The sequence below is a fragment of the Ectopseudomonas toyotomiensis genome, from assembly GCF_017167985.1.
GTDB lineage: Bacteria > Pseudomonadota > Gammaproteobacteria > Pseudomonadales > Pseudomonadaceae > Aquipseudomonas > Aquipseudomonas toyotomiensis.
On record NZ_CP070505.1, the window covers coordinates 3838529 to 3892835 of the forward strand.

At 63.1% G+C, this 54307-nt stretch carries 58 protein-coding genes and 1 pseudogene (2 of these 59 cut by a window edge); 31 read left to right on the forward strand and 28 right to left on the reverse strand.

Translation table 11 applies throughout. The annotated features are described in order from the left end of the window. Together JWV26_RS17710 and JWV26_RS17715 are read right to left on the reverse strand one after the other, a co-directional pair. Positions 1 to 73: the 5' end (the start) of an SEC-C metal-binding domain-containing protein gene (locus JWV26_RS17710; RefSeq protein WP_017677822.1), read on the reverse strand. The gene continues 122 nt to the left of window position 1, outside the view; the window shows 73 of its 195 coding nt (coding positions 1-73); it begins with the start codon at positions 71 to 73; the stop codon falls past the left edge of the window. A gap of 17 nt (positions 74 to 90) precedes the next feature. Next, positions 91 to 588: an LEA/WHy family protein gene (locus JWV26_RS17715; protein WP_026088655.1), complete on the reverse strand. Its 498-nt coding sequence runs from the start codon at positions 586 to 588 to the stop codon at positions 91 to 93. Between the two features lie 192 nt (positions 589 to 780). Here JWV26_RS17715 and JWV26_RS17720 point away from each other — a divergent pair, with 192 nt between their 5' ends. Beyond that, entirely contained in the window at positions 781 to 1335 is a 555-nt protein-coding gene (locus JWV26_RS17720) for a hypothetical protein (RefSeq protein WP_100547420.1), read from the forward strand. 62 nt (positions 1336 to 1397) lie between these two features. Here JWV26_RS17720 and JWV26_RS17725 read toward each other — a convergent pair whose 3' ends face one another. The 3 genes from JWV26_RS17725 to JWV26_RS17735 all read right to left on the reverse strand — a co-directional run bounded on the left by JWV26_RS17725 (position 1398) and on the right by JWV26_RS17735 (position 3565). Continuing rightward, the gene (locus tag JWV26_RS17725; RefSeq protein ID WP_206417457.1) at positions 1398 to 2513 is read right to left on the reverse strand and encodes a hypothetical protein; all 1116 of its coding nucleotides are present in this window, start codon (positions 2511 to 2513) and stop codon (positions 1398 to 1400) included. A 67-nt stretch (positions 2514 to 2580) separates the two neighbouring features. Beyond that, positions 2581 to 3063: a YchJ family protein gene (locus JWV26_RS17730; RefSeq protein ID WP_074913065.1), complete on the reverse strand. Its 483-nt coding sequence runs from the start codon at positions 3061 to 3063 to the stop codon at positions 2581 to 2583. 4 nt (positions 3064 to 3067) lie between these two features. Beyond that, entirely contained in the window at positions 3068 to 3565 is a 498-nt protein-coding gene (locus JWV26_RS17735) for a DUF6231 family protein (protein ID WP_072422660.1), read from the reverse strand. Between the two features lie 163 nt (positions 3566 to 3728). Between JWV26_RS17735 and JWV26_RS24645 the strand changes: the two genes are divergently transcribed. From JWV26_RS24645 to JWV26_RS17755, 4 genes and pseudogenes are all read left to right on the forward strand, one after another. Continuing rightward, positions 3729 to 4361, forward strand: coding sequence for an OmpA family protein (locus JWV26_RS24645; RefSeq protein ID WP_072422659.1), 633 nt, complete (start codon positions 3729 to 3731; stop codon positions 4359 to 4361). A 143-nt stretch (positions 4362 to 4504) separates the two neighbouring features. Further along, positions 4505 to 5205 (forward strand): annotated as a pseudogene (locus JWV26_RS24540) (PA1041 family peptidoglycan-binding anchor lipoprotein). 159 nt (positions 5206 to 5364) lie between these two features. Beyond that, positions 5365 to 5670 carry a DUF1145 domain-containing protein gene (locus JWV26_RS17750; RefSeq protein WP_206417458.1) on the forward strand — a complete coding sequence of 102 codons (306 nt, stop codon included), beginning with the start codon at positions 5365 to 5367 and terminating at the stop codon, positions 5668 to 5670. After that, entirely contained in the window at positions 5663 to 6424 is a 762-nt protein-coding gene (locus JWV26_RS17755; RefSeq protein ID WP_072422656.1) for a hypothetical protein, read from the forward strand. Before JWV26_RS17750 ends, JWV26_RS17755 begins: the two co-directional genes overlap by 8 nt. A gap of 49 nt (positions 6425 to 6473) precedes the next feature. On the opposite strand, the gene JWV26_RS17760 is transcribed toward JWV26_RS17755, so the two are convergent. Then, positions 6474 to 6938, reverse strand: a complete 465-nt coding sequence (locus JWV26_RS17760; RefSeq protein ID WP_206417459.1) for a CopD family protein — start codon at positions 6936 to 6938, stop codon at positions 6474 to 6476. A 140-nt stretch (positions 6939 to 7078) separates the two neighbouring features. Here JWV26_RS17760 and dinG point away from each other — a divergent pair, with 140 nt between their 5' ends. Beyond that, the gene (gene dinG, locus JWV26_RS17765) at positions 7079 to 9223 is read left to right on the forward strand and encodes an ATP-dependent DNA helicase DinG (RefSeq protein ID WP_074913055.1); all 2145 of its coding nucleotides are present in this window, start codon (positions 7079 to 7081) and stop codon (positions 9221 to 9223) included. A gap of 5 nt (positions 9224 to 9228) precedes the next feature. Here the strand turns inward: dinG and mnhG are convergent, their stop codons facing one another. The 6 genes from mnhG to mbhE are packed head-to-tail and all read right to left on the reverse strand — an operon-like array spanning position 9229 to position 14989. Continuing rightward, on the reverse strand, positions 9229 to 9570 hold the full coding sequence (gene mnhG, locus JWV26_RS17770) for a monovalent cation/H(+) antiporter subunit G (protein WP_074913053.1): 342 nt from the start codon (positions 9568 to 9570) through the stop codon (positions 9229 to 9231). Beyond that, positions 9567 to 9878 (reverse strand): monovalent cation/H+ antiporter complex subunit F, encoded by a 312-nt coding sequence (locus JWV26_RS17775; protein ID WP_045734460.1) that lies wholly within the window; start codon positions 9876 to 9878, stop codon positions 9567 to 9569. The genes mnhG and JWV26_RS17775 overlap by 4 nt, the downstream gene beginning before the upstream one ends. Next, positions 9875 to 10372: a Na+/H+ antiporter subunit E gene (locus JWV26_RS17780; RefSeq protein ID WP_072422652.1), complete on the reverse strand. Its 498-nt coding sequence runs from the start codon at positions 10370 to 10372 to the stop codon at positions 9875 to 9877. The genes JWV26_RS17775 and JWV26_RS17780 overlap by 4 nt, the downstream gene beginning before the upstream one ends. Beyond that, positions 10372 to 11868 (reverse strand): proton-conducting transporter transmembrane domain-containing protein, encoded by a 1497-nt coding sequence (locus JWV26_RS17785; RefSeq protein WP_074913051.1) that lies wholly within the window; start codon positions 11866 to 11868, stop codon positions 10372 to 10374. The genes JWV26_RS17780 and JWV26_RS17785 overlap by 1 nt, the downstream gene beginning before the upstream one ends. Next, a complete protein-coding gene (locus JWV26_RS17790) occupies positions 11865 to 12269 on the reverse strand; it encodes a sodium:proton antiporter (protein WP_021488444.1) in 405 nt (134 codons plus the stop codon). The genes JWV26_RS17785 and JWV26_RS17790 overlap by 4 nt, the downstream gene beginning before the upstream one ends. Further along, on the reverse strand, positions 12269 to 14989 hold the full coding sequence (gene mbhE, locus JWV26_RS17795; protein WP_074913049.1) for a hydrogen gas-evolving membrane-bound hydrogenase subunit E: 2721 nt from the start codon (positions 14987 to 14989) through the stop codon (positions 12269 to 12271). The genes JWV26_RS17790 and mbhE overlap by 1 nt, the downstream gene beginning before the upstream one ends. Positions 14990 to 15209: 220 nt before the next feature. Here mbhE and JWV26_RS17800 point away from each other — a divergent pair, with 220 nt between their 5' ends. The 3 genes from JWV26_RS17800 (at position 15210) to pdxH (ending at position 17820) form a co-directional block, all read left to right on the forward strand. Then, positions 15210 to 16355 carry a serine hydrolase domain-containing protein gene (locus tag JWV26_RS17800; RefSeq protein WP_074913047.1) on the forward strand — a complete coding sequence of 382 codons (1146 nt, stop codon included), beginning with the start codon at positions 15210 to 15212 and terminating at the stop codon, positions 16353 to 16355. A gap of 82 nt (positions 16356 to 16437) precedes the next feature. Continuing rightward, entirely contained in the window at positions 16438 to 17091 is a 654-nt protein-coding gene (locus JWV26_RS17805; RefSeq protein WP_064494362.1) for an OmpA family protein, read from the forward strand. An 81-nt stretch (positions 17092 to 17172) separates the two neighbouring features. Next, the gene (gene pdxH / locus JWV26_RS17810; RefSeq protein WP_072422648.1) at positions 17173 to 17820 is read left to right on the forward strand and encodes a pyridoxamine 5'-phosphate oxidase; all 648 of its coding nucleotides are present in this window, start codon (positions 17173 to 17175) and stop codon (positions 17818 to 17820) included. A gap of 84 nt (positions 17821 to 17904) precedes the next feature. Here pdxH and JWV26_RS17815 read toward each other — a convergent pair whose 3' ends face one another. Together JWV26_RS17815 and JWV26_RS17820 are read right to left on the reverse strand one after the other, a co-directional pair. Then, on the reverse strand, positions 17905 to 18687 hold the full coding sequence (locus JWV26_RS17815) for an SDR family oxidoreductase (RefSeq protein WP_206417460.1): 783 nt from the start codon (positions 18685 to 18687) through the stop codon (positions 17905 to 17907). Beyond that, complete coding sequence (locus JWV26_RS17820) at positions 18684 to 19010, reverse strand: nuclear transport factor 2 family protein (protein ID WP_206417461.1); 327 nt, start codon at positions 19008 to 19010, stop codon at positions 18684 to 18686. The genes JWV26_RS17815 and JWV26_RS17820 overlap by 4 nt, the downstream gene beginning before the upstream one ends. Before the next feature lie 102 nt (positions 19011 to 19112). On the opposite strand from JWV26_RS17820, the gene JWV26_RS17825 reads away from it, so the two are divergent. The 13 genes from JWV26_RS17825 to JWV26_RS17885 all read left to right on the forward strand — a co-directional run bounded on the left by JWV26_RS17825 (position 19113) and on the right by JWV26_RS17885 (position 32112). Further along, complete coding sequence (locus tag JWV26_RS17825; protein WP_206417462.1) at positions 19113 to 20045, forward strand: LysR family transcriptional regulator; 933 nt, start codon at positions 19113 to 19115, stop codon at positions 20043 to 20045. Positions 20046 to 20330: 285 nt separating this feature from the next. Next, positions 20331 to 20849, forward strand: coding sequence for a ProQ/FinO family protein (locus JWV26_RS17830; protein ID WP_206417463.1), 519 nt, complete (start codon positions 20331 to 20333; stop codon positions 20847 to 20849). A gap of 100 nt (positions 20850 to 20949) precedes the next feature. Next, positions 20950 to 22080, forward strand: a complete 1131-nt coding sequence (locus JWV26_RS17835; RefSeq protein ID WP_206417464.1) for a sugar diacid recognition domain-containing protein — start codon at positions 20950 to 20952, stop codon at positions 22078 to 22080. Positions 22081 to 22265: 185 nt separating this feature from the next. Further along, complete coding sequence (locus JWV26_RS17840; RefSeq protein WP_072422642.1) at positions 22266 to 23633, forward strand: GntP family permease; 1368 nt, start codon at positions 22266 to 22268, stop codon at positions 23631 to 23633. A 55-nt stretch (positions 23634 to 23688) separates the two neighbouring features. Then, positions 23689 to 24822: a glycerate kinase gene (locus JWV26_RS17845; protein WP_206417465.1), complete on the forward strand. Its 1134-nt coding sequence runs from the start codon at positions 23689 to 23691 to the stop codon at positions 24820 to 24822. A 114-nt stretch (positions 24823 to 24936) separates the two neighbouring features. Beyond that, positions 24937 to 25398: an outer membrane lipoprotein gene (locus JWV26_RS17850; protein WP_017677796.1), complete on the forward strand. Its 462-nt coding sequence runs from the start codon at positions 24937 to 24939 to the stop codon at positions 25396 to 25398. 359 nt (positions 25399 to 25757) lie between these two features. Further along, positions 25758 to 28550 carry a monovalent cation/H+ antiporter subunit A gene (locus tag JWV26_RS17855; protein ID WP_072422640.1) on the forward strand — a complete coding sequence of 931 codons (2793 nt, stop codon included), beginning with the start codon at positions 25758 to 25760 and terminating at the stop codon, positions 28548 to 28550. A gap of 1 nt (position 28551) precedes the next feature. After that, positions 28552 to 28881: a Na+/H+ antiporter subunit C gene (locus tag JWV26_RS17860; RefSeq protein WP_072422639.1), complete on the forward strand. Its 330-nt coding sequence runs from the start codon at positions 28552 to 28554 to the stop codon at positions 28879 to 28881. Continuing rightward, positions 28878 to 30389, forward strand: coding sequence for a monovalent cation/H+ antiporter subunit D (locus tag JWV26_RS17865; RefSeq protein WP_074913034.1), 1512 nt, complete (start codon positions 28878 to 28880; stop codon positions 30387 to 30389). The genes JWV26_RS17860 and JWV26_RS17865 overlap by 4 nt, the downstream gene beginning before the upstream one ends. Further along, on the forward strand, positions 30386 to 30883 hold the full coding sequence (locus JWV26_RS17870) for a Na+/H+ antiporter subunit E (protein ID WP_072422637.1): 498 nt from the start codon (positions 30386 to 30388) through the stop codon (positions 30881 to 30883). Before JWV26_RS17865 ends, JWV26_RS17870 begins: the two co-directional genes overlap by 4 nt. Then, positions 30868 to 31137, forward strand: coding sequence for a K+/H+ antiporter subunit F (locus JWV26_RS17875; RefSeq protein ID WP_004423843.1), 270 nt, complete (start codon positions 30868 to 30870; stop codon positions 31135 to 31137). Before JWV26_RS17870 ends, JWV26_RS17875 begins: the two co-directional genes overlap by 16 nt. 12 nt (positions 31138 to 31149) lie before the next feature. After that, complete coding sequence (locus JWV26_RS17880; protein ID WP_072423722.1) at positions 31150 to 31488, forward strand: Na+/H+ antiporter subunit G; 339 nt, start codon at positions 31150 to 31152, stop codon at positions 31486 to 31488. Between the two features lie 108 nt (positions 31489 to 31596). Then, positions 31597 to 32112 carry a GNAT family N-acetyltransferase gene (locus JWV26_RS17885; protein ID WP_206417466.1) on the forward strand — a complete coding sequence of 172 codons (516 nt, stop codon included), beginning with the start codon at positions 31597 to 31599 and terminating at the stop codon, positions 32110 to 32112. 231 nt (positions 32113 to 32343) lie between these two features. On the opposite strand, the gene JWV26_RS17890 is transcribed toward JWV26_RS17885, so the two are convergent. From JWV26_RS17890 to JWV26_RS17905, 4 genes are all read right to left on the reverse strand, one after another. Continuing rightward, positions 32344 to 33957, reverse strand: coding sequence for an NAD(P)/FAD-dependent oxidoreductase (locus JWV26_RS17890; RefSeq protein WP_206417467.1), 1614 nt, complete (start codon positions 33955 to 33957; stop codon positions 32344 to 32346). A gap of 164 nt (positions 33958 to 34121) precedes the next feature. Then, complete coding sequence (locus JWV26_RS17895) at positions 34122 to 35333, reverse strand: MFS transporter (RefSeq protein WP_241201228.1); 1212 nt, start codon at positions 35331 to 35333, stop codon at positions 34122 to 34124. A 17-nt stretch (positions 35334 to 35350) separates the two neighbouring features. Continuing rightward, positions 35351 to 35953: an NADPH-dependent F420 reductase gene (locus JWV26_RS17900; RefSeq protein WP_072423720.1), complete on the reverse strand. Its 603-nt coding sequence runs from the start codon at positions 35951 to 35953 to the stop codon at positions 35351 to 35353. Between the two features lie 78 nt (positions 35954 to 36031). After that, the gene (locus tag JWV26_RS17905; protein ID WP_206417468.1) at positions 36032 to 36796 is read right to left on the reverse strand and encodes a 3-oxoacyl-ACP reductase family protein; all 765 of its coding nucleotides are present in this window, start codon (positions 36794 to 36796) and stop codon (positions 36032 to 36034) included. Positions 36797 to 36912: 116 nt separating this feature from the next. Between JWV26_RS17905 and JWV26_RS17910 the strand changes: the two genes are divergently transcribed. Next, positions 36913 to 37842 (forward strand): LysR family transcriptional regulator, encoded by a 930-nt coding sequence (locus JWV26_RS17910; protein ID WP_206417469.1) that lies wholly within the window; start codon positions 36913 to 36915, stop codon positions 37840 to 37842. Between the two features lie 52 nt (positions 37843 to 37894). Here JWV26_RS17910 and JWV26_RS17915 read toward each other — a convergent pair whose 3' ends face one another. Then, a complete protein-coding gene (locus tag JWV26_RS17915) occupies positions 37895 to 38566 on the reverse strand; it encodes a COG3650 family protein (RefSeq protein WP_206417470.1) in 672 nt (223 codons plus the stop codon). 126 nt (positions 38567 to 38692) lie between these two features. Here JWV26_RS17915 and JWV26_RS17920 point away from each other — a divergent pair, with 126 nt between their 5' ends. Beyond that, positions 38693 to 39574 carry an RluA family pseudouridine synthase gene (locus JWV26_RS17920; protein ID WP_206417471.1) on the forward strand — a complete coding sequence of 294 codons (882 nt, stop codon included), beginning with the start codon at positions 38693 to 38695 and terminating at the stop codon, positions 39572 to 39574. Positions 39575 to 39715: 141 nt separating this feature from the next. On the opposite strand, the gene JWV26_RS17925 is transcribed toward JWV26_RS17920, so the two are convergent. From JWV26_RS17925 to JWV26_RS17945, 5 genes are all read right to left on the reverse strand, one after another. Continuing rightward, complete coding sequence (locus tag JWV26_RS17925; RefSeq protein WP_079784236.1) at positions 39716 to 40738, reverse strand: AbrB family transcriptional regulator; 1023 nt, start codon at positions 40736 to 40738, stop codon at positions 39716 to 39718. Next, the gene (locus JWV26_RS17930) at positions 40722 to 42242 is read right to left on the reverse strand and encodes a tripartite tricarboxylate transporter permease (RefSeq protein WP_206417472.1); all 1521 of its coding nucleotides are present in this window, start codon (positions 42240 to 42242) and stop codon (positions 40722 to 40724) included. Before JWV26_RS17930 ends, JWV26_RS17925 begins: the two co-directional genes overlap by 17 nt. Position 42243: 1 nt before the next feature. Continuing rightward, on the reverse strand, positions 42244 to 42687 hold the full coding sequence (locus tag JWV26_RS17935; RefSeq protein ID WP_072422628.1) for a tripartite tricarboxylate transporter TctB family protein: 444 nt from the start codon (positions 42685 to 42687) through the stop codon (positions 42244 to 42246). 91 nt (positions 42688 to 42778) lie between these two features. Then, the gene (locus JWV26_RS17940) at positions 42779 to 43759 is read right to left on the reverse strand and encodes a Bug family tripartite tricarboxylate transporter substrate binding protein (RefSeq protein ID WP_072422627.1); all 981 of its coding nucleotides are present in this window, start codon (positions 43757 to 43759) and stop codon (positions 42779 to 42781) included. A 29-nt stretch (positions 43760 to 43788) separates the two neighbouring features. Continuing rightward, positions 43789 to 45054 carry an OprD family porin gene (locus JWV26_RS17945; RefSeq protein WP_241201317.1) on the reverse strand — a complete coding sequence of 422 codons (1266 nt, stop codon included), beginning with the start codon at positions 45052 to 45054 and terminating at the stop codon, positions 43789 to 43791. Between the two features lie 269 nt (positions 45055 to 45323). Here JWV26_RS17945 and JWV26_RS17950 point away from each other — a divergent pair, with 269 nt between their 5' ends. Together JWV26_RS17950 and JWV26_RS17955 are read left to right on the forward strand one after the other, a co-directional pair. Continuing rightward, positions 45324 to 45995 (forward strand): response regulator, encoded by a 672-nt coding sequence (locus JWV26_RS17950; protein WP_072423718.1) that lies wholly within the window; start codon positions 45324 to 45326, stop codon positions 45993 to 45995. Next, positions 45992 to 47389: a sensor histidine kinase gene (locus tag JWV26_RS17955; protein WP_206417474.1), complete on the forward strand. Its 1398-nt coding sequence runs from the start codon at positions 45992 to 45994 to the stop codon at positions 47387 to 47389. Before JWV26_RS17950 ends, JWV26_RS17955 begins: the two co-directional genes overlap by 4 nt. Here JWV26_RS17955 and JWV26_RS17960 read toward each other — a convergent pair. From JWV26_RS17960 to ygfZ, 3 genes are all read right to left on the reverse strand, one after another. Beyond that, positions 47372 to 48127, reverse strand: coding sequence for a substrate-binding periplasmic protein (locus JWV26_RS17960; RefSeq protein WP_072422625.1), 756 nt, complete (start codon positions 48125 to 48127; stop codon positions 47372 to 47374). The genes JWV26_RS17955 and JWV26_RS17960 overlap by 18 nt on opposite strands. Before the next feature lie 139 nt (positions 48128 to 48266). After that, positions 48267 to 49103 (reverse strand): HDOD domain-containing protein, encoded by an 837-nt coding sequence (locus tag JWV26_RS17965; RefSeq protein ID WP_017677773.1) that lies wholly within the window; start codon positions 49101 to 49103, stop codon positions 48267 to 48269. A gap of 46 nt (positions 49104 to 49149) precedes the next feature. Beyond that, entirely contained in the window at positions 49150 to 50091 is a 942-nt protein-coding gene (ygfZ, locus tag JWV26_RS17970) for a CAF17-like 4Fe-4S cluster assembly/insertion protein YgfZ (protein ID WP_206417475.1), read from the reverse strand. 145 nt (positions 50092 to 50236) lie between these two features. On the opposite strand from ygfZ, the gene JWV26_RS17975 reads away from it, so the two are divergent. Together JWV26_RS17975 and JWV26_RS17980 are read left to right on the forward strand one after the other, a co-directional pair. Beyond that, positions 50237 to 50491, forward strand: a complete 255-nt coding sequence (locus tag JWV26_RS17975) for an FAD assembly factor SdhE (RefSeq protein ID WP_017677771.1) — start codon at positions 50237 to 50239, stop codon at positions 50489 to 50491. After that, positions 50475 to 50942, forward strand: a complete 468-nt coding sequence (locus JWV26_RS17980; protein ID WP_074913018.1) for a protein YgfX — start codon at positions 50475 to 50477, stop codon at positions 50940 to 50942. Before JWV26_RS17975 ends, JWV26_RS17980 begins: the two co-directional genes overlap by 17 nt. Here JWV26_RS17980 and nadB read toward each other — a convergent pair. Further along, positions 50896 to 52527 carry an L-aspartate oxidase gene (gene nadB, locus JWV26_RS17985; RefSeq protein WP_072422622.1) on the reverse strand — a complete coding sequence of 544 codons (1632 nt, stop codon included), beginning with the start codon at positions 52525 to 52527 and terminating at the stop codon, positions 50896 to 50898. The genes JWV26_RS17980 and nadB overlap by 47 nt on opposite strands. A 366-nt stretch (positions 52528 to 52893) precedes the next feature. Here nadB and rpoE point away from each other — a divergent pair, with 366 nt between their 5' ends. The 3 genes in view from rpoE to JWV26_RS18000 are tightly spaced (at most 30 nt apart) and all read left to right on the forward strand, a layout consistent with a single transcriptional unit that may run on beyond the window. Next, a complete protein-coding gene (gene rpoE, locus JWV26_RS17990) occupies positions 52894 to 53475 on the forward strand; it encodes an RNA polymerase sigma factor RpoE/AlgU (protein WP_017677768.1) in 582 nt (193 codons plus the stop codon). 30 nt (positions 53476 to 53505) lie between these two features. After that, positions 53506 to 54078 carry a sigma-E factor negative regulatory protein gene (locus JWV26_RS17995; protein ID WP_072422621.1) on the forward strand — a complete coding sequence of 191 codons (573 nt, stop codon included), beginning with the start codon at positions 53506 to 53508 and terminating at the stop codon, positions 54076 to 54078. A 15-nt stretch (positions 54079 to 54093) separates the two neighbouring features. Continuing rightward, positions 54094 to 54307, forward strand: the beginning of a protein-coding gene (locus JWV26_RS18000) for a MucB/RseB C-terminal domain-containing protein (RefSeq protein WP_206417476.1). 734 nt of this gene lie beyond the right edge of the window; the window shows 214 of its 948 coding nt (coding positions 1-214); its start codon is at positions 54094 to 54096; its stop codon lies beyond the right edge, outside the window.

The following is a 54307-nucleotide window of genomic DNA, read 5'->3' on the forward strand; positions in this document are numbered from 1 at the left end:
GCACATGGCCGTGATCGTGATGATCGTGGTCATGGTTGCAGTCAGGGCCGTGGACGTGGGGTTGGTTGCTCATGGTGTTACTCGTGCAGGTTATTCGGGGATGAAATCGCCAGGAATTATCTCGCCATTCCGCGACATGTGCACGCTTCGGCCGAACAACATGCCGGTTTTCACCTCACCCTTGAGGCTATAGCGAATCGGCACGTCCGGTTTTTCCAGTGCCTTGACGATCTGCCGCACATGGCGCCAGAGGTTGGTGCGCACCGGTACTTCGAAGGTGTGGTGGCCGTGGGCGGGCACGGTGAACCACTCGTTGGAGTAGCCCTCGGCCAGCTGGATACCATTGAGATGGACGTTGTAGTCCAGCCCGCGCACCGGCAGGCTGACGCCGTTGGGATTGTCGATTCGAAAGCGCAGGCGGAACTCCTGTTCGAGCAGCCTGGCCTTGACTACATCAACTTTGATGAGTTGGACGTCCGGGTCCTTGAAGCCACCTGTCATCCAGGTGGAGCATCCTGGCAGGCCTGAAAGCAGGCCAAAAAACATCAATAGGCTGATAATTCTTATCATTTGCGCCTGAGAAAACATTTCATACCCCCATTGCGTCCCAGTGTAACAAGCAAGCGCTTGGCTGCAACGGGGAAGCACTCATTATTTTCAACGAGATACTGTGGAGGTTTCGGGTTGTTGGTAATCGGGAGAGCATGAATGAGACGCCTGCAGTGTCAGGGCAAAGGAACCTGCGCCATACTGAGCGGCGAATAGGACAGGAGTGTGACCATGAGTCGCTACGAGATCGCCTTCTCCGGGCAACTGGTGCCGGGCGCCCAGCCGGAGCTGGTCAAGGCCAACATGGCCAAGCTGTTCCAGGCCGATGCTCAGCGCATTGCCCAGTTGTTCTCCGGGCGCCGCATCGTGATCAAGAACAATCTCGACGCCGCCGGGGCGGAGAAGTACCGCGCGACGCTGGAGCGTGCCGGTGCGCGGGTCGAGGTCGTCGACATGGATGCGTTGATCGAGGAAGTCGAGCTGGCCCCGCCGCCGCCCGTAGAGCCGGCACCTGCTCCGGCAGCCGCACCGCCCGCGGCCAGGCCGGGGCGTCTGCAGGTCGCCCCCCGAGATGAGTACATGGCCGCGTTCAGTGATGTGGATGCCCCGGATTTCGATATCGCACCGGTAGGCAGCGATCTGCAGGACGCCAGGCCCGACGCTGCCGCGCCACAGGTCGACCTGTCGCAGTTCAGTCTGGCGCCTGTTGGTAGCGATATGGGGCAAGCCAAGCCTGCGACTCCAGCGGCTGCACCGGATACCTCGCATCTGAAGCTGCAGGATTGAGCATTCCTAGCCTGACTGAAACGCCGTGAACTGCGCACGCAGCCACGGCGTTTTGCAGGCCATTAACCCGCCTTGCATTTGGCAGCGGCCTCCTCAGGTTTGAGGTTGCGCACGCTGGTGAAAAACAGCTCGCAGGTTTGCAGTTTCTCCGTCACTTGCCATTTTTCGGTGCAGGTGTTCAGCGTCTGCTGCGGATCAGCTGTTGGTTGCTGGCCCATACCTGCCTGCCAGCAGGCGGCGCTCAGGTCCTGCCCCATGACCTTGATCCCTGCTGCGTTGGCGGCGGCCTCGCTGCCCTTGTTGTTGGCTGGATCGGCCGCATACCAGATGTAGCTGGGGTGGTTGGCGCCGAGCACTGAGACCTGCTGCCCAGGTGCTGCATCGATCTGGCCGAGGCCCAGCACCGGCAGATTCACCCCGTATTGCTGCGTGATCCAACTGCGCACCGGTGCACCAAAAGCGACCATCGGCAGGCTGGTATCGCCCGAGCCGACGCTGAGCTCGCTGACCATGCGCCGCTGATAGCTGGTGAAATAGCCATAAACGCCTTCCAGGGCACTGCCGGCACTTGCGGGGGCAGCGATGGGAGCGATGTCGATGATCGTCTGATAAGCGGGGGTTTGTTCCGCCTGTACACCATTGAAACTGAGCAGCGACGCCCAGCGATCCGTGGTGCTCGAACGCAGATAATCCTGGGCCTGAGTCAGTGAGTAGTCGGGTGGGAAGTGCAGCAGCTCAACGCTCTTGCGGTTCTCCAGGGCCATGCCCAGGGGCAGGAAGAAGTACCAGTTGTACTGCCACTTGCCGTCACTATTGAGCTGGCTGGCGCCCTGATAGGCCAGATCACCGGCATCGAGCAATTGCAGCAGGGACTTGCCGTAATCCGTTGGCGTGCCGTCGAAAATGGCGTGAATGCGTTCCCCCTTGCGCGTTACGCGCACGTTGGCCTGAGGGTAACCGTCGCGCGTCAAGCTCTGTTGCAGGTAGTGTTCGACCGTCTGTTCCAGCGTCCAGTCGCGGTAGCAGATCACACTGCAGTTGTTCGGGTAGGCGAACAGGCGGCTGATGCGCTGGCTGTCACCCAGATCCAGCGTTTCCCCTTGCAGCCCGCCGGGCTGGTTGGCGCAGCCTGCTAGCAGGCCGGCCAGGATAAGAGCGATACCACTTTTCTTGTGCATGGCTTTCTCCTTGTTGAGTGTCCTCGCAGGACGTATCAACTCAAGCAGAAAGCAGGATTAACGCCAATCAGGCATTCAGGTAGGGCGCACAGCATTTCTTGAACTTCTGCCCGCCCTGGCAGGGGCAAGGATCATTGCGTCCGGCCTTCAGTGGCACCGTCGGGTCGAGGAAGAACCAGCGTCCGTCCACCTGAACGAAAGCGGAGCATTCGCGGTGGCGGTGTTCGCCGTTGTCATCGTGCCAGCGTGCGACGAAGCTGACCTGGGCGTGTTCTGGCTTGCCGCCGAATACCTCGCTGCCTTCGACTTCCAGGCCGAGCCAGGTGCTTTGGGCGCTCCAGGCAGCCATCGCGTCGCGGTCGAGCGCCGGCTGCTGGACGGGCAGGGTAGTGGCCACCAGATAGTCCACCAGGCCCAGTACATAGGCGCTGTAGCGCGAGCGCATCAGCAGCTCCGCGCTGGGCGCGTGGGTGCCCGCGTGATAGTGACCACAACACTGGCTCAGCGGATTACCGCTGCCACAAGGGCAATTGGGATCGAGTGGGTTCATCGCTCTACCACCAGTATTTGCCGAAGTTTTGTGGATTAGCCCAGAACTTCGCGTTCAACCAGTCGGGAACTTGCTTGTAATCGAGTAGATCATAGGTGAACAGATGCAGGGTCTGTCCCTCGCGCTGGAACTGTTCACTGGCTTGCATGGCCAGGGCGAAAAAGTCGGTTTCCTGCCAATCACCTGCCTTGAGGTCGAGCAACACGGCGACCCTGCTGGCGTTGAGGTTGCGAATGCCACCCAGTAGTTGCAGTCCTTCGCGTTTGGGTAAGTGCTCCAGACAGTCGACCAGAATTGCCAGGTCGAAGCGCTGTGCGGCCAGTTCCGGCGCCAGGGGAGCAGCAGGTGCGGTGGTGACCTGACACTGCGGGTGGGCGCCGTGAAAGGCGCTGACTGCGGGCAGTTCGCTTGCGCCGAGTAACAGCAGTTTCTCGGGGGTATAGCGGGCAAGCAGTGCCGCAATGGCTTGCTGTGGAGTACGGGTACTAAGGCTGGCGGTCATCGAACTTCCTCGAAAAGTCTGCAAAGACTAACGTGGTGTCGGTATCAGGCCTAGAGTGAGAGAAAATTATCCGCAGAAGCTGCTATAGCTGGCGGATTGTACAACTCCTGTCTTTACTACTATTGAGTCGGTTATGGGCCGATGAACATTGGAGACCTAAAGTATGAGTATCACAAGGAACGCAGTACCCCTGATTCTGGCTAGTACCTTGCTGACCGGCTGCGCCGGCCTGCAGAAAACCGACTGGCCCACCTGCGCAGCTGTAGGCGGTGTTGGTGGTGCGGCGTTAGGGGCCATCGAAAGTTCTTCCTGGGCTGGTGCTGGTGCTGCGCTCGGTGCTGGTCTTGGCGCAGCCTATTGCTGGGTACATGGTGCCGAAGCGCAACAAGTCGCAGTAGTCGAAGAAGAAGTCATGGTCGAGGAGGTTGCCGTTGCCGAGCCAGCCGAAGCCGTTCGTGTCGAACTGGACGTCAAGTTCGACTTCGACAAGGCCCAGGTCAAGCAGGAAAGCTATGGTGACATCAAAGCCCTGGCCGACTTCATGAAACAGTACCCGCAGACCAGCACCGTGGTTGAAGGTCACACCGACTCGGTGGGCAGCGATGCTTACAACCAGGGCCTGTCCGAGCGCCGTGCCAGTGCCGTGCGTGACGTTCTGGTCAACCAGTACGGTGTCGAGTCCGGCCGTGTGCAGGCAGTGGGTTATGGCGAGAGCCGCCCGGTTGCCGACAACGCCACTGCTGATGGTCGCGCCATCAACCGTCGCGTGGAAGCCGAGGTCGAAGCTCAGCCGTAAGGCGCTTCGTGTAAGCCAAGTCAGGCGTCACCCGCGAAGGCCCGATCGATTTCCATCGGTCGGGCCTTTTCTTGTCTGAAATCCTGTCGCCGTCTTTACTCCTGTGATACCGGCAACATGCCGGTATCACAGGAGAAACCGCCATGAGAATCAAGCTTTCGAGGGTTTTACCCTTTCTCTTGGTCAGCAGTGTTCTTTCAGGTTGTGCCACGACTTCCAGTACGGGAGACGCGCCGCTCAACCAGGGGAACTGGCCCCTGTGCAGTGCGATTGGAGCCCTGGCCGGTGGCGGCCTCGGCGCAATCGAAAGTTCCACCTGGGCACCATCATCTGTTATGCACAGGACGGCGACGAAGATGGCGACGGTGTGTTCGACCGCCGTGACCGCTGCCCCGGCACGCCAGTCGGTACTGCGGTAGGCCATAACGGCTGCCCTTCGCCACAATACCCCGCCAGTGTTGCGACCGAGCCGGCGATGGAGCAGCAGGCACAGGATGAGGTCATCGTTCTCAGCGACCTGGGAAACGTGCTGTTCGCGTTCGATTCAGCCGAACTGACGGGTGAGGCGCGGCGTCTGCTTGCCGACGTCAGTACCCGCCTGACCGGTGCCAGTCTGGTCGCAGTCAAGGTCGTCGGGCATACCGATAGCGTTGGTTCTGATGCCTACAACCAGGGCTTGTCCGAGCGCCGCGCACGCAGTGTTGCCGACTTTCTCATCGCCCAGGGTGTGCCTGCCGGCAAGCTCAGTACCGAAGGCCGTGGTGAGAGCCAACCGGTGGCGGATAACGGCAGCGATGCCGGCCGCGCACAGAACCGCCGCGTGGAGTTGTACGTTTCCCGTTGAAGCGCAGGGGCGCCCCACAGGTCATCATAGGCCTGGGGGGTGTCGCTTTTACGGCTGGCGATAGCTGAGATCACGGAAAATATTCCCTCGCTCTGGTGGTCCGGGCCACGACCGGTTAACGTGCTGCGCTATTAGAAAAACCAGAGCAAGAGGGCGGGGATGAAAGCATTGTTGATGATGGGCAAGGCGCTGGCCTTGGCTTTCTGGCTGGTATTTGCGGCGGCGCTGGCCAAGCGTTTTGGCGCGCCGTTCGAACAGCTCGTCTATCTGCTCGCGGGCTTTCTTGCGCTGCTGCATGGGGTACAACTGTGGCTGTTCTCGGGGCTCCTGTCCGGTCGCACTAACCCCTGGCTGGATCGTGTACAGGTCCTGCTGTTCGGCATTTTTCACCTCTATCCGCTGAAGGCCGAGCAAGGGCCTGAAAGCACTGCCGCAGCAGCGCTCGAGGAGGCGGCTCATGCGTAGTCTCGCTCTGTTGCTTTGCCTGTTCGCAGGTCCGTCGTTGGCCGCTACGCAGGTCACGGTGCCGTCCAATACCCTGATGCGTTTGCCGGTCGCCAGTAGCAGCCTGCAGCTCGAACGGCTGGAAGTGGCGGATCAGGCGACCCTAATGATCCCGGCAACGGTGACCGAGTTGCATATCGGTGAGCTGCTCATGGGCCGCGACGCGCGTATTGGCATTGCACCCAGCGATCAGCCACTGCGACTGGTGGTAGAGGACGCCGATATCGGCCCGGGCGCCTGGATCAGCGCCAAAGGTGCCGCTGGCACTTACACCCGGCCAGCCACGCCTGGGCGAGAGATCAAGCTCAAGCTGCACAAGCTGACATTCGAATCCTTGACCCTCGATGTGCGCGGTGGTCAGGGCAGACCGGGTTATGCCGGACTGGATGGCGCGCATGGGCAGCCGGGTGGTTGCACCTGGGGGCAGGCCAGTGCTGGCCACGATGGTCAGGACGGCACCGATGGGCATGAAGGTGCTGCAGGCGGCAGCGTGGTGCTGGAGGTGCCTCACCATGTCGAGGTCGAGCGCATGCAGGTGTTGCTCGACGGCGGCGCGGGTGGTGCAGCCGGTTCGGCGGGGCGCCCCGGCCGTGGGGGCGCTGCCAAGGGCTGCCTGCTCTACGGCGTAGAGGGTGCTGCCGATGGCAAACCCGGCCAGGCTGGACGCGAGGGAGCAGCTGGACGCAGTGGTGCCATGCAGGTGTTTCGTTTCTAAGTAACCGTCGCTGCCTTCGTTGCCATGCAGAGGAAGGCAGCCGCGTCGATCAGAATGGCGGGCGCATGGCCGCTAGCGTCATCAGTGCCAGGCCGATCAGCAGGTTGCTGCCGACCACTTTGCGAATCCGCCCCAGCACCTCGCCGCCTGCCGGCCAGTTCTCAGCCTCCACGGCGCGGCGCAGCTGCGGCAGCTGCAGCGCCTGAATGCGCAGGAACAGGGCGAGCATCACCAGATACAGACCCATCATGACGTGCACGTAGCGCGGCGCGGCGTCGAAACCGCTGTAGCTCATGTGCAGCATGCCGACTCCAGTCAGGGGCAGGACTGCTACCGCTATCCAGACCCATACGAAGAAGCGTTTGAACACACTCAGCCACAGGCGTAGGCGTGCTGGTGGCTCCAGTATGTCCACCGCCGCCGGGCGCAGGATCATCCAGGCGAAGAACATCCCGCCGACCCAGACGACGGCGGCCAGCAGGTGTAGCGCATAGAGTGGTGCGTAGGGTGTCATGCGGTATCTCCAGAGGGGCCGTTTGGCAGGTCGGTTCATTCGATTGGCACGCGAGTCTGCGCCAGATCGACAGGCGCGCTATGATAGCGACCGCTCCGCGAATACTGAAAATTTATCCAGCCTTTTTCGTTTCAGAATCCATGCTCAGTACCGAACTCAAGTCCCAGATCCAGGGCGCCTATTCGCGCTTTCTCGAGGCCAAGTCGCTCAAGCCGCGCTATGGCCAGCGCTTGATGATCGCCGAGATCGCCAAGGTGCTCGGCACCATCAAGACCGATGACGAGGGCAAGCGTTTGGGTGATCCTGCCGTGGTGGCGGTCGAGGCGGGCACCGGTACCGGCAAGACGGTGGCCTACAGCCTGGCCACCATTCCCACGGCCAAGGCCGCTGGCAAGCGCCTGGTGATCGCCACCGCCACCGTGGCACTGCAGGAACAGATCGTGCACAAGGATCTACCTGATCTGTTGCGCAACAGCGGCCTGAATTTCAGTTTCGCCCTGGCCAAGGGTCGTGGCCGCTACCTGTGCCTATCCAAACTCGACCACCTGCTGCAGGACGGCGCCGCGCAGAGCGCCACCGCGCAACTGTTCGAGGAAGAAGGCTTTCGCATCGACGTCGACGAGCAGGGCCAGAAGCTGTTCACCGCGATGATCGAGAAGCTCGCCGGCAACAAATGGGATGGCGACCGCGACAGCTGGCCCGAAGAGCTGGAGGACGTGCGCTGGGCGCAACTGACCACCGACCACAGCCAGTGCACCAACCGCCACTGCCCGAATTTCCAGCAGTGCGCTTTCTATAAAGCGCGCGAGGGCATGGGCAAGGTCGACGTGATCGTCACCAACCACGACATGGTGCTGGCCGACCTGGCGCTCGGCGGCGGCGCGGTACTGCCCGACCCGCGCGAAACCATCTATGTGTTCGACGAGGGCCATCACCTGCCGGACAAGGCCATCGGCCACTTCGCCCACTTCACCCGCCTGCGCTCGACCGCCGACTGGCTGACCCAGATCGACAAGAATCTGACCAAGCTGCTGGCGCAGAACCCGTTGCCGGGCGATCTCGGCCGTCTGATCGAACAGGTGCCGGAGCTGGCCCGCGAGCTGAAGACTCAGCAGCAGTTCATGTTCGCTGCCTGCGAGCAGATCGCCGACTTCAAGGCCGGCGAGGACATGGAAGGACGCGAGCGCCCGCGTCACCGCTTCGTCGGCGGCGTGGTGCCGGAGCATCTGACCGAGCTGGGGCTGGAGCTGAAGAAGGGCTTCTCCAAGCTCAATGACCTGTTCACCGGTGTTACCGAGCTGCTCAAGGAGGCCATGGACGGCGAGGGCTCTGTGGGCATCGCCAGCCACCAGGCCGAGGAGTGGTATCCGCTGTTCGGCAGCCTGATGGCGCGCGCCAAGGGCAACTGGGAGCTGTGGCTGGCCTTCACCGCTGAAGACCCCGAGGAAAGCCCACCCATGGCACGCTGGCTGATCCTGGTCGAGAGCGGTGCGCTGTTCGATATCGAGGTCAACGCCAGCCCAATCCTGGCCGCCGAGACCTTACGCCGCAACCTGTGGAATGTCGCCCACGGCGCCTTGGTGACCTCCGCCACGCTCACCGCGCTGGGCACCTTCGACCGCTATCGTATGCGCGCCGGCCTGCCCAAGGTGGCGGTCAGCGCCATTGTGCCGAGCCCCTTCCATCATGCCGATGCCGGTTTGCTGCGCGTGCCCGACCTGAAGGCCGACCCGCGTGAGGCGGCGGTGCATACGGCAGCCATCATCCGCGAGCTGCCGGGCCTGGTCGCAGGCAGTCGCGGGACGCTGGTGCTGTTCTCCTCGCGCAAGCAGATGCAGGACGTGTTCGACGGCCTGGATCGCGACTGGCGCAAACGCGTGTTCATTCAGGGCAACCTGTCCAAGCAGGAAACCCTGAACAAGCACAAGGCGCGTGTCGATTCTGGTGAGGAAAGCGTGCTGTTCGGCCTGGCCAGTTTCGCCGAGGGTGTCGACTTGCCCGGTGCCTACTGCGAGCATGTGGTGATCGCCAAGATTCCCTTCGCCGTACCGGATGACCCGGTTGAGGCGGCGCTGGCCGAGTGGATCGAGGCGCGCGGCGGTAATCCCTTCATGGAAATCGCTGTACCGGACGCCTCGCTGCGCCTGGTGCAGGCCTGCGGTCGCCTGCTGCGTACCGAGGCCGATCGCGGCACCATCACCTTGCTGGATAGGCGTGTGGTCACCCAACGCTACGGCAAGTCCATTCTCAATGCGTTGCCGCCGTTTCGCCGGCAGATCGACTGAACGATCTATTCACCACCCCTGTTGCGCTGTTCCAGCTCATCACCCAAGCGCCCCAGCGTCGGCCGAATGCCGGCGCGGTGCGCGGCGCGGGCGATGGCGTGCGCTGCCAGCGGGGCGCTGGCCAGCAGAATCAGCAGGCCGAGAAAGGCCTCCAGTGCCAGCTCGCCACTGCTGGCCAAGGCGACTGCGCCAAGTAACAGGACGGCGCCGAGAAGCCCGGCCTTGCTCGCCGCATGCATGCGGCTGTAGCTATCGGGCAGGCGCAGCACGCCAATCGCGCCAAGCAGAGAGATCACTGCGCCGCTCAGTACCAGCAGCGAGGCCAGCCAGGCTTGTACTTCGTTCATGGGCGTTCCTCGCTCTTCTCCGGCATCTGGCTGTGGGCGTCATCGAACAGGAAGGCAAAGGCTGCCGTGCCGAGAAACGACACCAGTGCCAGCAGCACGGCGACGTCGATGAACAGCGCCTCGCCGCGCATCAGGCACAGCAGCGCCATGGCGGCGACCGCCAGCAGGGTGAGGGCGTCGATGGCCACCGCACGATCCGGGCGGCTCGGCCCGCGCAACAGGCGATAGAGGCTGATCAAACCGCTCAATGCGAGCAAGGCTGCAGCCAGGGGCAATACCCAGGCGGCACCGGCCAGGTGCAGGGTCATGGCGTTACTCCTTCGGCTTTGCCGGCATCGAGCCAGGCCAACAGGCGGCGTTCCAACTCGATGAGGATTTCGGTCACGTCCTCGCGGCGCCGCGCATCGAGGGCGTGGATATAGAGCAGGCCTTGCTCCTCGTCATAGTCCAGGGCCAGGGTGCCGGGGGTCAGGGTCAGCAGGGTACCGAGCAGGGTGACCTTGTCCACCTCGCGGCGAGTCACCGGGTAGGCCAGCACAGCCGGTTCCACATCTACTCGGCGCGCCAGCACCAAAGTGGCGACGTGGTAGGTAGCGAGAAACACCTGGGCGATGAACCACAGGCAGAAGCTCACACCATGCTCCAGGCTGCGTGCGTAACGACGCAGGCGCCCGATTGCCAGGCCCAGCAGGCGAGCGATCAGGTAGAGCAGGGCGAAGGCCAGCAGGCCACCACCGAGATGAGCGGCGCCGAGGCTCCAGGCCAGGCCGGCGCTTGCCAGCAAATGGATGACAAACAGCATCAGGTACCTCCTGCGCCAGTGAAGGGTTGCAGATAGGCTTGCGGATCGGCGAGTTGCGCGGCGGCCGCCACGGCATAGTCGATCAGCGGGCCGGCGCCCAGGCCGATCAACACGGTCAGCAGTGCCAGGGCGCTCATGCCCAACCAGGCCGCGCGTATACCGGTAACCGTTTGCAGCGCTTCTTCACCTCCCGGATGGGGCTTGAGAAATGCTTCGTTCCAGATCTTGTTCATCGATAGCAGGGTGAACACACCGGTCAGCAGGGCGATGCCCGCCGCCCACCACGCAGCGGCATCCAGGCTGGCCTTGACCAGCAGGAACTTGGCCCAGAAACCGGACAGCGGCGGAATGCCTGCCAGCGACAGCGCCGGAATGGCGAACAGCAGCGCCAGCCAGGGCATGCGCTTGTACAGCCCACCCATGTCAGCCAGGCGCTCGGAGCCGCAGATGCGCGCCGCCAGGCCGCCGATGAAGAACAGGTTGGCCTTCACCACGATATGGTGGATCAGGTAGAACACCGCGCCGGCCAGCGCCAGCGGGGTGGCCAGGGCGAGGCCGAGGATCATGTAACCGACCTGACTGACGATGTGGAACGACAGGATACGGCGCACCTCGGTCTGCGCCGCCGCACCCAGAACGCCCACCAGCATGGTGGCGCAGGCGACCCACAGCAGCAGTTGATGCGGCAGACCGTATTCCGGCCAGAGCAGGGTCACCAGGCGAATCAGCGCATATACGCCGACCTTGGTCAGCAGCCCTGCGAACATCGCCGAAACCGCCGTCAGGGCGACGTGATAGGTGGCCGGCAGCCAGCCGAACACCGGGAACAGCGCGGCCTTGATGGCAAACGACAGCAGCATCAGCAACAGCGCCGGCGTTACGCCTGGTGGCGCCTCACCGCTGCGCATGATCACTGCCAGCTCGCCCATGTTCAGCGTGCCGCTGGCGCCATAGACCAGGCCGGCGGAGAGCAGGAAGATCAGCGTGGCGAACAGGTTAAGGGCCACGTAGGTCATGCTGCCAGCCAGCCGGCGGCTGCCGCCGCCAAGCGCCATCAGGGCGAAGGAGGCGATCAGCAGCACCTCGAACCAGACATAGAGGTTGAAGATGTCGGCGGTGATGAAGGCGCCGCAGATGCCGGTCAGCAGACCCTGGATGAACAGGTGAAAGTCGCGACCGATCTTGCTGTCGTTGTCCTTGGCCACGCCATAGAGCAGGGTGACCAGCGCGACCAGGGCACTGATGGCGATCATTACCGCCGACAGGCGATCGATCACCAGGCTGATGCCGAACGGCGCCTGCCAGTCGCCCACCTGCCCACTGAGCACCACGCCTTGTGCGGCCTGCCAGACCAGCACCAGGCCTACGGCCAGCAGCAGTGCGGTGCCGGTCAGGCTGAGCACGCGCACGGCCAGCAGGTGGCGGCGCAGGATGATCGCCAGCAGCAGACTGCACAGGGGCACGAGGATCGGCGCAACGAGTAACGCGTGATTCATCGGCGAGCCTCCGCACCATTGGCGTCGTGTTCATGCTCGCTGTCGTGCCAGTCCGGTGCCGGTTGCTCGGTGATCGAGCTGACCGAGTCGGTGGTCTTGTCGCCATGCAGTTCGCGGGTGCGCTTGAGCAGCGCCAGGGCGAAGATGAACAGGCTGAAACCGATGACGATGGCCGTCAGTACCAATGCCTGTGGCAACGGGTTGGCCGTGCTGGCAGCGTTGCCAGCCTCGACGAAGGCCGGGCGTTCGCCGAAGAAGCGTCCGGCGGTGAGAACCCCCAGGTTGATTGCGTTACCCAGGACCACGACGCCCAGCACGACGCGCTTGAGGTTGCGATCCAGGAGCATCCACAGACCCAGACCCGCCAGGCCTCCGGTAGTGATTGCGGCTAGCCATTCCATTACTGGCGAACTCCCGTCAGCTTGTCGATCATGTGCAGGGCGGAGCCGAACACGGTGAGGAAAACGCCGATATCGAAGAGCAAGGGCGTACCCAGCGGCAGCCCGCCAGGGAAGGTCCAGAGACCGGTAAGAAAGGCGCTGCCCGCGATCAGGCCAAGCATGCCGGCACCCGCAGCACAACCCAGGCCGATACCGATCAGCTGCGCAGGCGCAACGGGCAGCACCCGGCGAATCTGCCCGTGGCCGTAGGTCAGCACCAGCAGGATCAGGCCGCAGGCCGCCACCAAGCCGCCTATGAAACCTCCGCCGGGCAGGTTGTGACCGCGCCACAGCACCAGCAGCGAGGCGGCCATCATCAACCAGGCCAGCGGGCGCAAGCCTTGACGCAGCAGCGGCGAGGTGAAGGCATCTTCCCCGCTATGCTCGTTGCCGAAGCGCCGGCCGGTGCTCAGCAGGCTGGCCGCCGCCAGGGCAGAGAGGGCGACCACGAGGATCTCGCCCAGGGTATCGAACGCGCGGAAGTCCACCAGGATCACGTTGACCACGTTATGCCCGTGGCCACCCGGCAAGCTGTTGGCCTGATACCACTGGGCGATTTCGCCCGGCAGTGGCAGGCTCACCGCCAGCAGCAGGGCACCGGTCACGCTGAGGCCGAAGAGGATCGCTACGCTGGCGTGCAGGCGTCGCTTCCACGGCGCGCGTGCACCGCTGGTGGGAACTGTGGGCATCTTGCGAAACACCAGGGCGAGGAAGATCAGACTGAGGGTTTCCACCATCAGCTGGGTCATCGCCACGTCCGGTGCATTGACCGAGACGAATACCAGCGCCAGGCCCAGGCCGCAGGCGCCCAGTGCGGCCAGCAAGGTCAGGCGGCCAGGCAGGAACGCCGCTGCCACACCGCCGGCCAGTGCCAACAGGCAGCCGGCCAGGCCCAGCGGCGAGATCGGGCTGTAGTTGCCCTGTAGCAGTTGCGGCAGCGCCGGCAACAAACCGACCGCCAACAGGCCACCGACCGCCAGGGCCAGCAGCACCAGATGCTGACGCAAGGAGCCGTGCTGGAAACGGGCGGCAAGCAGACCGGCGAGGTGGAAAACGCGTTTGAGCAAACGATCCCAGAGCAGGTCGCCACTGACGTTCCAGGCCGCGTTGGCACGATCGAGCGCCTGCCGTACCCGGTCGCGCATCACGTAGAACAGCACGCCCAGCGATACTGTCAGCAAGCTGGCTACAAGCGCTGGGGTGAGGCCGCCCCACAGATACAGATGCACATCCACCGGGCCGCGTGCCACGGCCTGCACCGCGTTGTTCACCAGCCAGGTCTCCGGCCAGGCATTCCAGGCGCCGAGCAGGAAACCGCCGATGGCCAACAGCATCGGCCCCAGCCACATCGGCAAGCCGACTTCGCGCGGCGTGCGCGGATAGTCGCCACGCTTGCCGAGGAAGGTCTGCAGGAAGACCAGGCCGGCAGCGGCGAACAGCAGGGCGTTGGTAAGGATCATCACCAGCGTTACCGCCCAGCCGATATGACCCATCTCGATCAGGCCGGTGTACTTGAACTCCTTGGCGATGAAGCCGAAGAAAGGCGGCAGGCCGGCATTGGAGAATGCTGCCAGGGCTACTGCCGCACCAGTCAAGGGCATGAACCGGATCAAACCACCCAGGCGTGCCAGCTCGCGGGTGCCGGTGGCGTGGTCGATGGCGCCGACTGCCATGAACAGCGCACCTTTATAGAGAGAATGCGCCACCAGATAGAGCACGAACGCCTGCAGGCCATAGCTGGTGTTGGTGCCGATCAGCATGGTCAGCTGGCCCAGCACGGTCACCGTGGTGTACGCCAGCAGGCGCTTGAGGTCGGTCTGGCGGAAGGCGAGGAAGGCGCCGAGCACTGCAGTGGCTGCGCCGAAGGTAATCAGCAGGGTGCCCCAGCCGACGGAGCCGCCGAGTACCGGGTTGAGACGGGCCAGCAGGTAGATGCCGGCTTTTACCATGGTCGCCGAATGCAGATAGGCCGACACCGGAGTGGGTGCGTTCATCGCATTGGGCAGCCACAGATGGAAGGGCACCTGCGCCGATTTGGTGAAGCAGCCCAGCAGCACCAGGGCAATGATCGCCGGCAGCAGCACATGGCCTTCGATCTGCTCGGCGCTGAGATTGGAGAACTGCCAGTTGCCCGTCGCGCCACCGAGCAGGATCAGTCCCGCCAGCAGCGCCAGGCCGCCGCCGCCGGTGATCAGCAGCGCCTGCAACGCCGCACGGCGCGATACCGCTTTGTCGTGTTGAAAACTGATCAGCAGGAAGGAGGCGATACTGGTCAGCTCCCAGAACACGAACATCGCCACCAGGTCGTCGGCCAGCACCAGGCCGAGCATCGCCAACATGAACACCAGCAAGTACGCGTGAAAGCGGCCGAGGTGGACGTGGCTGGACAGATAACTGCCGGCGTACAGCACGATCAGGCTGCCGATGCCGCTGATCAGCAGGGCAAAAACCAGCGAGAGGCCATCCAGGCGCAGGCTCAGGTTGATATCCAGTGCCGGAATCCAGCTCAGGCTTTGCATCACGGCGCCGCCACCGGCGATCAGCGGGATCTGTTGAACGAACCAGACGAAGGCCGCCAGCGGCGCCAGCATCAGCAGCCAACCTGTGCGAGCACCCAACAGGCGCGTCAGGCCGGGTGCCATGATGGCGGCCAGGGCGATCAGGGACAGTAGGTAGAGCACTCGTTTCTCCTGTGCCGAGCGTCGAATCCAAGGCGGCCTGACGACTACGTATCCACCGTAGCTGCGCTATTCAGGGCGTATTGGTCATATCAGGCCGCATTTGTTTCATCATAGGAAAAACCAATCGAAGATCGCTATTTTATGAAGTTTCAGAACATTGCATGATAGGCGGCTGCCATCATTGGCAGTATTGAGATAAGCAGCGAAACAGGAGAACAGCGTGCAGATTCAGGGCTATTTCGACTTGCGCTTCGAAGCGGTGAGGGACGCATTCGCCGCACTGTTCGACGACGCGCAGGAACGGGGCGCGGCCCTGTGCGTGAAGGTCGGCGGGGAAACCGTGGTCGACCTGTGGGCCGGAGTCATGGACAAGGACGGCCAGCAGGCCTGGCACAGCGACACCATCGCCAATCTGTTCTCCTGCACCAAACCCTTCGCCGCCGTGGTGGCCCTGCAACTGGTGGGCGAGGGCAAGCTCGACCTGGATACGCCGGTGGCGCGCTACTGGCCGGAGTTCGCTGCAGCCGGCAAACAGCGCATCAGTGTGCGTCACCTGCTCTGCCATCAGGCCGGCTTGCCGGCGTTGCGCCAGGCGCTGCCCGCTGAGGCGCTGTACGACTGGCAGACCATGACCGGCGCGCTGGCAGCTGAAGAGCCTTGGTGGCCGCTGGGTGAGGGTCATGGTTATGCGCCCATTACCTATGGTTGGCTCATCGGTGAGCTGATTCGCCGTGTGGAAGGCCGTGGCCCGGGCGAGAGCATCGCTGCGCGCATCGCCAAGCCACTGGAGCTGGATTTCCATGTCGGCCTGGCTGACAGCGAGTTCGAGCGCGTCGCCCATATCGCTCGCGGCAAGGGCAACCTCGGCGATGCCGCCGCGCAGCGCCTGCTCAAGGTGATGATGAGTGACGCCAATGCCATGAGCACGCGCTCGTTCACCAACCCGCCGTCGATCATGACCAGCACCAACAAGCCGGAGTGGCGGCGCATGCAGCAACCGGCAGCCAATGGACACGGCAACGCGCGCAGCCTGGCGGGCTTCTATGCGGGTCTGCTCGACGGCAGCCTGCTCGATGCTGACCTGCTGGGCGAAATGACCCGCGAGCACAGCGTCGGTGACGACAAGACCCTGCTGACTCGCACGCGTTTCGGCCTCGGCTGCATGCTCGATCAGGCCGATGTGGCTAACGCCACCTATGGGATGGGGGCGAAAGCCTTCGGCCATCCCGGTGCTGGTGGTTCCAGTGGTTTTGCCGACCCGGAGCGAGACCTGGCATTTGGTTTCGTCACCAACAATCTAGGACCGTTCGTCTTGATGGACCCCCGCGCGCAGAAACTTGCGCGGCAGATTGCGGACTGTATCTGATTGAAACGGCTAAACTTGCGCCAACCGTTCAGTACCAACCATAACGATCCGACCATTAGATTTGTGTGACCCCGGGGGCTACATGCGTGCCAACAAGATTTTTGCCTTTACCTGCTGCCTGCTGATCGCGGGCTGCGCCGGCTCGGAAAAGAAGGAAGTCGCCAAGCCGGCAGTGATGCCACCGCCTCAAGTTACCCGCGCCTGGCTCGACGAGTACGAGCCGAAACTGCGTGAAGCGGTCAAGGGCAGCCACTTCGAGTTCGAGCGCCGCGAAAACCTGCTGGTGGTCACCGCCCCGGTGCAGGGCTCGTTCAATCCGGATCGTCCGCACATGCTGCTACCGGTGAGCCTCGGCCCCATCACCCGTGTAGCCAAGTTGCTGGAAAGCGACGAAGACGTTGCCGTGGTCGTGCTCGGCCATGCCGACAGCAGCGGTGACGACGCCCAGAACCGCGACCTGAGCCAACAGCGTGCGCGGGCCGTGACCTCCATCTTCCGCCTCAGCGGCCTCAAGCAGAACCGCTTGCAGGTCATGGGCCTGGGCTCCGACGCACCCCGTGCGGCCAACGACAGCGCGGCCGGCCGTGCACTCAATCGCCGCGTGGAGATTCTCCTGACTTCGCGTGACACCATGCAGGGCCTGATCGCCAAGTACAGCCAGCCGGCCAAGGTGGAGCTCAAGGATGCACCCAAGGTAGCTGCCGCAGATCAAGGAAAAGTGAGCAAGTCGGAGTAAGCTTGCGGGCATTTCCACCCTGCGCGGGCAAGCACTAGAAAGCAGCCGGATTGGCTTCTGGCCTTGCCCTGAGGAATTGCCATGACCCAAACCTTGGCCGATATGCGCCGCGACTACACCCGCGACGGCCTGAGCGAAGCCCAGGCCCCGCTGGAACCCTTTGCCCTGTTTCGTCAGTGGTTCGATGACGCGGTCAAGACCGAGCAACTGCCGGTTGAACCCAACGCCATGACCCTGGCCACCGTCGACGAAGAGGGCCGCCCGCACTGCCGGGTGCTCCTGCTCAAGGGCCTCGACGAGCGCGGCTTCACCTTCTTCAGCAACTACGACAGCGCCAAGGGCCGCCAGCTTGCAGCGCGCCCGTTCGCCGCCATGACCTTCTTCTGGCCCAGCCTGGAACGCCAGGTGCGCATCGAAGGCCGCGTGGAGCGCGTGAGCGCTGCCGAATCCGATGGCTATTACCAGGTGCGTCCCTTAGGCAGCCGTATCGGCGCCTGGGCCTCGCCACAGAGCAAGGTGATTCGCGACCGCGCCGAGCTGGAGAGCCTGCTGGCGGAAACCGAAAAACGCTTCCAGGGCCAGACCCCGCACTGCCCCCCGCACTGGGGCGGTTACCGCCTGCTGCCCGAGCGCATCGAATTCTGGCAGGGCAGGCCAAGCCGCCTGCACGACCGCCTCAACTACCGCTTCAAGGGCGAGGCCTGGATTCGTGAACGGCTGGCTCCCTAGGGGCTAGTGGTCGCAACATCCCGAGAGAAAGAGGGAAGCAGCGAGCCTTGAGGGCTCGCTGTGGTTGCGTTGTGCGGCCGGCGGTTACAGCGTCGAGATGGTGCCGCCGTCGATACGGTGCTCGGAGCCGGAGACCGACGCGGCCCGCGGCGACGCGAGGAAGACGATCAGGTCAGCCACCTCCTGAGGCGTGGCAGGCCTACCCAGCGGGAGTCCACCTATCGCCTCCATGACGATTCGTCTGCCGCCTTCGTAGTCGGTGCCCGCCTCTTCAGCCAAGCGCTCGGCAAACCTTATGGACGCCTCGGTCTCTATCCATCCGGGCGCGACGCTCAGCACACGCACACCCTTGGGCGTCACTTCCCGTGCCAGGGACTTGCTATAGGTGGTGAGCGCTGCCTTGGCGGCGGCGTAGGCGGTGGTGGACTCTGGCAGCGGCATCATGCGCTGGATCGAGCTCACATGAAGGATGACGCCCGAGCCCTGGGCCAGCATCGCCGGTACCAGGGCGCGGTCCAGGCGCACGGCCGGCATCAGGTTCAAGTTCAGCTCGGCCTGCCAATGCTCATCACTGAGGGCGGCAAAGCCACCGGCAGGTGCGCTCGAACCGCCAACCGAGTTGATCACGATATCCACACCGCCCCAGCTATCCAGAACGGTCTGTGCGAGGTGCGCCGCGCCTTGCGCCGTCGTCAGATCGGCGCCAATGTAGGCGACGCCATCCGCAGGTTGTACCGACACGTCGCGCGCCGATGTCGCCACTCGGGCGCCAGCCGCCACCAGGGCCTGCACCACGGCAGCGCCAAGGCCTTGGGTGCCTCCGGTGACCACCGCACGCAGGCCATCGAGTCGAAGGTCGAAGTTCATGCTGTGATCTCCAACGATGCGATCAGGCCGCGTTCAAGATGGAAACGGTACGAAAGAATGATCGGGCTGCCAGGGAAGTTGCCGCTGACCTTGGTGCTCACGAGCTGGAATTCGTCCTCTTGCTCGATGGCAAAGGGCACGCTGGTGGCGCTGTACTTGGCCGATGCCTCCGCCAGGAAGGCCTGGATGGCCTCGACGCCCGTGTAGGTATGACCGAAGTCGGTCATAACGGCTTGCGCCGTGAAGCAATGCGCCAACGCTTCGGGGTTGTGTTCAGCGGCAAAGTAAGCAGCGATTGGCTCGGGAAGGGTCAAGGTGGACATGCTGTCGGCTCCATAGGATCAGTGATAACCCTAGGGTGAGTGCCGGACAGAATTAAATGAATCACCTAGAATCAGCATTGGCTATGTAGAGAACGATGCATAATGCGCGGGTCAGAGTTTGCCGAGCTAAAGGCCTTCGTGGCTGTTGTCGAGCGTCAGAGCTTCGCCCGTGCGGCGGAGCATCTGGGCCTTTCTCCCTCGGCACTCAGCCAGACCATCCGACAGCTCGAAGCGCGCCTTGGCGTACGCCTGCTCAATCGCACCACTCGCAGCGTCGCACCATCGGCCAATGGCGAGCTGCTCTACAAGCGTATCGCCCCCTTGTTTCAGGAAATGGCTATTGCAGTCGCCGAGGCCAGTGAGGCGACAGGCCAGATAAGCGGCACGCTGCGCGTCAACACGCCGGGGATCGCCGCCAGAACGCTCATCGCACCTCGGCTGGCACGATTCCACCAGGCCCACCCTGAGGTGCTGCTCGACATCGTGGTCGACGACGCCTTGGCCGATATCGTGCTCGGCCGTTTTGACGCGGGCATCCGTGTAGGTGGCCGGCTTGAGAAAGACATGGTGGCCGTTCGCCTGACCCCAGATCTGAACATGGTCGCCGTAGCGTCTCCGGATTATCTCGCGCGTCGAGGTACGCCCCAATCACCTGCCGAGTTGCAGGATCACGCCTGCATCAACTGGCGCTTGCAGATGGATGGCAGGCCCTATCGCTGGGAGTTCCAGGATTGCGGGCAACTGCTGGAGATTACGGTAGATGGCCCCGTTGTTACCAATCATCCTGACATCGGCATCGCTGCCGCCCTGCAGGGGCTCGGCATTGCCTACCATTTCGAAAGAGAAAGCGTGGGCGAGCTCCTCGCTCAAGGGCGGCTGGTTCAGGTCCTCGCTGACTGGTCGATCTCGCGCCCAGGCTTGTTTCTTTATTACCCGAACAGGCAATACCGACCAGCCGCGTTAGGTGCATTCATAGACTGTCTATTGGATAGAAACCTGTTTGATCGACCCAGCCACGAAAAATATCGGCGATAAGGGCGAAGCAAAGGCCAATGGGACATATGACCTCGAGCACATGGAGCCAACGGCTGGCGCGACAGTAGCTTTGAGGGCCTGTTTTACTGTCGAGATCATTCATGCGGCTGGGCCTGATTTCTGGTCATAGGCTGCTTTTTTGGCCAAAAGCCACCCTCCACAAGTCCCCCTTATCGCCTGTCCACCACCTACCGCTGAGCACGCCATTCGCCAAGAAGGCTGTACGAAACGAGCACATAAGATACCCTTGCGCCACGAACCAACCAGGACGCTGCGAACCGAACGATGGGTTTTGAACAATTAGCCGAGCTACGTGACCGCCTGCGCGCCGAGAAGCAGCAGGTACAGCAGGTAAAGACCGAAAGCGCGAAGCCGCAAAAGCGCAAGCAACCGCACAAAGCCAAGCCGCGCGAGCAGGATCCTACCGTCGAGGCGATCTGGCGCTTGCAGAAGCACTTCCCCTTGGCCTTTCCGGTCAATCCGGCGCCCAAGGTGCCGTTGAAAGAGGGCATTCTCAAGGACGTCGAGCAGCATCTGCAGTTGCTCGGCATCACCGCTGAGCAGCTCAAGGCGGGTATTGCCGCCTGGTGCCGCGGCGGTCGCTACTGGGCTGCCATGACCGAAAATGCACCGCGTCTGGATCTGCAAGGCCAGCCCGTTGGCGTGGTGACGGCGGCGCAAGCGCTGCATGCCAAGCAGCAGGCCAGGCGCCACCGTGCCGAGGCTCGGCGCAATCAGGCCAAGGCGAAAGCACCAGCGGACGACAAGGCCGCCGAGAGCGCCGGAGCGCCTGCTGCGGAGTAAATGCTGGCTACCTGAAGGTTTCGCCGGCGCTGCGAGGGATACTTCGTGAGGCGCCGCTGACACGCCTACAATGGCGGCCTCATTCGCGAGGCCGTTTCTCATGCTCGAACTCGACTCTACTCTGGCGCAGCATATAGTCGACCGCGCCATGGCCATCCTGCCGCACAACATCAATGTGATGGATGCCCAGGGCATGATCATCGGCAGCGGCGACCCCAGCCGCCTGCATACCCGCCACGAAGGCGCACAACTGGTGCTGGCCAACCGTCGCGTGGTGGAGATCGACGCCCAGGCAGCGGCCTGCCTGCGCGGGGTCAAGCCCGGTGTCAACCTGCCGTTGCTGCATGCCGAGCGCCTGATTGGCGTGCTGGGTATCACCGGTGATCCCGAAATAGTGCGGCCCTATGCCGAGCTGGTGCGTATGGCTGCGGAGATGCTGGTCGAGCATCGCGTGTTGCAGGCCGAGCGGCACTGGCAGCGGCATCAGCAGGAGGCCTGGTTGCGACAGTTGCTCGACCCCATGCTGCGCCTGTCCAGTCTCGAGGTCGATGCCGAACGCCTGGGCCTGCAACTGACCTGGCCGCGCCAGATGTGCCTGCTGCAACTCGATGGAGAGGGCGATCCTCTGCCGCGTCAGGCGCGTCTGCTCGCCGCACTGGGGGGCAAGAGTGAACATCTGGTAGCGCCGCTCGGGCGTCATGAGCTGCTCTGGTGTCGGCCCTACAGCGCCACGCGCGATGATCGCGCCTGGCTGCAGCAGGCTGACGAGCGCGAGTGGGGCGTGAGCTCGCTGGCGCTCAGCGACCCGCTGCATGACCTGACCGAGCTGCGCCAGGCCAGCCTGGTCCTGCGCGATCTTCAGGCCTACGGTCAGGCGCGTTTTCCTGGTCGACGTTTGCTGCGTCTGGACGAATTGCGTCTGCCGACGCTGCTCTATGCCCAGCGCCACAGCTGGTTGCTGCAGGGCTGGCTGGCACCGTTGCGTCAGGTGCTGACGCAGGACCCACAGGGCACGCTGAGGGCGACGCTGGAAGCCTGGTGCGCGCATGACGGTCAGGTGCAAACCTGTGCGCAGGAGTTGGGCATTCATCGCAATACGTTGCGCTACCGCCTGGAGCGCATCGCCGAACTCAGTGGCCTGGACCTCAATCGGCTGGATCAGCGCCTGCAGCTATCCTTGGGGCTGGGCTTGCTGGAATCCGCCGCGAAGGATCAGTCGAACGCTCGGTAATCCGCTACCACTGGTAAAGGCGGGCAGATGGCTTTGTGCGATTGCACAGCCTCTAGCGCGTGGCTGCGGCTGTTTTAGTGCCAGCGCACAGGGCGAGGCTGGGGTTGGCTGAGCCACAATGTGACGCCTCTCGGCATTCCCATCCGGGCCCTGCGCCCGCCATAACAACAATGAGGAGACTGGTCATGGGCCTGGTCCTGATTCTGGTGGCACTGATCGCGTTCATCGTGCTGTCCACTACCCGTTTGAAATTGCACCCTTTCCTGGCGTTGCTGGCCGCTGCACTGATCGCCGGTTTCGCCTACCAGCTGCCCGGCGGCGAAATCATCAAGACCATGACGGCCGGCTTTGGCGGCATTCTCGGTTATATCGGTATCGTCATCGTTCTCGGCACCATCATCGGCGTGATCCTCGAACGTAGCGGTGCCGCCATCACCATGGCCGAGACGGTGATTCGTCTGTTGGGCCAGCGTTTCCCCACCCTGACCATGTCGATCATCGGCTATCTGGTATCGATTCCGGTGTTCTGCGACTCCGGCTACGTCATTCTCAACTCGCTGAAGAATGCCCTGGCCGCGCGCATGAAGGTGTCCGTGGTGGCCATGAGCGTGGCTCTGGCGACCGGCCTTTACGCCACTCACACCTTCGTGCCGCCAACCCCCGGTCCGATCGCTGCGGCCGGCAACCTGGGTCTGGAAACCTCCCTGGGCCTGGTGATTCTGGTCGGTCTGCTGGTCGCAGCGGTCACCGCCGTCGCCGGTATGCTGTGGGCCAACCGTTTCCTCAAGCAGAACGACCACGAATTGCTGGAAGAAGCGCCGAGCGAACTGCTCGCCGATAACGTCGATTTCGATGCACTGCGTGCCCGCTATGGCAAGTTGCCCAGCGCCTGGCAGGCGTTCGCGCCAATCTTCGTGCCCATCATCCTGATCTGCCTGGGCTCGGTCGCTGCTTTCCCGAGCAAGCCCTTCGGTACTGGTGCTTTCTTCGACGTGCTCAGCTTCCTCGGTCAGCCGGTTGCCGCGCTGCTGGTAGGCCTGGTGCTGGCTTGCTCGCTGCTCAAGGGCGAAGGCAAGCGTCAGCAGTTCCATGATCATGTGGCTCATGGCCTGAAAGAGGCGGCGCCGATTCTGTTGATCACCGGTGCCGGTGGCGCCTTCGGTGCGATTCTCAAGGCCACCGCGCTGACCGGTTATCTGGGCGACACCCTGTCGGTGCTGGGCATCGGCCTGTTCATGCCTTTCCTGGTGGCCGCTGCGCTGAAGAGTGCTCAGGGTTCTTCTACTGTTGCCCTGGTTACCACCTCGGCGATGGTTGCGCCGCTGCTGGGCAATCTGGGGCTCGACAGCGAGATGGGCCGCGTGTTGACCGTGATGGCCATTGGTGCGGGTGCGATGACCGTCTCTCATGCCAACGACAGCTTCTTCTGGGTCGTGACCCAGTTCAGCCGCATGAAAGTGGCGACCGCTTACCGTGCCCAGACCATGGCGACCCTGATCCAGGGTATTGCCGGTATGGCCGCTGTCTGGCTGCTTAGCCTGGTTCTGCTGTAATCCCGCTTTACCGGCAGGCGGCTACGGTCGCCTGCCTCCTTTCGAGGTACCTATCATGAAAATCGTCATTGCTCCTGACTCCTTCAAGGAGAGCCTCAGCGCGCCCGATGTGGCCGCTGCCATCGCCCGCGGTTGGCAGCAGGTGTTTCCCGAGGCCGAGTGTTTGCTGCGGCCAATGGCCGATGGCGGCGAGGGTACGGTCGATGCATTGCTGGCTGCCGTGGGTGGCGAGCGCCGTGAGCGTGAGGTACGTGGCCCCATGGGCGCGCCGGTCAGGGCGCATTGGGGCTGGCTGGGGCAGGGCACGGCGGTGATCGAGATGGCGGCGGCCAGCGGCCTGCACTGGGTGCCGCGTGAGCAGCGCGATGCCCGTCTGGCCAGCAGCTTCGGCACTGGCGAACTGATCCGTGAGGCGCTGGATGCCGGTGCTACGCGAATCATTCTGGGGCTGGGCGGTAGTGCCACCAATGACGCCGGCGTTGGCCTGTTACAGGCATTGGGGATGCGTTTTCTCGATGCCCAGGGGCGGGAACTGGCGCCGGGCGGTGTGGCTTTGGCCGGTCTCGACCAGCTCGATCTGAGCGGGCTCGATGCACGTTTGCTCAAGGTGCAGATCGAGGTCGCCGCCGATGTCGACAATCCCTTGTGCGGGCCACGCGGCGCATCCGCAGTGTTCGGCCCGCAGAAGGGCGCAACGCCTGAGCATGTCGCGGAGCTGGATACGGCACTCGGCCGCTTCGCCCGTATCGCAGCGGCGACGCTGGGCGAGGATCACGCCGAGTTTCCCGGTGTGGGTGCGGCGGGTGGTCTCGGTTTCGCTGCTCGTGCTTTCCTCAAGGCCAGTTTCCGTCCCGGTATCGCCCTGGTGGCCGAGCTGTCCGGCCTTGCCGCCGCAGTGGAGAACGCGGATCTGGTGATTACCGGGGAAGGGCGCATGGATGCCCAGACCCTGCACGGCAAGACACCGGTCGGCGTAGCGCGTGTGGCGCGTGCGGCCGGGGTACCGGTCATCGCTTTATCCGGTAGTTTGGGCGACAACTATCAAGCGCTGTACGAGGCGGGTATCGAAGCTGCATTCAGCCTGGCGCCGGGCCCGTTGTCCCTGGAGCAGGCCATGGCCGGTGCGGCGGCCGAGTTGCAGGCGCGTACCACGGATATCGCCCGGCTCTGGCGTCTCGCCCGGGCCTGATGAGGCGAACCTGGCTGAACTTGGTCTGTCTGAAACAACTATTGTTCAGGATCCGTCGTGACAGTTACGCTCGCCCGGCGTCTAATGGATTGAGATACCTCTGGAGGAATTGCTATGCGTAAACCCACTCTGCTCATTACCTCGCTGGCCGCGATGCTGGCCCTCGGGGGCTGTCAGTCCAGCCTGACCGGCGATACCTACAGCCGCGATGAGGCCCGAGCGGTGCAAACAGTACGCATGGGCACCATCGAATCGCTGCGCCCGGTGAAGATCGAAGGGACCAAGACACCGATCGGTGCAGGTGCCGGTGCTGTGGTTGGTGGCATCGGTGGTAGTGGCCTCGGTGGCGGACGCGGCAGCGCGGTGCTGGCTGTGGTCGGTGCCGTTGCCGGTGGTCTGTTGGGCGCCGCAGCTGAAGAAGGCCTGACCCGGACTCAGGGTGTTGAGATCACCGTGCGTGAGGACGACGGCACCATGCGCGCCTACGTCCAGGAAGTTGAGCCGAACCAGGTGTTCCGTGTCGGCGAGCGCGTGCGCATCATGACGGTAAACGGTACCAGTCGCGTCACCCACTGATCGTTACAAACCAGCCGGAGCAGCTTTGGTTGCTCCGGCTTTTTCTTGCCTGCCATCTCTGGTGACAACTCGTCGGGCTTGCGCAAAAGAAGCGCTCCCGGCAATTTTTTGTGGCCTCGCTATAGTGGTGATCGGCTGTCAGCAGCACTTCCAGCCACCTGCATGTTACCAAGTGTGTTTAACGATAATTCAATGCATGACGTTGTCTTGATAGTTATGGATAATCGGCCGTTATGCTTGTACCGACAACGACTTAGCTGAACCGTTGTGGTGCATGAACTATCACCGTCAGGGAGTTGCGACTCCAATTCTCGTCGTTGGGTCAGCTGATCCGACGTGCCTGCTTAAGGGGTTTTCCGATGGCGCTTGCGCTGATTGTCGCCTTGCCATTTCTTGGGTTGTTTCTGCCGGTGCTTGCAGATCGGCTTGGACGCTCGGCCTGTGCCGCGGCTGCTGCTATAGCGCCCATCGTGGCGCTGGTGCTGCTGTTCAGCTACCAGCCTGCAGTGTTCGCAGGTGAAGTGCTGCGGGTCAAACTGGAGTGGTTGCCGCACCTGGGGCTGAATCTCAGTCTGCGCCTCGATGGTCTGGGCTTTCTGTTTGCCCTGCTGATTCTCGGCATCGGCCTGCTGGTCATCCTCTACGCGCGCTATTACCTGGCCAAGACCGAGCCGATGGGGCGTTTCTTCGCCTTCCTGCTGCTGTTCATGGGCGCCATGCTCGGTGTGGTGCTGTCGGAAAACCTGCTGCTGATGCTGATGTTCTGGGAGCTGACCAGTCTGTCGTCGTTCCTGCTGATCGGCTTCTGGGGTTCGCGCTCCGATGCCCGAAAGGGCGCGCGTATGGCGCTGGCAATCACCGGTGGCGGTGGTCTGGCGCTGCTCGCCGGTATCCTGCTGATCGGCCACATCGCCGGTAGCTTCGAACTGTCTCAAGTGCTGGCCGCCGGCTACGCGATTCGCGCGCACGAGTTGTATCCGCTGGCGCTGGTGCTGGTGCTGCTCGGCGTGTTCACCAAGTCGGCGCAATTCCCTTTCCATTTCTGGCTGCCGCACGCGATGGCGGCGCCGACACCGGTATCCGCCTATCTGCACTCGGCGACCATGGTCAAGGCCGGGGTCTTCCTGCTGGCGCGTCTGTATCCGGCGCTGGCCGGTTCCGAGTGGTGGTTCTACATGGTCAGCCTGACCGGCCTGGCCACCCTGCTGGTAGGCGCAGGCATGGCGCTGTTTCAGCATGACCTGAAGGGCCTGCTGGCGTATTCGACCATCAGCCATCTGGGGCTGATCACCCTGCTGTTCGGCCTGGATACCCAGCTAGCGGCTGTGGCGGCGGTGTTCCACATCATCAACCACGCGACCTTCAAGGCTTCGCTGTTCATGGCTGCCGGCATCATCGACCACGAAACCGGTAGCCGCGACATGCGGCGAATAAACGGCTTGTGGAAGTACATGCCGCATACGGCGGTGCTGGCGATGGTGGCGGCTTCGGCCATGGCTGGCGTGCCGCTGCTCAATGGCTTTTTGAGCAAGGAGATGTTCTTCACCGAAACCTTGCACCAGCATCTGCTGGGCGGTTTCAACTGGGTGATTCCGGCTGCCGCGACCCTGGCCGGGGTGTTCTCGGTGGCCTACTCGCTGCGTTTCATTCACGACGTGTTCTTCAATGGCGAGCCGATCGACTTGCCCAAATATCCGCCGCACGAGCCGCCGCGCTACATGAAGGTACCGGTCGAGGTACTGGTGTTCCTCTGCCTGCTGGTCGGCATCGTGCCAGCCTATACGGTAGCGCCGTTGTTGGCCGCCGCTGCCGCTTCGACGCTGGGAGGGGAGTTGCCCGAGTACAGCCTGGCGGTCTGGCACGGCTTCAACCTGCCGCTACTGATGAGTTTCGTTGCGCTGTTCGGCGGGATCATCGTCTATGCCTGTCGCAAGCCGTTGTTCCGCTGGTATGAAGGTTTGCCCAACCTCGACGCCAAGGACGCCTTCGACCAGGTGGTGCGCTACATGACGCGTATGTCCGTGCGTTTCACTGCGTTTCTGGAGTGCGGTTCGTTGCAACGCTACCTGGCCTGGATGATCGGCAGTGCCCTGACCCTGGTGGTGATCGCGCTTTCGCCTCTGGAGCAGTTGACCGGCAGCGTGCCGATGACGCCAATCGATCCGCTGACCGTCACGGGCATGTTGATCCTGATGGTGACTGCGGTGCTCACCGTGGTTTTCCACCGCCGCCGCCTGGTGGCGCTGATGATCCTCAGCGCCGCTGGTCTGATGGTGGCGCTGGCCTTCGCCCGTTTCTCCGCGCCGGATCTGGCGCTGACCCAGTTGTCAGTCGAGGTGGTGACCATCATCCTGCTGATGCTCACCCTGTACTTCATGACCGATCGCACCCCGGCGGAGTCGAGCAGCCTGCGCGGCCTGCGTGATCTGGTTCTGGCGCTGGGCAGCGGCACCATGGTGGCAATGCTGACCTACGCCGTGCTGACCCGTCCTTACCAGAGCATTTCCTCGTTCTTTCTCGAGAACAGTGTCTCCGGTGGCGGCGGTACCAACGTGGTCAACGTGATTCTGGTGGACTTCCGCGGTTTCGATACCCTGGGCGAGATCACCGTGCTGGCGATTGCCGCCATGGGCATCTATGCGCTGCTGCATGGCCTGCACCTGCCGCATCCGACCCACGACAAGAACGGTCGTCCATGGTCGACCGATGCGCATCCGATGATCCTCGACAACCTGGCGCGGGCCATGCTGCCGATGGCGCTGCTGATTTCGGCGTTCATCTTCCTGCGCGGGCACAACCTGCCGGGCGGCGGCTTCATCGCCGGCCTGATCACCTCGGTGGCGCTGATTCTGCAGTACATCTCCCATGGTGTGACCTGGACCCAGGAACGCCTGAAATTCAGCTATCACGCCACGGCCGGTTGGGGCGTGCTGATCGCCGGACTGACTGGTCTGGGCAGTTGGCTCTTCGGCTCGCCGTTCCTGACTTCGGCGTTCGGCCATTTCCATATTCCGCTGATCGGCGAAATCGAACTGGCCACCGCGATCCTCTTCGATCTCGGGGTGTATCTGGCCGTTGTCGGCGCCACCCTGCTGATTCTTTCCAATATCGGCCATGTCAGTCAGGACGAGTCGTGCAAGGAGGTCATCTGATATGGAGGCAGTATTCGCAATCACCCTCGGGGTGCTGACTGCCAGCGGCGTCTACCTGCTGCTGCGGGCGCGCATCTTCCCGGTCGTGATGGGGCTGACCCTGATCTCCTATGCGGTCAATCTGTTCATCTTCGCCACCGGCCGGCTCGGCACGGGTGTGCCGGCGGTGATCGGCAAGAGCACCGAGTACGGTGACCCACTGCCGCAGGCGCTGGTGCTCACCGCTATCGTCATTGGCTTCGCCATGACCGCGTTCGTCGTGGTGTTGGCCCTGCGTGGCATGGGCGAACTGAAAACCGATCACGTCGATGGCGAGGAGCCGCGCGCATGAGTCACGCCATCATCCTCCCCGTTCTGCTGCCGCTATTCTTCGGCGCATTGTTGCTGGTCGGCCACGGCTGGTCGCGGGACCTGAAGCGGGGTATTTCCCTGGTCGGCTGCCTGGCGCTGCTGCCGGTGTGTCTGTATCTGGTGTTGTTGGCTGGTGCGGGGCAGTTGCAGGTCTATGCGCTGGGTAACTGGGCGGCGCCGTTCGGCATCATGCTGCTGCTCGACCGCTTCAACGCTGCGCTGTTGTTGCTCACCGCGTTGCTCGCCTGCTTCGCCCTGATCTACGCCTGCCGTGGCGACGATGAGCGTGGGCCGAACTTCCATGCGCTGTTCCAGTTCCAGCTGCTGGGCATCAACGGGGCGTTCCTCACCGCCGACCTGTTCAACCTGTTCGTGTTCTTCGAGATCCTGCTGATCTCTTCCTATGCACTGCTGCTGCATGGCAACCGCGCCAATCAGGTCAAGGCGGGCGTGCATTACGTGGTGCTCAACCTGCTGGGCTCTTCGTTCTTTCTGATCGGCGTCAGCCTGCTGTATGGCCTGACCGGCACCCTGAACATGCCGGACCTGGCTGCGCGGGTGGCCAGCGCCGATGTTGCCGATGCGCCGCTGATCAAGGCGGCTGCCTACCTGCTGCTGATCGTTTTCGGTCTCAAGGCCGCCGTGCTGCCGCTGTGCTTCTGGCTGCCGCGCGCCTATGCCGCAGCGCCCGCTTCGGTGGCGGCGTTGTTCGCAATCATGACCAAGGTGGGCTTCTACGCCGTCGTTCGCGTGTTCACTCTGGTGTTCGGCGAAGAGGCTGGGCCGCTGGCCAATCTCGGCCATGAACTGCTCTGGTGGCTGGCCCTGCCGACCATTGCCTTCGGTGTAATTGGCGCCCTGGGAGCGCGCCAGTTGCAGGCGCTGCTGGCCTATCTGGTGGTGATTTCGGTGGGTACGTTGATGGCAGGTTTCGCCATCGGCAATGTGGCGGCGTTGAGTGCTGCGCTGTATTACATGGTGCACAGCACGCTGATCAGTGCGGCGTTGTTCCTGCTGGCCGGCCTGGTGGTCGCCCAGCGTGACAGCGCCGGCGGTGATCTGCAGCAGGAGCGCGTGCTGCGCCAGCCGCTGGTGCTGGGCTGCATGTTCTTCTTCGCCTCCATTTCCGTGGCCGGGTTGCCGCCGTTCTCCGGTTTCCTCGGCAAGATGCTGCTGTTGCGCGCGGCGGAGCCTGGCTGGCAAGCCTGGAGCCTGTGGCCGGTGGTGCTGATCGGTGGGCTGCTGACGCTGGTGGCCCTGAGCCGCGCTGGTACCAGTCTGTTCTGGCTCGGCCATGGTGCGGATGCGTCGCCTTCGAAAGCCGAACCGGCTGATCGCGTCAGTCTGCTGGCTGCGCTTGGCCTGTTGCTGGCCAGCCCGCTGCTGCTGATCGCTGCCAAGCCCATCCTGGCGTATCTGGAGGCTGCTGCGGCGCAGTTGCTCGATCTGCAACCCTATCTGTCGATCATCGCCGGAGGTGCGGCATGAGGCGTTTCTTCCCCCACCCGCGGATGATGCTGGTGCTGACGGTGCTCTGGCTGCTGCTGGTGAACACCTTCAACCTGGGGCATCTCCTGCTCGGGCTGTTTCTCGCCTGGGCCATCGTACATTTGTGTGGCGACTTCCTGCTGCATGTGCCGAGGGTGCGCAAGCCGCTGGGGCTGGTGTTGTTCACTGGCAAAGTGTTCTACGACATCGTGGTGGCCAATCTACAGGTGGTGAAACTGGTGTTGGGGCCGAAGTCGCGCCTGCAGCCGGCATTCGTTGAGGTGCCGGTGGGAATCGAGGATGAGTTCGTCCTGTCCACCCTGGCCTGCATCATTTCGCTGACCCCCGGCACGGTCTCTGCCTGCCTCAGCTCCGATCACAAGACCCTGTTGGTGCACGGACTCGATGTGCCCGATCGCGACGAACTGATCGCGGCGGTCAAAAGCCGTTACGAAACGCCGCTGCTGGAGATATTCGAATGCTCGAGAACGTAGTCTTTCTGTGCATGGGCATCCTCACGCTGGCCATGCTGCTCAATGTCGCGCGCTTGGTCGAGGGGCCGAACGTGGTTGATCGGGTTCTGGCACTGGATACTCTTTATATCAACGCGCTGGCGCTGATCGTACTGTTCGGCATCTGGCTGGCATCGGATCTGTTCTTCGAAGCTGCACTGCTGATCGCGGTGATGGGCTTCGTCGGTACGGTCGCAGTGGGTAAGCACCTGTTGCACGGCGACATCATCGATTAAGAGGGAATGACCATGCCGTTCTGGCTGGAGTTGTTGATTTGTGCCTGCCTGATTCTTGGCAGTCTGTTTGCCCTGGTGGGGGCCATCGGGCTGTATCGGCTGCCGGATTTCTTCACGCGCCTGCACGGGCCGACCAAGGCTACGACGCTGGGCGTCGGTGGTACGCTGATCGCGTCGATGCTGTTCTTTGCCCATCACACCGGCAGCCTGAGCCTGCATGAACTGCTTATCACCCTGTTCCTGTTCCTGACTGCGCCGGTCAGTGCGCATATCCTGGCCAAGGCGGCGATGCAGCAGAAGGTCGAGCTGACCGAGCGTACTCAAGGTCAGCCCTGGGACGATGATCACTGAGCCACTGTCAGGCGTTTCTCGCGCCTGGCTGTCACTGTCGCCAGGCAATTGCCCGCTCTAGACTGCGCTCTTGAATCAGGCGGCGTATTGCGTCAGAGGAGTCAGGAGATGAGCGAGCTGGTCATTCGTCAGGCCTGTGTCGAGGATATCGAGGCACTCTGCGCGCTGATTCTCGAGCATGGGCCCAACCCCTGGAATCATCTGCCCGAAGCCGAGGTTCGCCAGCACCTGCAGGGTATTGCGTCAAGTACGACCTTGGCCGTGCTGGCCGAGGAGCAGGGGCAACTGCTGGGGTTCGTCAGTTATCGCCTGACCCAGGATTTCGCCGCTCATCAACCTGCCGCGCGTGCCGGACAGGTGCATGGCTACATCTGCGAAGCGGTGGTGCATCGCGATTGCGTCGGCCGAGGATTGGGGGCGCGTCTTCTGCGTGAGGCCGTCACCGAGCTGGGGCGGTTGGGCGTCAGCGATATCTATATCGATCGTCACGAAGAGAATGCGGCATCCGCGGGGATGATGCGCAAGGCCGGTTTCAGTGAGCTGCTGACCTATGCCGATCCCACGCGGCGGCCCAACGGTTCGGGGCGTTCGACGCTGTGCTGCCTGCGTCGCGAGGACCTTTGATGCTTCTGCGGCTAGGCGCTATCACGACTGACGGATATCCGTAGGGTGGGTTAGGCGCCTGTCATCTATCCCAATGAGCCTAAAAAATTCGTTGCGCCGTAACCCACCATTGGCGCAGCGCAGGACAATCGCCTGGTGGGTTACGCGGCGCACTACGATGGCGGTGATCAGACATTCGCAGGTTTGGCGCCGCTAACCCACCCTACGGGGGGGGGGGTGACGCGAAGGGGCTTAGCGATTCAACCCAAGCATGTCTTTGGCAACGGCTTCGGCCACGCGGATGCCGTCGACCCCAGCGGAAAGAATGCCGCCGGCGTAGCCGGCACCTTCACCGGCCGGATACAGCCCCTTGAGATTCAGGCTCTGCAGGTCATCGCCACGGGTGATGCGCACCGGCGAAGAGGTGCGCGTCTCGATGCCGGTGAGTACCGCATCGGCCAGGTCGAAGCCCTTGATCTGCTTGCCGAAGGCCGGCAAGGCTTCGCGGATGGCTTCGATGGCGAAGTCCGGCAGCGAGGGCGCCAGATCGCCCAGTTTCACCCCCGGCTTGTAGGAGGGGTGTACTTCGCCCAGCGCAGTGGATGGGGTGCCCTTGATGAAGTCGCCCACTAGTTGCCCTGGCGCCTCGTAGTTGCGACCGCCGAGCACATAGGCGTGCGATTCCAGACGCTCCTGCAGCTCGACGCCGGCCAGTGGTCCGCCCGGATAGTCCTGCTCGGGCGTGATGCCGACGACGATGCCGGCGTTGGCGTTGCGCTCGTTGCGCGAATACTGGCTCATGCCGTTGGTGACCACACGCTCACGCTCGGAGGTGGCGGCGACCACGGTGCCGCCTGGACACATGCAGAAGCTGTACACCGAGCGGCCGTTGCTGGCGTGGTGTACCAGCTTGTAGTCGGCAGCGCCGAGTTTCGGATGGCCGGCATATTTGCCCAGGCGCGCGCGGTCGATCAGCGACTGCGGGTGTTCGATACGGAAACCGACCGAGAAGGGCTTGGCTTCCAGGTACACGCCACGGGCATGCAGCATGCGGAAGGTGTCCCGCGAACTGTGGCCGAGAGCCAGCACCACATGGCGGCTGAGCAGCTGCTCGCCGTTCTCCAGCACCACGCCGGTGAGTTGGCCGTCTTCGATCAGCAGGTCGCTGACTCGCTGCTGGAAGCGCACTTCGCCGCCCAGGGCCTTGATCTCTTCGCGCATGGTGGCGACCACGCCGGTCAGGCGGAAGGTGCCGATATGCGGCTTGCTGACATAGAGGATCTCGTCCGGCGCGCCAGCCTTGACGAACTCCTGCAGCACCTTGCGCCCGTGGTGGTAAGGGTCCTTGATCTGGCTATACAGCTTGCCGTCGGAGAAGGTGCCAGCGCCGCCTTCGCCGAACTGCACGTTGGAGGTGGGGTCGAGCACGTTCTTGCGCCACAGGCCCCAGGTGTCCTTGGTGCGTTGGCGTACTTCCTTGCCGCGTTCCAGCACAATGGGGCGTAAGCCGGCCTGGGCCAGGATCAGCGCCGCGAAGATGCCGCAGGGGCCGAAGCCGACCACGATGGGGCGTTCGTCCAAAGGCGTTTCGGCCTTGCCGACCGGCTTGTAGGTGATATCCGGTGCCGGGCCTACATGCTTGTCATCGCTCAAGCGAGCGAGCAGGGCGGCTTCGTCTTTCACCTCGCAGTCGAGGGTGTAGATGAACGGCATGTCGCCAAACTTCTTGCGCGCATCGTAGCTGCGCTTGAACACGCTGAAGGCCAGCAGCTCGCTATCGGCGATGCCCAAGCGCTGGACGATGGCCGGGCGCAGCGCATTCTCGGGATGGTCGAGGGGCAGTTTCAGTTCGGTCAGGCGAAGCATGGGCAGTGTCCTGGTTGGCCGGTGGCGATCCGGCAAGGTGAAGAAGGTCGGCGATTGTACGGGATTCGCGGTCCGGGTGGAGAGGACGGCATTCTCGAACTACTGACGGCTTTGCTCCGTTGAGCGTAGGTGAACGATGTCTCGAACGCTGCGCGAGTGCGTACTCAGCCGCGCTGACGTTCGATTGCGCGACCCTGAATGAACATCAGGGCAGCGCCCGCGAAGGCTGCTGCCGCGGCATAGACGATCACGGCTTGCGAGTCGAGGCTGTCGATGATCAGCCCTCCTAGAACCGCTCCTGCGGCAATGGCGACCTGGAAGGTCGTTGACAGCAGGGCGCCAGCGCTTTCCGCGTGATCGGCGGCGGCGCGCGCGTTCCAGATCGAGATCGATACCGGGAAGGCGCCGAACGCGAAGCCCCACAGCGCAATCGCGACGAAGGCAACGTCGGCCTGAGCGCCGAACAGGATCAGCGTGAGTGCAACGGCAGCGATCAGGAACGAGCAACTGCTGACTGCCCAGGCCGGACTGCGCGCGGCGACGGCGCCGCCGGCAAGATTGCCGAAAAAGCCGCTGACACCAAAGGCCAGCAAGGCAAGCGAAACGGTCGCGACATCCAGGCGGGGAACCTCCTCGAGGAAGGGACGAATGAAGGTCAGAGCGGCGAAGTGCCCGGAAATGACCAGTAGCCCAGTGCAGATGCCGACGACGACCGCACGCCGTGTCAGCGCTGCCTTGAAGGAGGCCAGGCCCGGTGCTGCGGCGGCCGGCAGTTTGGGCAGGGTCAGCATCTGAATCACCAGCGCCACCACGCCAATAGCGGACGCGGACAGGAAGGTTGCCTGCCAGCCCCACAATTCTCCCAGGTAGGCACCCAGCGGGGCAGCGAAGATGGTGGCGAGCGAAATGCCCATCATGATTATCGAAATGGCACGCGGCACCTTGTCCGGGGGCACCAGGCGCAGGGCGAGCGCAGCCATCATGGCCCAGAAGCTGCCGAGGGCGAAGCCCAGCAGCCCACGCGCGATCAGCAGCACCGTGATGTTTGAGGCATAGGCCGAGAGGATGCAGGAGAACACCAGCATGCCCATCAACCCCCAGACGATCTTTTGTCGATCCAGGCGGCCCGAGAACAGCACCACCAGCGGTCCGGCGAATGCGGCGACCACGGCGGTGGCGGTGATGGCCTGGCCCACCGCGCCATTGGATACGCCCAGGTCGGCGGCCATCGGCGTCAGCAGGCTGATCGGCAGGAATTCCGCCGTGACCAGGCCGAAGGCGCCCAAGGCAAGAGAGATGACGGCCCACCACGCAGCAGACATGGATCGGGTGTCAGCAGCAGATGAATCGGTATGGGGCATGATGGAATCCTTCATTTTCGTCTCCCGATAGCTCAGCCGAACTGCACCAGTTCGAGCGAGGGCAACGGCCCACCGGGGAATTGCGTCAGGCGCCCACCTTCGGCGAGCTCGCCAAGGTCGATAGCGGCGAAGCCCAGTTCATCTATCAGTGCGCTGACCTGGTTTTTCGCGTGATTGTCGTCACCGGCCAGGAACAGCACACGCCGGCCGCCGCGCTCGGCGGGATCGGCGATGAGCAGTCTGGGGTTCAGATGATTGAACGCCTTCACTACATGGGCGCCCGGCACCAGGTCGGCAAACACCTCGCTTGAGGTGCGGCCATGCAGATCGATAGGGTTGAACAGCGGCGCTTCGATCGGGTTATTGCTGTCGATGACGACTCGTCCGCCGAAGTCCGGCAGTCCCGAAAGGGCCGCTGGTAGCTTCGACCAGTTCACCGCGACCAGCACGATGGCTTGCGCTGCCGCCTGTTCACGGCTGCCGGCACGGATGCTCGGGCCGATGGATTGTACAAGGACTTGCAGACTCTCTGGCCCTCGGCTGTTGGAGAGAATTGCCGGAATGTTCCGACGCGCCAGGGCGCGTGCGAAGGTCGCGCCGATATGACCGGCACCAATGATGCCGATGGAGGGCAATTTGCTCATGCTGGGACTCCTTGAGGGCTGAAGTGTCGGAAAACTGTGGGGCAGGCTGACTGGCCTGCCCCGGCATACTCAGGAGGTCAAACCGCCGTCAGCGAGGATGTCCGCACCTGTGATGAACGAGGCTTGCGGGCTGGCGATGAATGCTACGAGGCTGGCAATTTCGTGTGGCTCTCCATAGCGACCCACCGCCATACGGGGGGTCAGGAGCTGGGCAACCTCGCTATCGGCGGGGTTCATGTCGGTGTTCACGGGGCCTGGGTGGACGCTATTGACCGTGATACCGCGCGGCCCCAGATCATGTGCCAGGCTGCGGTTGAAACCGGCGACGGCGCCTTTGGTCAGGCTGTATGCGGCAAGTCCGGGCACACCTGCGTACTTGGTGACCGAACTGGCTATGTGGATGACGCGACCGCCTGCCTGCATGTGCCTTACCGCTTCCTGGGTGGCGACGAATACCCCGGTTACGTTGACCGCGAGCATCTTCTGGTAATCCTCGAAGCTGGTTTCTTCGAACTGGCTGAACACGCCGATACCGGCGTTATTCACCAGAATGTCGAGGCCTCCGAATGCTTCTACCGTCTTCGCGACGGCGGCGCGCACGGCCTCGGGGTCGGCTGCGTTGGCCTGGATCGCCAGCGCTCGACCGCCTGCCGATTCGATCTCGATGGCGACTTCTTCAGCCAATTTGGGCGAGCCGTTGTAGGTGAAGGCAACCTGGGCGCCGTCGGCGGCCAGGCGTTTGGCGATCGCTGCGCCGATAGAGCGAGAGCCGCCAGTTACGAGAGCCGTTTTGCCGGCCAGAGGAAGGGCGTGGGAAGAAATTACGTTGCTCATGGTTCACTCCGTTTGATTGCCGAGACATTCGGTGGAGTGACTATCGCGTTTTCATTCTTCTTTGATTAGCAGCTAATCATTTGGATTATCTTCAAGTATCTGTTTAAGATTGGTCTATGGAGACATTGGCCAACCTGGAATCATTCGTACGCAGTGCCGAGAGTGGCAGCTTCTCGGCGGCAGCGCGCCGGCTTGCGCTCACGCCGGCAGCGGTCAGCCGCAACGTCGCCATGCTGGAGCGCAACCTGGGTGTACGGTTGTTCCAGCGCTCGACACGCAAGCTGACGCTGACCGAGGCGGGCGAGTCTTTCTTGGCTGCGGTTGGCGACAATCTGGAGTCCTTGCAGAACGCTATTGCAGCGGTATCAGCCGATGATGGCCAGCCGGCTGGTGTGCTCAAGATCAGCGTGGCGCCATCCTTCGGAATCGGTTACCTGCTGCCTTTGTTGCCCGAGTTCCTGCAGCGCTATCCCCGCGTTCGCCCTGAATGGCATTTCGAGAATCGTACGGTCGACCTGATCGCCGAAGGCTACGATGCCGCCATCGGTGGCGGTTTCGAGTTGGCCAGCGGTGTGGTCGCCCGCACACTGGCGCCGCTGCACGTCATTGCCTTTGCCTCTCCCGCTTACCTGGCTAGGCACACGTTGCCAGCCGATCCATCAGGTCTGATCGAGCTGGACTGCATCGTCATGCGTTCGCTGTCGTCGGGTCGTATCCGTACCTGGAACATGCGCAATGCGCAGGGCGATGAAGTGATCGCGACGATGCGCGAAACCGTGGTGGTCAACGATCCAACTGCCGTGCGAGAGGCCGCGCGATTGGGCCTGGGGGTGGCGATGCTTGCCGTACCCGATGTACTGCCCGAGCTGGAGTCGGGGGAGCTGGTGCGGGTGTTGCCGCGCTGGTGGGCGGATGCCGGCGCGTTGTCGCTGTATTACCCCAGTCGCCAGTTGATGCCGGGCAAGACGCGCAGCTTCATCGACTTCGTGGTCGAGGCCTTCCAGCGCGAAGACTATGCACGGCGTTTTGCCGGGAGTTTGGGCTAGCTGAACGGTTCGTGCCGGTGCAGCCACTCAGCGTCACCGGCATGACTGATGGTCAATTACGCATGGCGCCGAAATGGGCGCAGCCACGCAGTACCTGGTCGTCGAGGCGTAGTTCGGTGCTGAGGTGATTGACCGTGCCGCTCATGCTGTCGACGCAGCGCTGCGGTGCCAACCACAGATCCAGACGCTGGCCGTTGGCTTCGCTGCTGAAATTCAGGCGGCCATCCGGTAGTTGCTCTTCCAGGTAGGGCAGGGCCAGTGGCTCCTGCTCGGGGCGGTTGAGTACCAGGCCCTTGCTGCCGACTTCCAGTTGCCAGAACGGCTCGTTGCCGCTGGCACGCAGGGTCAGGCGTTTGAAGTTGAGGTCGTCGCAGCCATGCCCCTCACCCTGCAGGCGATAGATCTGGCTGACTTCGAAGCGACCGTCGTTGCCTTTGCCCTGGCTGCCGCCCAGGCGACCGGCCAGATCGGCGAACAGGCTGGCCTGGCCATCATTGCCGAGCTGCATGACTTCGCGCTCGATGCCGGTGCTGCCGCCATCGATCAGCACGAAGCGGCGCTGCTCCTGGCAGGGGGTGAGGACGAGTTGACCATTTTCAACCTGGACTTGACCCTGCAGGCGGGTGGCCGGAGGTGGGCCTTCCGGCTTGCCGGTGTAGACCTGGCAGGCGGCCAGAAGCGGGAGGAGGGCGACGCTGGTAAGCAGGGAGCGGGTGATGGACATGGGTCTCTCCAGATACGAGCGGCCACCATAGCCACAGCGCGACCTCGGCTCAAGCCGTTTGCTTTGACTGAGCCGCGCGAGTACGGCCTAATTCGCCCGACCAACACTAGCCGAGCGCCTCCCGTAATGCCCAGCCCCGCCATGCGCCCCAGCACGCTTCATTTGCCCCAAGGCGACTGGACGACGGTGCTCGATTGCCTGTGCGATCACTTTCCCGCCATCGACCGCGTTACCTGGCTGCAGCGTATGGCGCGTGGTCGGGTGCTGGATGCGGCGGGCACGCCTATCGATGCCACGCATCCCTATCGGGTTGGCCTCAAGGTGCGCTATTTCCGTGAAGTGCCGAATGAGGCGCCAATCCCCTTCGACGAACAGGTGCTGTGGCAGGACGAGCACCTGCTGGTCGCCGACAAACCGCATTTTCTACCGGTGATGCCTGCCGGTGAGTACGTCGAGCAGACCCTGCTGGCACGCCTGATCAAGCGCACCGGCAATCCTGACCTGGTGCCGATCCACCGCATCGACCGACTGACGGCCGGCCTGGTGTTGTTCTCGGTCAACCGGGCCAGTCGCGGCCAGTATCAGGCGCTGTTTCGCCAGCGTGCGGTGGAGAAACGCTACGAGGCTATCGCTCCGGCATTGGCGCAGTTGCAGTTTCCCTACCTGCATCGTTCGCGCATGGTCGACGGTGAGCCGTTCTTTCGCATGCAGGAAGTCGCAGGCGAGGCCAACAGCGAAACGCGCATCGAGGTGCTGGAGCGCCGGGGTGAGTTGTGGCGCTACGGGCTGTCGCCGGTGACCGGACGCAAGCATCAGCTGCGCGTGCATCTGTCCGGGCTCGGCGCGCCTATTATCGGCGACGATTTCTATCCGCAGTTGCTGGAGTCGCGCAATCTGCCGGATGACTACAGCAACCCGCTCAAACTGCTGGCGCGAGGCTTGCGCTTCGTCGATCCGCTCAGCGGGCAGATGCGTGAGTTTGATAGCCAGCTGCAGTTGCAGTGGTAGGCCTATTGCGCATGGCGCACCCTGCGGAGCGGCGAGTCGTACGTCGTCGCGTAGGGCGTACTCGCGAAGCAGTACGCCGCAGGGGTGTCGCAACGGCGGACTGTTCGCTGGCGCTCCGAGCGGTCGGCGTTCCGATCCGTCCTACGCGTGGCTCTTGCACCAGAGCTTGAATAAGGGTTCTGCCAGGAACATCACCAGAAACAGCCGTAGCACCTGCAATGCAGTCACCAGCGCTACCGACAGCTGCAAGGCTTCGGCAGTCAGGCACAGTTCGGTGATGCCGCCAGGCATCATGCCCAGCATCAGCGATAGGTGGTCTTCGCCGGCCAACCAACCAAGGGCTTCGCCGAGCACGGCAGCGGCGAGCATCGCCAGCAAGGTGAAGGCCAGCACGCGGGCGAGAAAACCCGGTGCACTGCGGAAGAAGGCGCGATCGAAGTGACAGCCCAGAGCGCACCCAATCAGCCACTGACCGAGTTGGCCGAGGCCTTGCGGCAGGCCCAGATGCAGGTCGAAGCCGGCGCTGGCAACGGCGCAGACAGTCAGTGGGCCGAGCATCCAGGGGTTGGGTTGTTTCAGCCGGCCCCAGAGTATTGCTAGTAGAGCGCCAGCCGCGAGCAGGCCGATCAGCCAGGTCCAGTCCACCGGCGCGCGCGCAGGGGCGCTGACAGCGGGCAGGCCCCAGGTGAACAATGCCGGAATCAGTAGCACCACCAGCAGCAGACGCAGGCTGTGCGCCGCCGCCACTCTTGCGGGCTGAGCGTCGTGACGCAGGGCCAGGTTGACCATCTCGCTGGCGCCGCCAGGCATGCTGGCGAAGAAGGCGGTGGCGCGGTCGACGCCAGCACGACGCAGGATGGCAATGCCGATCAGGCTCAGCAGCAGCGTACCGAAGGCGCCCATCACGATCACGGGCAAGTGGCTGAGCACCTGTTCCAGCACTTCGCTGGTGAAGTGCAGGCCGATGCCGCTGGCGACCAGCCATTGGCCGGCCTTGCGCCCGCCCGGCAGTTCACTGAAGGCGCGATTGGCCAGGCAGCGCACGAGGATTACCGCCAACAACGAGCCGACCATCCACGGCAAAGGCCAGCCGGCGAGGCTGGCCAGGTAACCGCCGACCACTCCGGCCAGCGGCGTTACCCAAAGATCACGCGGCAGTGGCATCAGCCCCAGCCTTGATCTGCTTGCGTCGACGCATCCAGCGGATGCCCGGCAGGGCCAGCATCAGTACAACAAGCGCCCACAGCACCAGGGTGATCGGGCTGCCCCACAGGATGCCCAGCTCACCAGCGGAAATCGACAGGGCGCGACGCAGGTTGTCCTCCATCATTTCGCCCAGCACGAAGCCGAGAATCACCGCCGACAGTGGGAAGTCCAGCTTGCGCAGGATATAGCCGAACACACCGAGGCCGATCATCAGCACCAGGTCGAAGGTGGTGCTGTGCACCGCGTACACGCCCACCATGCTGATCACGGTGATGGCAGGTACCAGCACCCAGTTCGGTACGCTGAGCATGCGCGAGAACAGGCCGACCAGCGGGATGTTCATCACCAGCAGGATGACGTTACCGATGAACAGCGAGGCGATCAGGCCCCAGACCACATCTGGCTGCTGTTCGAACAACAGCGGGCCAGGGGTGATGTTGTACAGCGTCAGTGCGCCGATCATCACCGCGGTGGTGCCCGAACCGGGTACGCCGAGTGTCAGCATCGGGATCAGCGAGCCGCAGGCCGAGGCGTTGTTGGCCGATTCGGGAGCAGCCAGGCCGCGCAGGTCGCCCTCGCCAAACTTGCCCTTGTCTCCGGCCAGGCGCTTTTCTGTCATGTACGTCATGGCGCTGGCGATGGTCGCTCCGGCACCAGGCAGTACGCCAATCACGAAACCGGCGACCGAGCTGCGAATCATGGTCCAGAAGGTGAAGCAGTATTCCTTGAAGTTGAATAGCACGCGGCCGCTGGCTTTCACGGCTTTCTGGCCGTTGTGGGTGTTTTCCAGCATCAGCAGAATCTCGCTGACACTGAAGAAACCGATGACCACGATGACGAACTGGATGCCGTCGGACAGGCTGACGCTATCGAAGGTGAAGCGGTATACCCCGGTAGTGGAGTCCACCCCGACCGTGGCCAGGGCCAGGCCGATCAGGGCCGAGAGCAGGGTCTTGACCGGCTTGTCGCCGACCATGCCGCCGAGACAGGCAATGGCGAAGACCATCAGCACGAAGTACTCGGCCGGACCAAAGGCTACCGCCCACTTCGCCAGAATCGGCGCGAACAGCACCACGCCGCAGGTGGCGATCATGCTGCCGGTGAAGGAGCTGACTGCCGACAACGACAGGGCGATACCCGCTTTGCCCTGACGTGCCAGTGGGTAGCCATCGAGGGTGGTCATCACGGCAGCGGCATCGCCAGGCACGTTGAGCAGAATGGCGGAGATACGTCCGCCGTACTCGCAACCCAGGTAGACGGCGGCGAGCAGAATCAGTGCAGTTTCCGGCGGCAGGCCAAGGGCGAAGGCCAATGGCAGCAGGAGGGCGACGCCGTTGATCGGGCCCAGGCCCGGCAGCAAACCGACGATGGTGCCGACGAAGGCACCGAACAGCGCAACCAGCAGGTTGGTCGGCCGGGCGGCGACGTCAAAACCCTGCATCAGAAAATGTAATGTTTCCATCTCAGCTCTCCACCAACGCTTCGAACACGCCCAGTGGCAGCGGAACGTCTAGCGCATAATCGAACAAGGCATACAGCAATACGCCCATCAGCACGCCACTGATCAGGCATGGCACTACCCGACCCGTGAACAGCAAGCCCAGGACGAAGGTGGCCAGTGCCGTGCTCAGGACGAAGCCCAGGGGCTCGAAGAGCAGGGCGTAGGCCAGCAGGGTGAGGATGCATAAGCCTGCACGCTGCAGCGCGTGGCGGCTGAGCGCCTCCGTCTGCGGACCCGGCTTGAATACCAGCCAGGCGGCACCAGCAGCCATCAGGGCCAGCAGCAACAGCGGGTAGGCCCTCGGGCCGACAGGATCGTAGGCGAAGGGTGCCTGGAAGCCCCAGGCGATGACTGCGAGGCAGGCGCACAACAGCAGCCAGATCGCAGCGAACAGGCGAACGTACATAGCAATGGTCTCTTGCGTAGGGACAGGATCGAACGGCGGTGCAGTTCAATGGCGGGTTCGGCATCGGGCGACGCCGAACCCGCTGATGCACTTATTCCTGCATCAGGCCGAATTCACCGGCCAGGGTCTTGTACTCAGCGACCTGCTTGAACACCAGGGCCTTGAGTTCATCACCGGTCACCGACAGTGGCAGCAAGTCACGCTGTTCGCGCAGCTTGGCGAAATCTTCGCTGGCCAGAAGGGTATCGAACTGCTGTTTCCACCAGTCGAACTGCTCGTCGCTGACTTCCGGGCCCATGTAGAAACCGCGGATCACCGGCCAGGTGATGTCGTAACCCTGCTCTTTGGCGGTCGGGATTTCGGCCAGCTTGCCCGGCAGACGTTCATCGGAGAGCACCGCGAGGATGCGCACTTTTTTCGCTTCCAGCTGCGGGGTGACTTCGCCCAGGCCGCTGCTGGTGACCTGCACGTGGCCGCCAAGCATCGCGGTGAGGGTTTCGCCGCCGCCTTCGAAGGCGACATAACGCAGGTTTTTCGGGTCGATCCCGGCCAGGCGGGCGATCAGCGCGGTCTGCATCCAGTCCTGTCCACCGATGGTGGCGCCAGCGCCGAAAACGATGCTGGACGGATCCTTTTTCAGCGCCTGGACCAGATCGTCGAGGTTCTTGTAGGGCGAGTCGTCGCGTACGGTGATTGCGCCGTAGTCGGTACCGACTGCGGCCAGCCAGCGTACGGCGTTCTCGTCATAACGACCGAACTTGCCCTGGGCCAGGTTCAGCAAGGAACCGCTGGAAAAGGCGGTGATGGTGCCCGGATCCTTGGCGCGCTGGGCGACCACGGCGTTATAGGCTACGGCACCGACGCCGCCCGGCATGTAGGTGACGCGCATCGGCGCCTTGAGCAGACCTTCATCCTTGAGGCCGCTCTGGGCCAGCTTGCAGGTCAGGTCGAAACCACCACCGGGCTTGGCCGGGGCGATGCATTCGGGGCGCTTGGGTTCGGCAGCCAGCAGTTGACTGGCAAAGGCCAGGCAGGCAGTCGCCAATGCGGCGCGGGTCAGGACAGATTTCATGAGTGATTCCTCGCGAGTCTTGTTGTTGTTTACCAAATCGGCAGGGTGTAGCCGACGATGACACGGTTCTCGTCCGCGTCGCGGGCGAAGTCGGAGCGGAAACTGGCGTTGCGCACACGCACGTAGAGGTCCTTGAGTGGGCCGGTCTGCACCACGTACTTGAACTCGATGTCGCGTTCCCATTCGCCGCCACGGTCGTCGGAGCCGGCAACACGAGCATCATCGCCACGGATGTAGCGGGTCATGAAGGTCAGGCCGGGAATCCCGATGCTGGCGAAGTTGTAATCGTAGCGGGCCTGCCAGGAACGTTCGTCGGCGTTGGCGAAGTCGTTGATCTGCACGAAGTTGACCAGGAACGGATCGCTGCCATCGATGTAAGCAAAGCCGGTGTCGCCGCTCATGTCCTGGAAGCCCAGGCCGAACTTGTGGCTACCCAGGCCGTAGCTGACCATGGCGTTGAAGGCCTGATTGTCGACCTTACCGGCGTTGGCCGCGCCGCTGTCGCGGCTGACGATATAACGCACGTCGCTGCTCAGGGTGCCCGCACCGACTTTGTGGCTGCTGAGCAGACCAAAGAAGTGCTGGCGATAGATGTCATCCAGGTCGGCAAAGTAGTAACGGCCGGTGAAGCCGGGGGCGAACTTGTAGTCGACGCCGGCCAGGTCGAGGTGGTCGGCTTCGACGCCGGAGGTGAAGCGGCGGTTCTTGGCGTTGAGGACCATCTCTTCGGAGTTGGTCGAAGCGCGGTCGATGACCTTGTCCAGGCGGCCACCGGTAAAGGTCAGGCCTTCCAGTTCGGAGGAGGTCAGCAGGCCGCCTTCGAACACCTGCGGCAGCAGGCGGCTGTCACTGGCCTTGACCACCGGCAGCTCCGGCACGTGCGAGCCGTAGCGCAGTTCGGTGGCAGAGATCTTGACCTTGCCCGTCAGGCCCAGGCGGCTGAATTCGTCGGCGGAGCGGCCATCGTCGTGTACCGGCAGCAGATCGGTGCCGGTGCGGCCGCGACCGGAGTCGAGCTTGATACCGAGCAGGCCCATGGCGTCGACACCGAAACCGACAGTGCCTTCGGTGAAGCCGGACTGCAGGTCGAGGCGAAAGCCCTGGCCCCATTCTTCACGCTTGTTCTGGCCTTCGAACTGGCGGAAGTCGCGGTTCAGGTAGATGTTGGTAGCGGTGAGGCTGGCGCTGCTGTCTTCGATGAAGGCGGCGTTGGCGAGGGGGGCAGCGCCGGTAGCGGCGATGGCCAGGCAGAGCAGGCGAACAGGCGGCAGGGCCTGGCGTGAGGCTGCGAGCATCATGTGGTCTCCGTTTTTGTTCTTGTCGCCACCTGGCACCACTGCCAGGTCGCTTGAGCAGGTGGATCGAGCCACCTTGAAACGATGCTATGAGGGCAAGCTTTCACTAGGCTTTCATGGACGAAAGATTTTCATGATGGTGTGTTGTTGCGTCATGGCGGGTGACGCAAGGCTGCAAATCAGATGCTGCTTTGGCATTTGAGCAATTCACAGCAGCCGTGGCGGCGCTAAACTGCGCGCCTTTAACGATGCTGCAGCTGGAGGTGGCGGTGCGGATTCTGCTGGTCGAAGACCATCCGCAATTGGCGGAAAGCGTGGCCCAGGCGCTCAAAGGTGCAGGCTGGACGGTGGACGTGCTGCACGATGGCGTGGCCGCTGACCTTGCGCTGTGCAGCGAGGAGTACGCCTTGGCGATTCTCGATATCGGTTTGCCTCGTCTGGACGGCTTTGCCGTGTTGGCGCGCCTGCGTGACCGCGGTCAGACCCTGCCGGTGCTGATGCTGACTGCGCGTGGCGAGGTCAAGGACCGCGTGCATGGCCTCAATCTGGGTGCCGATGACTACCTGGCCAAACCCTTCGAATTGACCGAACTGGAAGCTCGAGTCAAGGCGCTGCTGCGGCGCAGCGTACTCGGCGGCGAACAGTTGCAGCGCTGCGGCGACCTGGTCTACGACCTTGGCGCGCGTCGTTTCAGCCTCGATGGCGAAGCGCTCAGCCTGACTGCCCGTGAGCAGGCGGTGCTGGAGGCGATGATTGCCAGGCCGGGCAGGGTGATGAGCAAGGAGCAGCTGGCGGCGCAGGTGTTCGGTCTGGACGAGGACGCCAGCCCGGATGCCATCGAAATCTACATTCACCGCCTACGCAAGAAACTCGAGGGCAGCGCCGTACGTATCGTCACCTTCCGTGGTCTTGGCTATCTGCTGGAAACGGTCGAGGCATGAGTCGTGGCGTCAGTCTGCGCGGGCGTCTGCTACGGCGCCTGGCGCTACTGTTGTCGCTGATCCTGCTGCTGAGCAGTTTCAGTGCCTACTGGAGTGCACGCCGTGCCGCCGATACCGCCTATGACCGCACGCTGCTGGCATCGGCGCGCGCAGTGGCCGATGGTCTGTATGCCGAGGACGGCCGGTTGCGCGCCAATATTCCCTATGTCGCGCTCGATACCTTCGCCTACGACAGTGCCGGACGCATCTACTATCAGGTGCTCGACCTGCAGGGTAATCAGGTTTCCGGCTATGAGGACCTGCCGCCAGCGCCGCCGGGCACGCCGCGTACTGACGATTATCCGGCGCTGGCGCACTTCTACGACGCCGAGTACCGCAACCAGGGCGTGCGTGTGGTCAGCCTGCTGCAGCCGGTCAGCGAACCGCAGCTCAATGGCATCGCTGAAATCCGGGTGGCGGAGACGCAGGGTGCGCGTGAGCGCATGGCTCGTGAGCTGCTGATCGGCACTCTGTGGCGCATGGGGTTGCTCTCGTTCAGCGCGCTGCTGCTGGTGTGGTTGGCCGTGAATCTGGCCTTGCGGCCGCTGGAGGCGCTGCGCAGGGAGGTGGCAGAGAGGGCCAGCGACGACCTGCAGCCGCTGCCGGATAGCGGTCTGCCGCGCGAGGTGCTGCCGCTGGTGGAGGCATTGAACCAGTTCAACGAGCGCTTGCGCGGTCTGTTCGAGCGGCAGTCGCAGTTCATCGCCGATGCCGCGCATGAGTTGCGCACGCCGCTGGCGGCACTGAAAGCGCGTATCACCCTGGGCTTGCGTGCCGAACAGCCCGAGGAGTGGCGCAGTACCCTTGAACAGGTGGCGCAGCAAGGTGATCGTCTGACTTCGCTGGCCAATCAACTGCTGTCCCTGGCGCGTATCGAGAGTGGTGCGCGAGCCATTACCGAAGGCGGCGCGCAGCGTATCGACCTCGCCCAGCTGGCGCGTGAGCTGGCTCTGGCCATGGCGCCACTGGCTCACGCCCGCGGCGTCGCGCTGGCGCTGGAGGCCGACCAGCCGGTGTGGATCGATGGCGAACCGACGTTGCTCAACGAGTTACTGAATAACCTGCTGGATAACGCATTGGCGCATACACCAGCCGGTGGCAACCTGATCATCCGCGCACTGGCGCCGTCGGTGCTTGAGGTCGAAGATGACGGCCCGGGCATTCCCGAGGCCGAGCATGAGAAGGTGTTCGAGCGTTTCTACCGACGCAGCAGCCTGGGTAGTGGTGCAGGCCTTGGTTTGGCCATCGTCGGCGAGATCTGTCGCGCTCACCAGGCTCGAATCAGCCTGCATCAGGTGCAGCCGCATGGCCTGCGGGTACGTGTCGAGTTTCCGCTGTCAGTGGCTGAGGCTTAGCGGCTGCTGAATCTCCAGCAGGTACTGGGAAACCTTGCCACTGTCGCGCAATTGATTCAGGCCACGGTTGAAGCGCTGCATCAGCTCGGCATTGCCCGGCACCTCGCGCGACAGCAGCAGATGCAGGCTGTCGCTGCGCAGGGGCTTGCGATGAAAGCTCAGGCGCTGGCGCTCGGCAGCGCTGAATTTCTGATAGAGCAGGTCGAAGCCCACCACCTTGTCCACGGGAAACAGATCGATGCGTCCGGCCAGCAACTGGCGCAGGCCCTGTTCATCACCGGTCAGGCGCACCACCTTGAGTTCACCGGCGGCTTCGGCACGTTCGAAGGCTTCGCCGTAGTCATAGCCACGAGTACCTGCAATGCGCAGGCCGCGTAGATCTTCGACATCGCTCCAGTCAAACGCGTGGATCTTGCGGTGAAACAGGTAGTAACCGCTTTCGACCACCGGCTCGCTGATGTGAAAGCGCTGCTCGCGTTCGGGATTGGCAAGCCAGACGGCGCTGCCGTCGCGCAGGCCCTGTTCGGCCATTTTCAGCGAGCGGGCCCAGGGGTGAAATTCCCACTGTACTTCGACGCCCTGCAACGCGAACGCCTCGGCGACGATGCGTGAGGCCACACCATGGTGGGGTAGGGTTTCACCGAGATAGGGCGGCCATTCGCCGTTGGTCAGACGTACCTGTTCGGCAGCCTGCGCGCTGCCGAACAACAGGACGAGCAGGACGAATGCGTAACGCATGGCTCTACTTCCTCAAGCGAGTCGTTCGAGTGTAGAGGCATTTTGTGATCTACGTCCCTGTAGTTCACCCTTCGGGCCGTCGCGCAGTGACGTCAAAAATTGCTCCCGACAATTTTTTGCCATCCGTGGCGAGATGCTTTTACTGCAGCATGCTCATGGCTGCTTCCATGGCAGCGGAGAGGTCTTCGTCGGCCTGCATGTCGACCTGCGGATCAAGGCCGAGCTTGGCGAACGCTGGCACCTTGCTCCAGTCCAGCTGGGTGTAGGGGTGCTCGCTGCCCAGGTAGCTCTGCAGTGTGGCGACCTGAACGATATCGACATAATCGACTTTGGCCGAGTCGCGCGTGAAGTCCAGATACTGGCTCGGCACGATGGCGATGGGCTCGGGAAATTCCCAGGTGCGCAGGATCTTGTCGCCGATGATCGGGTGAATCTGCTCGATGACATGGTTGAGGCTGATGGAGTCGGCCAGCAGCTCGTTATGCTCTTCGGCGTAGGTGAGGATCGGTAGCACGCCGATCTGGTGCACCAGGCCGGCGAGCGTAGCCTGGTCCGGCATCAGGCGGGTGTAATGACGGCACAGCACGTGGCAGATACCGGCGATCTCGGTGCTCTTGTTCCACACCTCGCGCATCTTGCGGTCGACCACGTCGCTGGTGGCCTGGAACATCTGCTCCATGGCCAGGCCGGTGGCCAGGTTGCAGGTGTAGTTGATGCCCAGACGGCTGACGGCCATCTGCAGGTCGGTGATTTCCTTGTTGCTGCGCAGCAGCGGGCTGTTGACCACCTTGATGATGCGCGCGGTGAGGGCTGCGTCGTTACCGATTACCTTGCTGATCTGCGGGATGCCCACGTCCGGGTCTTCGGCTGCTTCACGCACCCGTAATGCCACCTCGGGCAGGGTGGGCAGTACCAGCTCATCGTTTTCGATGGCGTGGATCAGTTCCTGTTGGACTTTTTCGGCAAGCTTGCTCATGAAATAGCTCTCTTAGGCGATCCGAGGCGGCGCCGGGGAAGTTTAGTCAGCGCTGGATTTCCTGGTCGGCATCCAGCTGATAAGGCAGGTCGAGCAGGGTCAGGGGTGGGCCTTCACTGCTGCCGAGATGAATGCGGCCGTCGTTCACGGCGTCTTCCTGTAATACGGCGAGCAGCTCGATGGCGTCGCCGGCCTGTGCCGCCAGCACTACTTCGCCAACGCTGGAGCCATGCACCGGTGAGAACAATTCGACGCCGACGGCCGGTAGCTCTGCAGCGACCAGACGCAGGCTTTGCAGGCGGCGCTTGAGCTTGCCCAGGTACTGCATGCGCGCGACGATTTCCTGGCCGGTGTAGCAGCCTTTCTTGAAACTCACGCCGCCGAGGGCTTGCAGGTTGATCATCTGCGGGATGAACAGCTCACGTGTGGCGCCGAACACCTGGCCCACGCCCGCACGGACCTGAGCCAGCAACCAGTCGTTCAGTGGCGCCTGCGGCAGCTGAGCGGCCAATTGGGCTTGCAGCTTTGGCGCTTCCTCTGCTGGCGACCAGAGCTCGGCACGGCCATCACTCAGGCGTACGGCGAGCAGTTGGCCGGCGCTGGCCAGGGAATCACTGGCGGTGCCCAGCTGCAGATCGAGCTCGCTCAGCACGGCATCGGCGCCCGCCAGGCCAAAACGGACCCAGGCGGCGCTTTCGTCGCTGAGCTTGGATTTGGAGAACACCGCATATTTCTGCAGATCGGCCTGCTGCGACTCGATCAGTTCGCGTGCCATGGCCAGCAGGTAGCCGTCTTCTACCGGGACGATGCGAAAGCTCGACAGCATGCGGCCCTTGGGCGTGCAGCGGGCGCCAAGGCTGGACTGGCTGGCACTGAGGTAATTGAGGTTGCAGGTCACTTGGCCCTGCAGGAACTTGGCTGCGTCCGCGCCGCGTACGGCGAGCAGGCCTTCGTGATCGAGGAGTGTGAAGTAAGCGCTATCGGCCATGATGCAAATCGAATCGCTGAATAAAGGTCAGGGGCGTCATCATAGTGGGCAGGGTGGGGCCTTGTCAGCGCAATTGCGCAGCGTCTCGGTGAACAGCGAGGCAATTCGCCGTTATACTGCCGGCCTCGTTCGAGGAGTCCGTTGCATGGTTGAGCAAAGTGAACTGAATCGCCTGTTCTGGCATAGCCGCCGTGGCATGCTGGAGCTGGACGTGCTGCTGGTGCCTTTCGTCAAGGAGGTGTACCCGAGCCTGGATGCCGAGAACCAGGCGCGCTATCGCAAGCTGCTTGAGTGCGAGGACCAGGACATGTTCGGCTGGTTCATGCAGCGCGGCGAGCCCGAGGACGCTGACCTGCGCCATATCGTGCGCATGATCCTGGACCGTGTCCAACCCAAGTGATGCCTTCGAGTGCCGTTGGCAGCCCTCACGCTGGCTGCTGAGGCTCTACCTGTCGGTCCAGGCGCTGGCCCTGCTGGCGCCGTGGCTGGCCGACATTCCCCTCTGGTCAAAGCTGCTGTCACTCGTGGCATGCCTGGCGCATGCCGCCTGGGTGCTACCGCGACACGTCTTGCTGACTGCGCCACAGGCCGTCACGGGTTTGCGTCGTGATGGATTCGGCTGGCATCTGTACAGCGTTGCAGCAGGCTGGCAGGCGGTGCAACTGCGCCCGGACAGTCTGGCGTTGCCGCTGGCGGTGGTGCTGCGCTATCGCCTGCCAGGCCAGCGTTTCAGTCGTGGGCTGTGCATTGCCCGCGATGCGTTGGCGCCCGAGCAGCATCGGCGCCTGCGCTTGCGCCTGAAGTTCAGCCGGCGGCGCTGGGCTGAGCCAGGGACGTCGGCGTCAGAATAGTGTCGCGGGCTTCGGCCAACTGCTCGGGATAGTCGAGGGTGTAGTGCAGCCCGCGACTTTCATGGCGTTGCATGGCCGAGCGGATCATCAGCTCGGCGACCAGCGCGAGGTTGCGCAGCTCGATCAGGTCGCGACTGACCTTGTAGTTGGAATAGAACTCGTCGATCTCGTCCAGCAGCAGGCGCACGCGGTGTTGCGCGCGCTGCAAGCGCTTGTTGGTGCGCACGATACCGACGTAGTCCCACATGAAACGCCTCAGCTCATCCCAGTTGTGAGCGATGATCACGTCCTCGTCGGAGTCGGTCACCTGGCTGGCGTCCCAGTCCGGGAGGTTGCTGGGCATGCCGATAGAGTCCAGCTGCTCGATGATATCGGCGCAGGCTGAACGCGCATAAACGAAGCATTCGAGCAGCGAATTGCTGGCCATGCGGTTGGCGCCATGCAGGCCGGTGAAGCTGGTTTCGCCGATGGCGTAGAGGCCGGGTACGTCGGTGCGGCCATGCTGATCGACCACCACGCCGCCGCAGGTGTAATGCGCCGCGGGCACCACCGGGATGGGCTGCTTGGTGATGTCGATGCCAAAGCCCAGGCAACGTTCGTAGACAGTGGGGAAATGACCCTTGATGAACTCGGCCGGCTTGTGACTGATGTCCAGGTACACGCAGTCGACGCCCAGGCGCTTCATTTCATGGTCGATGGCGCGGGCAACGATATCGCGCGGTGCCAGTTCGGCGCGCTCATCGAAGCGCTGCATGAAGCGTTCGCCGCTGGGCAGCTTGAGCAGGCCACCTTCGCCGCGCACGGCTTCGGTGATCAGGAAGCTCTTGGCCTGCGGGTGATACAGGCAGGTAGGGTGGAACTGGTTGAACTCCAGGTTGCCGACGCGACAGCCGGCACGCCAGGCCATGGCGATGCCGTCGCCACAGGCACCGTCGGGGTTGCTGGTATAAAGGTAGACCTTGGCCGCGCCGCCGGTGGCGAGAATCACGAAGCGCGCGCTGAAGGTGTCCACTTCGCCGCGCTCACGATCCAGTACATAAGCGCCCAGACAGCGCTCGCCATCCAGGCCGAGCTTGCGCTCGGTGATCAGGTCGACGGCAACGCGCTGCTCCAGCAGCTCGATGTTCGGGCGTTGTCGGGCCTGCTCCAGCAGGGTGTTGAAAATTGCTGCGCCAGTCGCGTCGGCAGCGTGGATGATGCGCCGATGGCTGTGGCCGCCCTCGCGGGTCAGATGGAACTCGAAGCCGCCGTCCTCGCGCGCGGTTTCATCGTCTCGGGTGAAGGGGACGCCCTGATCGATCAGCCACTGGATGGCCTCGCGGCTGTGTTCTACGGTGAAACGCACGGCGTCTTCGCTGCACAGCCCGGCACCGGCGTTGAGGGTGTCGGCGACGTGTGATTCGACCGTGTCGGTATCGTCCAGAACGGCTGCCACGCCACCTTGCGCCCAGTAGGTCGAGCCATTGGCCAGCTTGCCTTTGCTCAATACCGCGATGCGCAGATGGGAGGGTAGGGTGAGGGCGAGCGTCAGGCCAGCGGCGCCGCTGCCGATGACCAGAACATCATGCTGGAAGTGTTGGCTCATGTCCGAGTTCCGCGTGAAAGCGAGCCCTAGTATATAGAGAGGGGCAGCGGCACAATAGGTGGCTTATGACCGACCGCGGTGCTCGGGAACTTTCTTAGTCGTTAAGGTTCCATAGAGGGTCGCCCATATAAGGGAGAGCGCTTGCGCGTGCCTGCATCTGAAGTCAGCGGAGGGTGTGGAAATGAGCGGCGATAAGATTATTTGCGCGAGCGGAAAGGTTCCGCTGGCGCCATTCCAGGCAGAGGGAAGAAAACTCTGCGGGAAGCTTGCTTGGAGGGGAGAACTTTTGCGTAAGACCCGAGTCTATCTTGGCAAGCTGATTCGCTTACGGGCGCAGACCTCCTCCGAGCGTTATGAGGAGAGTGCATGCTAACCCAGGAAGATGATCAGCAGCTGGTCGAGCGAGTGCAGCGCGGTGACAAGCGTGCCTTCGATCTGTTGGTGCTGAAGTATCAGCACAAGATCCTCGGTTTGATCGTGCGATTCGTGCACGACACCCACGAGGCTCAGGATGTCGCTCAGGAGGCTTTCGTAAAAGCCTACCGAGCGCTTGGAAACTTTCGCGGTGACAGCGCGTTCTATACATGGCTGTACCGCATCGCCATCAACACGGCGAAGAATTATCTGGTGTCACGCGGTCGGCGGCCGCCAGATAGTGATGTCAGTAGCGATGACGCGGAGTTCTATGACGGCGACCACGGCCTGAAGGACATCGAGTCACCGGAGCGGGCATTGCTGCGCGACGAGATCGAAGCCACCGTGCATCGAACCATCGCCCAGTTGCCGGATGATTTGCGCACGGCCCTGACCCTGCGTGAGTTCGAAGGCTTGAGTTACGAGGACATTGCCGGCGTCATGCAGTGTCCGGTAGGTACGGTGCGTTCGCGGATCTTCCGTGCGCGTGAGGCAATTGATAAGTCCCTGCAGCCTCTGTTGCAGGAAACCTAAGGCAGCGGCGACAGCCAAGAGAGGAACACCATGAGTCGTGAAACCCTGCAGGAATCGCTGTCCGCGGTGATGGATAACGAAGCGGACGAACTGGAACTGCGGCGTGTGCTCGCAGCCAGCGATGATGGCGAGCTGCGCGGCACCTGGTCGCGTTACCAGATCGCCCGTGCAGCCATGCATCGTGAGCTGTTGGTGCCGCAACTGGACATCGCATCTGCGGTTTCCGCGGCGCTGGCCGACGAAGCCGTCCCGGCACGCAAGGCGCCGATCTGGCGTAGTGTCGGGCGCGTAGCCGTCGCAGCATCGGTGACCGTTGCAGTGCTGGCGGGTGTGCGCTTCTACAATCAGGATGACCTGAGCGGCGCCCAATTGGCACAGCAGGAGGCTTCTCCGGTACTCTCGGTACCGCAGGTGCAAGGTCCTGCGCTGCTCGCTGGTTACAACAGCAGCGAGGAAGCCGGCGAAGCCGCCGAAGCAGGCACTGCCAGCTGGCATGAGCAGCGCTTGCCGAACTACCTGCGTCAACATGCGCAGGAAGCCGTGATGGGTACCGGTGAAACCGCTCTGCCTTATGCTCGGGCTGCAAGTCTGGAAAACCGCTAAGCGCTAAGGAGTCACATGCGCGCGATTCCCCTCTACCTTCTCGGTGGTCTGCTGGCGTTGCCGGTTCAGGCCTCCGAGGTGCAAGACTTGCTCGGGCGCCTCGCTGCGGCAGAGCGCCAGCAAAGCTTCCAGGGCACGTTCATCTATGAGCGCAATGGAAGTTTTTCCACCCATGCCGTGTGGCATCGGGTAGAGGAGGGGGGCGAAGTTCGCGAGCGCCTTCTGCAGC

Coding starts and splice junctions, on each gene's coding strand:
- JWV26_RS17715 (WP_026088655.1), bottom strand. CDS start 588: ATGTTTTCTCAGGCGCAAATGATAAGAATTATCAGCCTATTGATGTTT.
- JWV26_RS17720 (WP_100547420.1), top strand. CDS start 781: ATGAGTCGCTACGAGATCGCCTTCTCCGGGCAACTGGTGCCGGGCGCC.
- JWV26_RS17725 (WP_206417457.1), bottom strand. CDS start 2,513: ATGCACAAGAAAAGTGGTATCGCTCTTATCCTGGCCGGCCTGCTAGCA.
- JWV26_RS17730 (WP_074913065.1), bottom strand. CDS start 3,063: ATGAACCCACTCGATCCCAATTGCCCTTGTGGCAGCGGTAATCCGCTG.
- JWV26_RS17735 (WP_072422660.1), bottom strand. CDS start 3,565: ATGACCGCCAGCCTTAGTACCCGTACTCCACAGCAAGCCATTGCGGCA.
- JWV26_RS24645 (WP_072422659.1), top strand. CDS start 3,729: ATGAGTATCACAAGGAACGCAGTACCCCTGATTCTGGCTAGTACCTTG.
- JWV26_RS17750 (WP_206417458.1), top strand. CDS start 5,365: ATGAAAGCATTGTTGATGATGGGCAAGGCGCTGGCCTTGGCTTTCTGG.
- JWV26_RS17755 (WP_072422656.1), top strand. CDS start 5,663: ATGCGTAGTCTCGCTCTGTTGCTTTGCCTGTTCGCAGGTCCGTCGTTG.
- JWV26_RS17760 (WP_206417459.1), bottom strand. CDS start 6,938: ATGACACCCTACGCACCACTCTATGCGCTACACCTGCTGGCCGCCGTC.
- dinG (WP_074913055.1), top strand. CDS start 7,079: ATGCTCAGTACCGAACTCAAGTCCCAGATCCAGGGCGCCTATTCGCGC.
- mnhG (WP_074913053.1), bottom strand. CDS start 9,570: ATGAACGAAGTACAAGCCTGGCTGGCCTCGCTGCTGGTACTGAGCGGC.
- JWV26_RS17775 (WP_045734460.1), bottom strand. CDS start 9,878: ATGACCCTGCACCTGGCCGGTGCCGCCTGGGTATTGCCCCTGGCTGCA.
- JWV26_RS17780 (WP_072422652.1), bottom strand. CDS start 10,372: ATGCTGTTTGTCATCCATTTGCTGGCAAGCGCCGGCCTGGCCTGGAGC.
- JWV26_RS17785 (WP_074913051.1), bottom strand. CDS start 11,868: ATGAATCACGCGTTACTCGTTGCGCCGATCCTCGTGCCCCTGTGCAGT.
- JWV26_RS17790 (WP_021488444.1), bottom strand. CDS start 12,269: ATGGAATGGCTAGCCGCAATCACTACCGGAGGCCTGGCGGGTCTGGGT.
- JWV26_RS17805 (WP_064494362.1), top strand. CDS start 16,438: ATGCGTGCCAACAAGATTTTTGCCTTTACCTGCTGCCTGCTGATCGCG.
- pdxH (WP_072422648.1), top strand. CDS start 17,173: ATGACCCAAACCTTGGCCGATATGCGCCGCGACTACACCCGCGACGGC.
- JWV26_RS17815 (WP_206417460.1), bottom strand. CDS start 18,687: ATGAACTTCGACCTTCGACTCGATGGCCTGCGTGCGGTGGTCACCGGA.
- JWV26_RS17820 (WP_206417461.1), bottom strand. CDS start 19,010: ATGTCCACCTTGACCCTTCCCGAGCCAATCGCTGCTTACTTTGCCGCT.
- JWV26_RS17825 (WP_206417462.1), top strand. CDS start 19,113: ATGCGCGGGTCAGAGTTTGCCGAGCTAAAGGCCTTCGTGGCTGTTGTC.
- JWV26_RS17830 (WP_206417463.1), top strand. CDS start 20,331: ATGGGTTTTGAACAATTAGCCGAGCTACGTGACCGCCTGCGCGCCGAG.
- JWV26_RS17835 (WP_206417464.1), top strand. CDS start 20,950: ATGCTCGAACTCGACTCTACTCTGGCGCAGCATATAGTCGACCGCGCC.
- JWV26_RS17840 (WP_072422642.1), top strand. CDS start 22,266: ATGGGCCTGGTCCTGATTCTGGTGGCACTGATCGCGTTCATCGTGCTG.
- JWV26_RS17845 (WP_206417465.1), top strand. CDS start 23,689: ATGAAAATCGTCATTGCTCCTGACTCCTTCAAGGAGAGCCTCAGCGCG.
- JWV26_RS17850 (WP_017677796.1), top strand. CDS start 24,937: ATGCGTAAACCCACTCTGCTCATTACCTCGCTGGCCGCGATGCTGGCC.
- JWV26_RS17855 (WP_072422640.1), top strand. CDS start 25,758: ATGGCGCTTGCGCTGATTGTCGCCTTGCCATTTCTTGGGTTGTTTCTG.
- JWV26_RS17860 (WP_072422639.1), top strand. CDS start 28,552: ATGGAGGCAGTATTCGCAATCACCCTCGGGGTGCTGACTGCCAGCGGC.
- JWV26_RS17865 (WP_074913034.1), top strand. CDS start 28,878: ATGAGTCACGCCATCATCCTCCCCGTTCTGCTGCCGCTATTCTTCGGC.
- JWV26_RS17870 (WP_072422637.1), top strand. CDS start 30,386: ATGAGGCGTTTCTTCCCCCACCCGCGGATGATGCTGGTGCTGACGGTG.
- JWV26_RS17875 (WP_004423843.1), top strand. CDS start 30,868: ATGCTCGAGAACGTAGTCTTTCTGTGCATGGGCATCCTCACGCTGGCC.
- JWV26_RS17880 (WP_072423722.1), top strand. CDS start 31,150: ATGCCGTTCTGGCTGGAGTTGTTGATTTGTGCCTGCCTGATTCTTGGC.
- JWV26_RS17885 (WP_206417466.1), top strand. CDS start 31,597: ATGAGCGAGCTGGTCATTCGTCAGGCCTGTGTCGAGGATATCGAGGCA.
- JWV26_RS17890 (WP_206417467.1), bottom strand. CDS start 33,957: ATGCTTCGCCTGACCGAACTGAAACTGCCCCTCGACCATCCCGAGAAT.
- JWV26_RS17895 (WP_241201228.1), bottom strand. CDS start 35,333: ATGAAGGATTCCATCATGCCCCATACCGATTCATCTGCTGCTGACACC.
- JWV26_RS17905 (WP_206417468.1), bottom strand. CDS start 36,796: ATGAGCAACGTAATTTCTTCCCACGCCCTTCCTCTGGCCGGCAAAACG.
- JWV26_RS17910 (WP_206417469.1), top strand. CDS start 36,913: ATGGAGACATTGGCCAACCTGGAATCATTCGTACGCAGTGCCGAGAGT.
- JWV26_RS17915 (WP_206417470.1), bottom strand. CDS start 38,566: ATGTCCATCACCCGCTCCCTGCTTACCAGCGTCGCCCTCCTCCCGCTT.
- JWV26_RS17920 (WP_206417471.1), top strand. CDS start 38,693: ATGCCCAGCCCCGCCATGCGCCCCAGCACGCTTCATTTGCCCCAAGGC.
- JWV26_RS17925 (WP_079784236.1), bottom strand. CDS start 40,738: ATGCCACTGCCGCGTGATCTTTGGGTAACGCCGCTGGCCGGAGTGGTC.
- JWV26_RS17930 (WP_206417472.1), bottom strand. CDS start 42,242: ATGGAAACATTACATTTTCTGATGCAGGGTTTTGACGTCGCCGCCCGG.
- JWV26_RS17935 (WP_072422628.1), bottom strand. CDS start 42,687: ATGTACGTTCGCCTGTTCGCTGCGATCTGGCTGCTGTTGTGCGCCTGC.
- JWV26_RS17940 (WP_072422627.1), bottom strand. CDS start 43,759: ATGAAATCTGTCCTGACCCGCGCCGCATTGGCGACTGCCTGCCTGGCC.
- JWV26_RS17945 (WP_241201317.1), bottom strand. CDS start 45,054: ATGCTCGCAGCCTCACGCCAGGCCCTGCCGCCTGTTCGCCTGCTCTGC.
- JWV26_RS17955 (WP_206417474.1), top strand. CDS start 45,992: ATGAGTCGTGGCGTCAGTCTGCGCGGGCGTCTGCTACGGCGCCTGGCG.
- JWV26_RS17960 (WP_072422625.1), bottom strand. CDS start 48,127: ATGCGTTACGCATTCGTCCTGCTCGTCCTGTTGTTCGGCAGCGCGCAG.
- JWV26_RS17965 (WP_017677773.1), bottom strand. CDS start 49,103: ATGAGCAAGCTTGCCGAAAAAGTCCAACAGGAACTGATCCACGCCATC.
- ygfZ (WP_206417475.1), bottom strand. CDS start 50,091: ATGGCCGATAGCGCTTACTTCACACTCCTCGATCACGAAGGCCTGCTC.
- JWV26_RS17975 (WP_017677771.1), top strand. CDS start 50,237: ATGGTTGAGCAAAGTGAACTGAATCGCCTGTTCTGGCATAGCCGCCGT.
- nadB (WP_072422622.1), bottom strand. CDS start 52,527: ATGAGCCAACACTTCCAGCATGATGTTCTGGTCATCGGCAGCGGCGCC.
- rpoE (WP_017677768.1), top strand. CDS start 52,894: ATGCTAACCCAGGAAGATGATCAGCAGCTGGTCGAGCGAGTGCAGCGC.
- JWV26_RS17995 (WP_072422621.1), top strand. CDS start 53,506: ATGAGTCGTGAAACCCTGCAGGAATCGCTGTCCGCGGTGATGGATAAC.